Below are 57671 nucleotides of genomic sequence, written 5' to 3'. Positions count from 1 at the left end.
TCCATTTCTTTTATGCTGACAATTCGCTTGTTGATTGCGGGTTTTTTTATTTTGGCCTTTTTGAAGGTGAAGGGACAAGATATCTTTCGCCCAATGAGGTATAAAGTCTGGCTGCGACAAATGATCATTTTTGGGATCTTTGGCATGCTTGGCGTTCAATTTACATTTGTCGGGTCTATCAATTCCAGCAATGCGATCATTGCGACTCTATTTCAATTTTTAGCCCCGATTTATATCATACTATTCGTTTCCATCCGGCAGAAGGCACTGCCGCCGATTGCGCAAGTAATTGGCATGATTGTGACGATGGTGGGACTGTTTTTTTTACTTACGAATGGCACGTTGTCCGGGTTTGCGCTTAGCGCTACTGCAGTTGCCTGGGGACTGGCTGTCGGTTTCACGTTTGCTTTTTACACACTGTACCCTGCCCGGCTGATGAGTGAATGGGGTGTCCTCCTGGTGGTTGGATGGGGGATGCTGATCGGCGGGGCGGTGTTATTAGCAGCTAATATAACAAAGCTGGGCGATGATTTTGTCTATTTAAGCGATTGGCGCATTGTCACCGTTTTGTCGCTCGTTATTGTAGTCGGAACGGTTGCGTTCCTTTTATTCCTCGGCAGTATGAAGTACATCTCGCCTGTCGAGACAAGCATACTATCAAGCTTCGAACCATTGACTGCGATGATCATTTCCGTTATCTGGTTCGGAAGCGTTCTTGGCAAGTGGCAGCTGGCTGGAGCATTGATCATGCTGATCGGTGTGACCGGGCTGTCGGTGGCGGGGAGCAAGGCGAAGGAAGAAGAATAAAAGTGCTGGAAAAAATATTGCCGATAAAAGAGTGAAGTGCCACTCCTTTATTGGCAATTCTTTTTTTGTACGGCGAAATCTTTTATTGATTTTGAGAAATGTCAAATCATTCAAACTCCATCCTATACATGAAGAGTCGCATATGGCATAATAGGTAACAGTCGAAAAATAATTCGTAAAACGAAAGAGTTCTTGGGGGTTCGAAGAATGAAGACAGTTTTTTCTTATGCGAAGCCGTATAAATGGCCGATTCTCATCGCCCTTGTCCTCATGCTCTTGGAACTGGCAGTAGAGCTAATTCAGCCTTTGCTCATCGCGAAAATTATTGATGATGGGATTTTGGCTTCCAATACAACAGTTATTTGGACATGGGGAAGTGCCATGATGGGGCTTGCGTTTGTTGCGTTCTTCGCAGGGGCCGTCAATTCATTTTTTGCGGCCCATGCTTCACAAAGCTTTGCGTTCGATCTTCGCCAGGCTTTGTTCAGGCAAGTGCAGGCGTTTTCTATGGCAACGTTTCTGCGGTTTCCGACAGCGGGGCTTATCACCCGTTTGACCAGTGATGTGACCATGGTGCAAAACACCTTATTCATGAGTCTCCGGATCATGCTTAGAGCACCGCTTCTCGTTATCGGTAGCTTGGTCATGGCGTTTCTTGTTAATGTCAAATTGGCGCTGTATCTCGTCGTCGGTGCGCCGATTTTGCTCATATTCCTCTTCATTATGGCACGGAGAGGCGTAAAGCTATTTGCAAAAGTGCAACGCCGTTTGGATCGTGTAAACCGGGTCATACAGGAAAATCTTCAGGCGGTTCGGCTGATCAAAGCGTATTTGCGCGGAATGTATGAAGCAAGCCGATTTTCGAAAGTGGCGGGATCGCTTCGAACCGATACGGTTACGGCTATGCGGAATATGGAATTGATCTTGCCGGTACTTATGTTCATTATGAACCTCAGCCTGCTTGCTGTCCTCTGGTTCGGTGCGGCAGAAATTAGAAATAGCGGTGCGCAAGTAGGGGAACTTGTGGCCATCGTTAACTATGCCATGCGGATGACGGGTGCTTTCTCCATGTTCGCTTTTATCATTGTGGCATTCTCGCGTGCGAAAGCATCATCCGAACGGATGGAAGAAGTACTGCTTGCCGATGAGGATTTAGAGATGCAAGGCGCTGAAAGCTCCAGCATGCGGACATTGGAAGGCGATCTACGGTTCGAGGATGTCTCCTTTTATTATCCCGGAAAACCTGAGCCAATCTTAGATCACGTTACATTCCATGTGTCGCCTGGAGAGAAGCTGGCGATTATGGGGGCGACCGGTTCAGGGAAATCTACCTTATTGAACCTCATTCCCCGGATTTTTGAATCCACCGAGGGCAATATCTATGTCAGCGGAGTGGAAGTGAAAGAGTGGCCGCTGAAGGAATTGCGAGATGCAATAGGACTGGTTCCGCAGCAGTCGATATTATTTACAGGATCCATTTTGGATAATCTTTCGTGGGGAGATGCGGAAGCGGCGCCCGATGAGCTGGAAGAAGCGGCTCGGAAAGCGCAAATCCATGAATCAATCGATCTCTTTCCGAAGAAATACGAAACGCGTGTCGGACAGAAGGGTGTCAATCTGTCTGGCGGGCAAAAGCAGCGGCTTTCCATCGCTCGGGCGCTTGTCAGAAAACCATCTATTCTTATTCTTGATGACAGTACGAGTGCGCTGGACGTCAAGACCGAGATGGCTCTTTGGGAAGCGCTGGAAAGTGAAGATGCGACCATGCTTGTCGTGACGCAAAAAATCCAGACGGCAAAAGGGGCGGACCGAATCCTTTTGCTCGATGAAGGAAAAGTCGCTGGCTATGGAACGCACGCCGATTTAATGAAGCAGTCTGCTTTATATCGGAAAATAGCGGAGTCGCAATCGGAAGAGGAGGTGATCATCGATGCTGCGAGCAATTCGTAAACCGTTCGGGTATGAGCCGATCCTGAAGAAAGAGGATATTAAAGGACCTGGCAGGAAGAAGGTCGAGCGAGCGAGTGACTGGAAATCGGTTTTGCTCCGGATCTGGAAGCTGGTTGATGAACAGCGCGGCTTGTTGATCACTGTACTTGCCCTCGTCTTTGTCAGTTCGGTACTTGCCTTGCTGGGTCCGCTCTTAATCGGGAAAATAATTGATCTCTACATTATTCCGAAGGACTTCGATGGTCTCGGAACTGTGATCGGCTTACTGGTTGTGATTTACGCCGGTCAGTCGCTGGCTTTATATTTACAGAGCTTCTGGATGGTCGGCATCGCACAGCAAACGGTCTATCGTTTGCGGACGAACTTATTCGAACATTTGCAAAAGCTGCCTGTTACGTTTTTCGATAAACGGCAGCATGGGGAACTGATGAGCCGGGTGACGAATGATATTGAAAACGTCAGCCAGACGTTAAATTCCTCGTTCATACAGGTCTTTTCCAGTATTTTGACGCTCGTCGGCACACTGGCCGTCATGCTCTACCTTAGCCCGATTTTGACGCTTTTGACGATGGTCATCGTTCCGGTCATGTTCACGGCGATCCGGTGGATTACGAGAAGGACGGGGCTGTTGTACAAAGAACAGCAGCAGGCGGTCGGTTCACTGAACGGGATGATTGAAGAGACAATTTCCGGACAACGGATCGTCAAGGCGTTTTCACAGGAAGAACGGGTGATGGAGGAGTTTGCGGATAAGAGCGGAAGGCTTCGCCGCACCGGCTTTTGGGCGTTGACTTACTCCGGTTTCATTCCAAAGGTAATGAACATGCTGAACAATGCTAGCTTCGCGATCGTGGCAGGCGTCGGCGGATTGCTCGCTCTGAAAAGCGATGGCCTTGTGACGATTGGAACCATCGTTATTTTCTCCGAATTCGCCCGCCAGTTCACGCGTCCGTTGAATGATCTCGCGAACCAGTTCAACACTGTCCTCTCCGCGATTGCGGGGGCGGAGCGCGTGTTCAAGATTATGGATGAGCCGATTGAAAAGGATGAGGCGACAGATCATCAGGACACGATATTGAAAGGCGATGTCGAATTCCGGGATGTTTCGTTCGGCTATGCCGTCGACACGGATGGCTATACCATTCAAAACGTATCTTTCCATGTGAAACCTGGAGAAACCGCCGCATTTGTTGGAGCGACAGGAGCCGGAAAAACAACGATCATGCAATTGCTGGCCCGTTTCTATGAAACCGATGCTGGCCAAATCTTAATTGACGGCATACCAATTAATGAGCTGCCGCGCAAGACGCTGCGCAATCAAATGGCATTCGTGCTGCAGGATCCATTCTTATTTGAGGCGTCGGTTATGGAGAATATCCGCTATGGACGTCTGGATGCGACAGATGAAGAAGTGATTGCGGCGGCGAAAAAGGCGAATGCCCATACATTCATTTCCCGACTGGAAAACGGGTATGAGACCGTGTTGACAGCGGACGGCGGTGAGATTTCGCAAGGGCAGAAGCAATTGCTTTCCATTGCACGTGCACTCGTTGCTGATCCGGTCATCCTTCTGCTCGATGAGGCAACGAGCAGCATCGACACCGTGACGGAGCTGGAAATTCAAGAAGCATTGGAACGGCTCATGGAAGGGCGCACCAGTTTCGTCATTGCCCACCGTCTGAATACGGTGCGGAAAGCCGATACAGTGTATGTCATGGGGCAAGGAAAACTGATCGAATCAGGAAGCCAGGACGAGTTGATCGAGCGGCAAGGCGTTTATTATCAAATGCTGCTGGAAGCAAAAGTATAAAAAATCCCGAAGATGCAGTTGGTCGCATCTTCGGGATTTTGCCGTTTACTTCACTTCTTCAATATTTAATTCATTTCCATCATCAAAATGCACTTTTAAATAGAATTTACTAAAGCTGTCCAGGCCATACCATTTGAGAATATCGTCTGACGCACGCTTTTTGGACGTGTCTTTTGTAAGATTAATCTCCTTGAAAAACTTATCCAGTTCATTCATCGCTTGCGTATCTCTCAAGTCAACGCCAGTCAGTTTATTCACGTAAATGGCGGTAAGTTCCTTCTCCATTGTATATTGATCCTTTATGGCTTCTTTCCCATCGACTTCGATTTGCAAATCAAAGTGATCGAATCCGTAGGCGTTGCCGGTATTCATTGATCCGCCGTCTTGGTCATTAATATTTTGCACGCTATCTTTACTCGGGTCCGTGCCTTTCGTGTCGTCTTTTTTATTTCCACATGCGCCCAGCACGAAAACAAAGGCTACTAACAAGGTACCGAACAGTAGGATTTTTTTCATCCGTGCATAACCATCCCTTCGTAATATCTGCTACTAGTAGTTTTCCTTCTTTTGTGGAAATTAAACCGAGGACTTTCGGAATAAAAAAAACCGGCAAGCGCCGGTTAGTTACCACTTCGCAATATGATCCTCCGAACAGCCCAGCATTTGCCTAATTAGCAAAAAGGAGCCGTCATCCAGCTTAATGCGTCCGTTGAAATAGCCGACGGTCTGATGCACTTCGGTTTGAACCAATTGGACATTCGTTGTAGCGGTTCGTTCAAAGAAGGGGGTGAACGTCACGCTGACTTTATCGGAAAATCGGGTTTTGATCTTCCACGGTTCCATGTAATTGGATGGATTATATGAAAAAAGGACATCTTCATGGATTTTCATCATCTTCCCGTCAATGAACACGGCATTCTCCGTCATGCCGGTGCCGTCTGTCCATTTGCCTCCAAAGTTGAGTCCGATCCGGCGCCCGCCGGCCCGTTGCGAGGCCATCGCCCAATTCCACTGCGCTTCCCTTGGCCAGATGCCGCGTCCGTAATCCAGCACGGCAAAGCTATAATCGGGATTAAAATCATAGCGCTTTGAACCGATTTTTACGAAGCCGGCAGTCGGCAAGGAATGATGCTTCGCGGTGAATTGGAAAACATCCCGGCTCCGCGGAATGACTACATTCAGGGACTCATCCTGCGCGGGATGCTTAATATGCAAGTCGGCATGCAGTACTTCACTGTCAAAGTCAGGAATGGTGACAGAAAGATGGGTCTCTCCCTGCAAATGCACCAACTGGACGGACATCCGTTCATTCATGAACTTCACATTGCCCAGCACCTCTTCCGGCATTTTGATCTTTCGCCCGATCGGCAACGTAATCTGCTTCTCATAAAACCGCTGCGTCTCATAGTCCAGCATATACACAAAGCAGACCGCCGCATAATCCAAATGGCTGATGGTCGCAGAAAACAGAAGATCCTCCCCGAACACACACCAATAGTTCCATTTCTTCTTTCGCATGAAATGACCCTTCAGATTGCTCTGAATGATCGGACGGCGCGCATACCCGATAGCCCCCGGATTCAACTGGCCTTTCTTATCACAAAGAAGCACAGGCTCCGTAATTTCCCTCTCAGCATGCTGCAAGGAGATCTCCCCCAATCTGTTGTCTTTTTCAAAATCGTTTGGTATACTCTTATTGTATCAGATATACGGGGCATTAGCTCAGCTGGGAGAGTGTCACGCTGGCAGTGTGAAGGTCACCGGTTCGAACCCGGTATGCTCCATCTTACGAAAATCCTTTCAAATTAACTCTTGAGAGGGTTTTTTATTTTGCTTTAATGACGTTAAAAGCGGTTGGAAATGACGGTTGATGTAAAGATGATGTAAACTCTAAGTGAAATAAAAACAAGACATGCAAAACGGCAATAAAAAACGAGGAGCACTAGTCTTAACGGGTTTGGTTGATGGGAAGAGAACAAAAAAACACAGCATTCGGGGACATAATTCGCATATGAATTGGTGTCCCCGTTTTTGATGTTGCATCAACATTTAGATGCGTTCTATTGATGAATTGGTACCACAATTAGCACAAGTATTAACAAGAGAGCATAAATTTATGTGCCTTTGCTAATTCACTTGTTAAAACACTTGCTGATTGGATATTGAAAAGAAATTATAGAAGGAAAATGAGGAATATATGTTAAAATATATTAAATATTATGAAATGATGTCCTTCCACTAACGGGGCAGTTTAGTTTAATGAGATTTTAGGGAAGGAGGATGAAAATTGAAAATATTCACTAACACTAATTTAGCAATTTTAACCTCTATGTTTCTTCTAATATCTGTTATTTATAGTTTAATTGTCAATGAACCAATATATAAATTTACATCATTTTTGCACAATTCGACTTTAATAGTGTCCATCATTACATTAGCCATTCACTTTAATGCTTTGAAAGAGAATAAAGATAAAAAGAAATTAATTTTATTAAGTCTTGTAGTACCGATTTCAGTAATTATATATTTTATCATTGGTTTAATTTACTGGGCTAACAGCGGATGAAGAATCGGATCCTTGAGTAAATATATTAGTTCACATTTTGGCTAAATGACTTTTCCTGCGAGCTGCAGAGGAAGATAGGTCGCGAATAAAAAACACAGCGAGATAAGATCCCGCTGTGGACTTCATTAGAGATAGACAGCTTCAAGCTTGCTTGCGGCGAAAATAGGTATTTACATTCTCCAATACAAACGAGTGATTAGGAAAAATAGGGGAATCTTGCAACTTTAATTGCAGCCTATTAAACAGGCTAATATGTTTGCTTAGTTGGCTATCTTTTGCCTTAAATTGAACACCGGTATAATTCAGATTGTTTTTATTGGAAGTATGAACAATCGTGCCGAAAAATGAGTGGGTGTCTCCAAAGAGAGTAAGTTCGAATTTCAGAACAAGATCTGCGTTTTTAGGTAACTTTATGTCTGAGACAAAGAGAAGACCGCCTGGTCCAATATTTTTTACTAATACACGTGCCTTGCTCACTTGAATTTTCTTTCCATTCAGCTCAGATACGGTCATTAATGCTTCCAGAGGAAATGGAAGTTCAATTCTAAAATATTTTCTTTTTTCATCGTTAATGGGCACAGGCTGATCTGCTTGGTTCCACTGTCGTTCAAGCAATTTCTCCATATTTTCCGGTGTTACCGGTCGGCTAAATAAAAAGCCCTGTAAATAATCACATTCTTTGTTGACTAAAATATCTTTTTGTTCAGTTGTTTCTATTCCTTCCCCTATTACGACGATGGAAAGGTCCTTTGCCATTTGCAGTACCGAATTTACTATACTGTTGGAGCTGTAATTTCCTGACAGCTCTTTAATGAATGACTTGTCTAATTTAATTTTATTCGGCTGGATTATTTTTATGTTCTTCAAAGAGTTATATCCGGTTCCAAAGTCGTCTAAGGAAATAAGGAAACCTTGTTGTTTAAGCTCATCGATTTTCTTTAAAATTAGCTTTTCGTTAAAATGGTGTTTTTCAGTAATTTCAATATCAACCCATTTGGGCTCAATTTTATTTTCGGCAGCTTTGGCGCCGATCATTTTGACAAAGTTCGGATTGGTTAATTGTTTGGCTGAGGCATTAATAGCGGCTCTCACATCAAAACCTCTGCTGTGCCAACGAGATAGATCTCGAAACACCGTATTGAAAGTCCATTCTCCTATGGAATCCATTATTTCAAACTGTTCCGCCAGATATATAAATTCATTTGGGGATATTAATCCATGAACAGGATGTTCCCATCTGATCAATGCTTCAACTGCTTCAATTAATCCTGTGTTTGCATGTACGATCGGCTGATAATAAATCTTAAATTGATTTCTATGTAATGCGAATTTCAAATCATTGCGTAAAGAAAACATTTTATTCAGTCTGTTAAGATCTGATTCAGATTTGACTCTAAATTGATCGGCCCCCATCTTATCTGCTAAGTACAATGCCGATTTCGAGTTCATAATAAGTTCAGATGTATCTTTGCCCGTATACGGGAAAACACTAATGCCCATCTTTGTGGTGATTATTATTTTATAGTTTTGAAATTCAACAGGTTCTTCAAAAAAGGATGCCAGTTCCTCAGAAAATTTCACTATGGATGCTGTGTCTTGAAGATTTTTCGTCAGTATAAAAAAGCCACTGTCACTTACTTTGGCAACATACTCAATATTTCGCTTGAAGTGGTTTTTTAACGTAAAGACAAGTTCTTTAATGAACACATCACTTAGGTGGTGGTCAATAACATTATTTAAAAACTCGAATCCATCAATGTCGAGGTAAATTACTGCAAATGATTTGTTAAGGGTATTGGACAGCTTTATCTCCAAATCCACTCTTTCCTCAAAGGCCTTTCGATTAGGAAGTCCGGTAAATTCATCATGGGTGGATAAATAGGATATCTTGGATTGACTCTTCTTCACTTCGGTAATATCTCTACAAATATAAATGATGCCTTTAACTTCCTCGTTATGTAGGTGATTCGTAAACGTTACTTCATAATTCTGCCACTCGCCCGAAGAATCCCTGATGCTCAGTTCTGTTGATATTGGAATTTCCGGTTTTTCAATAATCTCTTTAAACATTTCCTTAAATAGATACTCATTTTCTGGGTGTAGAAACTTGGTAAATTTTTTGCCAATCAGGTCATCGTTCTTATAGCCCAATAAAGAATTGGCGGAAGAACTCTTATATTGGATTACTCCATTGAGGTCCAATAAGCCGACGATTTCTTGAGAATGAGTAGCAAACTGGTGAACATTACCGAAGGAAACGATGGAAGCATCTTTGTTTGTATTTCCGGTAATTAAACAACAGATAGTATCTATATGTCCGTTTTCAGCGAATACGGGAAATACGGAAAAATTAAAGCTGAAAACACCTTGATAATCTAAGCTGATATTTTCAGCCACACGGATATTACCTAAACGAACGGAATTAAAAAGCACTTCAAATTTGTTAAGATCCGCAGGGTGAATAAAATTTTTGTAGTTTTTACCTATGAGAGATTTATAATCCCATGTGTGATCTACAGCTAATTTCCCTTTAACATTAACTACAGTGCCTGTCGTATCAATTAATACTAATAGGCTATCTGATTCATTATCTTCAATATGGTCTAAGAAGTTCTTTTTAATAGGTATGTAAGGAGTGGATTTCCACTTTTTAAGCATTTTAGAAACCATTACTTTCGCCCCTTTTATCAGAGATTAATAATTCGATAGTCTTATTAAGAAGAATAGTATATTAGTCTGTTCTATTTGACAAGTACATTTTATGTTATGCACATAATAATTTCTTTTTGGTCTTTAATTAAGGATGAATATTATTAAAGAGAATAAATTAGTAAAATTATTCCTCTAATAAACCGTGATCTCAGCCTGAAAGAATAAATGTCCTAGTTGCATGCATCGTTTCGCCACAAAGACGAATACTAACAACAAATAACTTTTGTTTGGGAGTGGGGTCTTGAAACGATTTGTATTGCCGCTGATCATCATCATTATTGTTTTCGGAGTATACGGCAGAACGTTTGCAGATAAAGGAAGGAAGCATTACGAAGAGGCTGGACAAATTATATGGGAAATTAATACGGAAGAAAAAGTGATTGCATTGACGTTTGATGACGGGCCCCATCGGAAACATACAACCGAAATATTAGACCTTCTGAAAAAACATGAAGCGAAAGCGACGTTTTTCATCGTGGGTGCTAATGCCGAGAAAAATCCGGATATTGTGTTGCGGATGTATGAGGAGGGGCATGAACTGGCCAATCATACGTATTCCCACAAAAGCCGAATGAATGTATCACAGTTAATTCAGGAATTGAAAAAGACGGATGAAGTGATTTATTCCATTACGGGACAATCCTCCAAATTATTCCGACCTGTCGAAGGGCAGTACACCGATGAAATTGTCCAAGCCGTTTCAAAAGAGGGATACAAACTGGTTATGTGGTCATGGCACTTGGATACATTGGATTGGAAAAACCCGGGAGTCGATAAAATTGTAGGCTTTGTCTTGAACGGAGCTAAAGAAGGGAATGTCGTGCTATTCCATGATGGAGGCGGCAACCGACGACAGACAGTAGAAGCGTTAGAAAAAATCCTTCCCGCCCTCGAAAAGCAAGGGTATACATTTGTAACAATTTCCGACATGATGAAAATTAATGAAAAAACTAAAGAAAATAATGAAGACCGTCAAATCGAAAACTACAAATGACGGGCATATTTCGGGGGTCACAACGTCCACTTTTCAGGATTGAAAATTGAAAAAAGGGTAATAATGAAATAGGCATAATAATTGTTCCAAGAAAAGAGGGTATCGTATGAGTCGGAAAATGACGAGTGAGGACCAAGCGGTTTTGGAAAATGCCCCGATAACGTACTATTTCACGATGATTTTCGCTGCCTTTGGAACAATGTTGGCCTTCTACTACTTATTCCAGGTGATGGAGAAGGTCAACGTTTTCCTCTTTTTCCTTTCAGTTTGTGGAGGTGGCATCCCGGTCGGTTTTATCGGGGTGTTCATTGACTATAAGATGTTGCAAAATCGTTTGAAGAAAAGATGATTGCACAACAAATGAGAAGGAGCCTCCCGTCAGAAGGCTTCTTTTTATTTACCTTGAATAAATCGCATTCCAAGCCTTTTCAGTTCATAAGATGGGCTGAGGGGGCGTTTTTATGTATAACAGGGAAGCGGCTGTCGCCTATGCGAATAAATGGTGGAATGGACGAAATCCTGATTTTCATTCATTTGACGTGGACTGCACCAATTTTATCTCCCAATGTCTATTGGCAGGCGGAGCGCCGATGTATGGATATCCCAATCGTGAACGTGGCTGGTGGATGCAAGGAGGGACATGGAGTTTCAGTTGGTCGGTTGCCCATTCCATGCGCTGGTTTTTAGGCGGATCGAAGAAGGGACTGACAACCACGCAGGTCAGTTCGCCAGAAGAATTGGATTTGGGTGATCTGATTTGTTATGACTTCCAAGGCGACGGGCGGTATGATCATACGACGATTGTGACGGCGAAGGATGGCGAAATGCCGCTCGTCAATGCCCATACGTACGATGCTTATCAGCGGACATGGGATTACAAGGATTCCTATGCATATTCCCCGAATGCCAAATACTTATTTTTTAAAGTGAACGATCATTTTTCCTAATGCGAAAGGGAGCTCTCCAGCTAGGAGGCTCCCTCTTTTTTTATTCAAACCATAAAACGGCCAGTGTGCCTTCTCCCGCATGAACTGCGAGAGTGGAGCTAATATCACCGATTTCTACAATAAGTTCAGGGTTGCTTTGGAGGAGCATATCCTTCAGCTGATCGGCCTGATCCGGAACATTGCCGTGCATCAGGTGAATGTGAGAAGGCTGGCTGGCGGACACTTTATCCACAAGATATTGAAGCGCTTTCTTTTCAGATCGAACTTTGTCGAACACCTCAAGTGTTCCGATGTCCGATAGTTGAATGATCGGCTTAACTTTCAACAGGCTGCCAAGGAAAAATTGCACGCCGCTCATCCGGCCGCCTTTATATAGCTGATCCAATTGTCCGATGAGAATATAATTGTTCATCGTGCCTGCCATGGATTCGAGCTGCTGCTTGATTTCATCCACAGTTGCACCCGATTCATGCATCGCCATCCCTTTTTGAATCAAGCCGGTAATTCCATACGAGAGGGACAGAGAGTCGATGAACGTAATTGGGAAATTAGCCATTTCAGCTCCTGCCATCGAAGAGGCAAGGGTTCCGCTTAATTTTCCGGAAATATGAACGGCAATCGCTTGCTCATATTCGGTTGCCAGTTGTTTGAACTGCTCAGCGAACTCACCGGCAGACGGCTGGGACGTTTTCGGGAATTCGACGGCGCCTTTAATGTTTTCATACAGCTCGGAAGGCGACAAATCAATTCCATCAACAAATTGTTTGTCCCCGAAATGTATATTGAGCGGAATCCAATAGAAATCCGGATGTTCTTTTAATTCTTTCGGAATGTACGCAGTACTGTCTACAATCCAAGCTAACGGTTTTTTTGCCATAGGGGCCATCCTTTTTTAGTTTATTTACGACCGTAGGAATATTATATCATCGAAAGTAATTTGTTTGAATAGTAATAGTTTTAGAGAACGAAGACAGTCCGTTGTTTTCCTCGGAAAGCAGCAATAGTGTATAATGGTCGCTAGTATGGTAAAAAGGGGAGTTCAATAGATGAATGAACAAGCGTTATCAGTCAGAGATGCAATCGTCAATCGCCGGTCGGTCAAAAATTTCAACGGTCAACCGGTCGATGTCGATGATATATTGGCGGTACTTGAGGACGCACGCTGGGCGCCGAATCACGGCAACCGAAATCCTTGGAGAGTGATTGTGGCGGCAAATCAGGAGCACTTGAAATTGCAGGAACTGTTAAAGGAGTACGGAGTTCCGAAATGGAAAGAGTTATCCGAGGAAGACTTGGAAAAACAGATGAAGAAATTCACAACACCCGGTGCTGTCGTATTCGTCGTCGTGCCGGAGGATGTTCGCCAAAAAGAAAGGCTGGAAGACTTCGCGGCAGCTAGCACGTTTATTCAAAACGTGATGTTGCTCGCATGGGATAAAGGCATCGGCACATGTTGGAAAACACCACCTTTCATCGACAATCCAAAATTCAGAGAAGCGCTTGGTGTTAAACCAGAAGAGCGCATTATCAGCATGCTGCAATTTGGTTATTTCGACGACATTCCAAAAAATCGCGTACGCAAACCGTTGGAAGATATCGTAACGTTCTTCGGAAAAGAAGAGTAACAAGAAGAGCATCCAGGCGACTGGGTGCTTTTTTTGATTTGTAAAAGAGTAGGGGGATGAATGGGGAAACGAGTACGCTCGGTTGTGCAGAAAGGTTATGCTTGAGTTATTGGCGTTCATTTCGATTTAATGGCGTTCAGCCGAAGTTATTGGCGTTCGTTTCGATTTAATGGCGTTCAGTTGGAGTTATTGGCGTTCGTCTCGATTTAATGGCGTTCAGCGGGAGTTATTGGCGTTCGTTTCGACTTAATGGCGTTCAGCTGGAGTTATTGGCGTTCGTCTTGATTTAATGGCGTTCCGCTGGAGTTACTGGCGTTCGTTTCGACTTAATGGCGTTCAACGGGAGTTATTGGCGTTCATTTCGACTTAATGGCGTTCAGCTGGAGTTATTGGCGTTCATTTCGACTTAATGGCGTTCAGCTGAAGTTATGGCATTCGTCTTGATTTAATGGCGTTCAGTCGGAGTTACTGGCGTTCGTTTCGATTTAATGGCGTTCAGCGGGAGTTATTGGCGTTCGTCTTGATTTAATGGCGTTCAGCTGGAGATATTGGCGTTCATCTCGCCCCCGCGCCAAATAACTGTTCCACCCCGCCAAATCCAACAGACAATTTACACTCTCAAACTTCACTGCATCACAAGCGCTCCAACATGACTAGCTGGCACATAAAAACCGGATTCGGCACGAGAGCCAAACCCGGTATTCATTATTTCTTTAATTCATCGACAGGCAGTTCAGCGAGTTCGTAGTAATAGTCGCCGAGGACGCGAAGGCCTTTGTCGAAGTTTTCCAGATGGAAGTGTTCGTTTGGTGCATGGAAGTTTTCGCTCGAAAGGCCGAATCCCATGAGGACGACTGGCAATCCGAGGATTTCATCGAATGCGGCGACGATTGGGATCGAGCCGCCCATGCGTGTGTAGGCAGTCGGCACGTTGTACACTTTTTCGTACGAGCGGCCTGCTGCTTGGATGGCTGGGTGGTCAAATGGCGTGATGAATGGTTTGCCTTTGTCAAATTCGCTCACTTCTACCGTGACTCCTGCCGGTTTATGCTTTTCGATATGTGCTTTCAGTTTTGCGACGATATCTTCCGGGTCTTGATCCGGTACGAGACGGCATGTGATTTTTGCGCCTGCTTCGGATGGCAATACGGTTTTGATTCCTTCGCCGGAGAAACCGCCGAAGACGCCGTTCACTTCTAGGGTCGGGCGAGTCCAAGTGCGCTCCAAGTAGGAGTAGCCTTTTTCACCAAATAATTCAGGCACGCCGATTTCCTCTTTCAAAGCTGCTTCATCAAAATTCAGTGCCGCATACGCTTCCCGTTCTTCTTCAGCTAACGGGCGAACATCTTCGTAAAATCCTTCGACTGCAATGGTGCCTTCTTGATCATGGAAGGATGCAAGTATCTCGGAGATGGCATGGATCGGATTTTGTACGCCGCCTCCATAAATGCCTGAATGCAGGTCGCTTTTTGCACCGCGCACATCGATCTGTACGCCTGCCAGTCCGCGTAATCCATAGCAGATGGCCGGTTTGCCAGGTCCGTACATGCCTGTATCGGAGATGACAATGATGTCTGCCGCCAGCTTTTCTTTATTCTCTTCAATATATTTCTCCAAGTTCGGGCTGCCGACTTCCTCTTCCCCTTCAATGATGAACTTTACATTGACGGGCAGTTGGCCGCCGTTTTCATGCATCAAAGCTTCTACCGCTTTCACGTGCATGAATACTTGTCCTTTGTCATCGCTTGCGCCGCGGGCATACAGCTTATTGTCCCGGACTTCCGGTTCGAATGGACCGCTCTCCCATAAATGCAGTGGGTCTACCGGCTGGACATCGTAATGGCCATAAATTAATAATGTCGGCTTCCCTTCGGCGTGCAGCCAGTCGCCATAGACGACAGGGTGGCCGTCCGTCGGATCGATGGAGACGTTTTCCAAGCCCGCTTGTTCGAATGAATCCTTCAGCCATTCAGCCGCTTTTTGCATGTCCGCCTTGTGGTCGGACAACGCGCTGATGCTTGGGATGCGCAGAAAATCCTTCAATTGGTCCAAATGGTCGTTCCGCTTTTCAGTGAAAAACGTATCAAGCGATTCTAAATGAGTCAAAGGTATCCCTCGTTTCTAAGTATTTCGGATCTAAAAATAGTATAACAGAAAATAGAAAAATGCGAGTCAGGCAAGCAAGCGAAAACGAGGATATTATGGTATGATATGTATCATTCAACACAAGAACGGATGCATGGAAAACAAGTTCGGGAGGAACCGCTTTTGTTTATTGCACTAGGATTCTTTTTATTCTTGTCGTTTTTCCTGTCAGGGAGTGAAACGGCACTGACCGCAGTGAACCGGATGAAAGTCCAGCTGCGGGCGGAGCAAGGCGAAAAAAAATCAATCAAATTACAAAAACTGATATCGAAACCAGACCGGATGATCACGGCCATCCTTATTGGCAACAATGTGGCTAATATTATGATGCCGACCATCGTAACGATGATCGCGATCGATAAAGGGCTGAATGTCGGTCTAATGACCGGGATCTTGACAGTCGTCCTCATTGTGTTTGGGGAAGTGCTTCCTAAGACGATCTCCGCTACATTCGCGGATCGGATTGCGTATGCTGTCGCACCTACGATTTCTGTGCTTGTTAAACTTCTGACTCCTTTAACAGCATTGCTTGCTTTGTTTACGAACATCTTTATCCGCATCATTTCCAAAGGCGCCGTTACAGAGGCGACATTGACAAAGGAAGAGCTTCGTTCAATGGTGGATATCGCATCGACGGAAGGGACGTTTGAGCAAGACGAATCACTGCGTTTAAAAGGTATTCTTGATTTTCCGGATAAAGATGTTTCGGATGTCCTTGAGACACATCGTACGGATGTGATCGGGCTGCCGATTGAATCTACTTATGAAGAAGTGCGGGATACAATTTTAGAATACTTCTATACAAGATATCCTGTTTATGAGGAAAGCATTGATAAGGTGATTGGGGTCTTTTATTCCAAATCGCTCATTGAATGGTCCATGCATCCAGAGAAGAAGCTTTCTGAACTCATCGACCACAATCCGTTGTTTGTCGTGCAAACGGCGAGTGTTGAGAAAGTATTTAAACTGATGTTAGCGAAGAAGAAACATTTAGCTATCGTGCTGGATGAGTACGGCGGCACGCTCGGTATTGTGACGCATGAAGATATTATTGAGGAAATGATCGGGCAGGATATTGAAGACGAAACCGACATTGACGAGGAAGTACTTGTCTATGAATCAGACCATCACCAGCTGATCTGTCATGGCCGGCTTGAAATTGTCGAGGTTATGGAGCTGCTTCACGTCGGTTTGCCGACAGATCATGAAACCATTGGCGGCTTCGTTATGCAGGAGCTTGGACATGTACCTGAGCCTGGCGAGAGATTTACATATGAGAATCTATTTTTTGAAATTGAGGAAATGGATCGAAGCCGTATCGTGAAGATGAAAATAACGAAACGACAGGAAGAGCATGATATGAGTCCGGACGAGTGAGTGTCCGGGCTTTTTTTGTGCTTCGGGCAGTCGCGTCGTCTGAAATAAAACTGTCCAAGATGAACTGCTAAAGGAGGGAAGATGTTACTCGGGTAATCGGGCAGGTGCGGTTTGATGAGGGGGAGTTTTGAGAAAGGTTTCCCTACTCTATTGTGCAAGAATGCCGGTTTGTAAAGGCTGTCACAGTTCTGTCACGCCGCCTTACACATTTGTAAGTGTGTTGAAAGGGAAAGCGATAGTTTGTAAGACGAAAATATTTGATAATGGTTCCAAGAGATACAACACGGAGGGCGTTATCAATGAAAATCGACTTAGCTGAATTACACGATCAATATGGAAAATACATATATCACTTATGCTTGAAACTGACACGCAATAAAGAAGAAGCGGAAGACTTGATGCAGGATGTCTGGCTGAAAGTCGTTCGTTACAGCGGCAAGATGGACAGTGTCGACCGCATGAAAGCATGGCTTACGACGATTTGCATGAACACATTCCGGGATCGTTACCGGAAAGATGTGCGTCGCAGTAAACATGTAATGAACCAGCCTGATACATTGGACGTTCCGATCTTGGATTTGGTTCCAAGCGACAACATGACTCCTGTGGAAGTGGTAGAGCAATCCGATATTCAGAAGATCGTACAATCGAAAATCGGTGAGCTGGATGTCATTTACCGAAAAACAATCGAGTATTTCTATGTGCATCAGTATTCGTTAATTGAGATTGCAGAAATGATGAAGGTGTCGATCGGTACGGTGAAATCCCGTCTGTTCCGGGCGAAGAAATACTTGAAGGAATTAATGATGGACGACTCCGCGGCACGTGAGTACGTCTTGGCATAAGAAAAAAACGAGTGCAGACCTGGCTAAATGGTCTGCACTCGTTTTTTTATCGTCCTCGGAAGATGATGCTAGTTTGCAAGCGCCTGCTAATGGGAACTTGATAGTAATAGTTCGTTAGTTGGGACGGGGATGATCAGATGAAAAGTTGGAAGAAACGGAGCAAGGGGAAACGGCCCTTGTTCGTCATGATATTACTGTTTGTCATGTTATATGTGGCGGTGATTGCCTGGCATACATATAAGCCGCTGCCGAAGGGGATTCCGTATGAAGGGGATCTGCACCGTACAGATGATGTAGAGATGTTCACCGATCTGACGTATGCCCAAAACAAGAAGGGCGATGGCATGGTGCATGAGCTGTCCATCTTTGATGAGGTTTACAACATGATTGATGAGGCTGAGTCCTTTATTGTTTTGGATTTCTTTCTGATGGATCATTATTCGGATGAAAAAGTGGAGTTTCCTAAAATTGCGGAAACCTTGACGGCGAAATTGATTCAAAAAAAGCAGGAGAATCCTAATATGGATATTGTGTTCATTACGGATCCTCTCAACACGGGATACGGTTCCTACGATTCTAAATGGTTTACGAAACTTGAAGATGCGGGCGTTGAAGTTGTCTATTCTGATTTGGATCAATTGCGGGACTCCACGCCAATTTACTCTGGGCTCTATAGGACAATTTTCCGCTGGATACATGTGGAGAAAAAGGGATGGATCCCGAACGCCATGGCAAGCGAGGCACCGAAGATGACGCTTGCTTCCTATATGAAATTATTGAACGTCAAAGCGAATCATCGAAAGACCATGGTGACGGATAAAGCGGCTCTTGTGACGTCGGGGAATCCGCACGATGCAAGTGGTTTTCATGGCAATGTCGCCTTAAAAGTGAGCGGCGCGGTTATCAATGACATCCTCGAATCGGAAGAAGCTGTCGTTCGGTATACAAATGGCGGTTCATTGCCGAGGGCGGAGGTCCGCGAATCAAAGGAGGGCCAATATGCAGTACAGTACGTAACGGAAAGAAAGATACTGGATACATTGCTTCAAGATATCGGCCGCGCGAAAAAAGGAGACCGAATACGGATGGGAATGTTCTTCGTTGCTATGCCGGAAGTTGTCGAAGCCATTGAGGATGCGGTCGATCGTGGGGTGGAAGTGCAGATGATATTGGACCCGAACGAAAACTCATTCGGCAATGAAAAATCTGGATTGCCCAACCGGCCTGTGATGCAGAAGATGATGGATGAAACGGATGAGAAAATCCAAGTCCGCTGGTACAACACAGTGATCGGCCAATATCATACTAAGTTAGTCGTTGTGGAAACAAAGCAGGAAACGTATATTACGAACGGTTCTGCCAATTTGACGGACCGAACACTGAATAATTATAACCTGGAAGGGAATTTGCGGGTCATCGCGCCTAATGACAGTCCGCTTGTCCGTGAGTTAAATGCGTATTTCGACCGGCTGTGGAGCAATGAAGATGCCCTGTATACTCTCGATTTTGAAGAATATCAAAACGAATTCACGTTCTTTCAGCGGGGCATTTATCGATTGCAGGAACTGTTGAAGCTGACGACGTACTAAGAGTTCTCCCATTAAAAAAAGAAAACCGTCCTGTGACGGTTTTCTCAGACTGTAGACAAAAGGGTTGGAAATCAATTTGATTTCCAACCCTTTTCGTGCTTATTTAGTGTTTAACCCTCTTTTTTGGTCGTCCGGTATGGTAGGACCTGTCCGTCCGGACAGAGATAGCAGTCATAGTGTTCGTCATAGACATACTCGTTTTTTCGGAAAAAACCATCTTTGGTCATCGGCCGCTTGTAAGGAAGCACAGGCAGTATCTGATTCTCAAGCAGGAAGTTCGCAATCGCGGGTGTCTTGTAGGCTGCATCGGCGGCAACAGCCACTGGGCGCATCCCCTCGTCCATGATTTTCCGGACCAGTGGCTCAAGTAGATGACTGTCGTGAACATTACCTGGGGTCACCATGTTGGCAAGTACGAATCCTTTTTCATCCGTGGCTGCGTGAAAAGAATAGGATGCTTGGTCCGTTCATCCTTTACATAGTAGCCGCTCTCCGGGTCTGTTGTGGACTCTTTTATTTCCTTGTACTCTTCCTTTTCAAACTTTTCCGGAGGGAAAGGTTTCTTCCCATTCTCCTCCCTGTCCATGTTGAGCTCCATCTGGAGCTTCTTCTCATAAGCACGGGTTTCTTTACGAACGACTTTCTTTTCGAATTTCCTCTTGTTTGCGCTCGCTTTTACATGAGTGGAATCGATGAAGACGTGTTCCGGGCTGAGAAGCCCACAATCTGCCACTTCCTTCAGTACCCGATAAAAGATCTGTTCAAATAAATCCGTATCTGCAAAACGACGGATATAGTTTTTTCCGAATGTAGAGAAATGGGGCACCTCTGTATGGAAGCCAAAGCCGAGAAACCAGCGGTAGGCCATGTTCGTTTCAATTTCCTTGATCGTCTGGCGCATGGATCGGATGCCGAAAGTATATTGAATGAATGTCATCTTGATCAGCACAACGGGGTCGATACTAGGTCTTCCCACTGTCGAGTACAGGTCTTTCACCAATGGATAGATGAACGAGAAATCAATGGCCGCATCCAGTTTACGGACCAGATGATCATGAGGCACCAACTGTTCAATGGTCAGTATTTCTAACTGTTCGCGTTGATTCATCTGATTCTTCGTCATCATATCCATCACCTCTTCATTATTATGGAGACACTGTTGATTGGAGCGGAGGCTGGCGACTCCTGCGGGAACAGCACGAGCTGAAGACCCTGGACAGAGCGCAGCGAAGGAAGCGGCTGAAGCCGTGCCCGCGGAAAGCGTCCAGTCGTAGCGGAAATCAACATTTTCTATTATCAATTCCATTGTAAAAGAAAAAAGACTGTAGGCAAACTCCGTAATTTCTCGAGTTTGTCTACAGTCTGAGAAAACCGTCCTGTGACGGTTTTCTTTATTGCGAAATACTCTCCAATTGCTTGTTCAATTCCGCTAAGCGGGTTTCCATCGTAGCGAGGCGTTGTTCTGCTTTGTGCACGGAGTCGGCGTGGCCGGTTGATTCCAGTTTTTCGATATCACCTTGAAGGCTGATGTAGTCCATTTTTAGTTCGGCGATGGCTGCTTCGAGTTGTCGTTTGTCCATTCGGCACACTCCCAATCTTTTTCTTTAGTGTAGCATATCGGACATCGCTTTTCCGCGTTTCGGATATTCCAGCAAGTAGCGGATCGCTTCCAGGACGGTATCTTTCCCGTTTCCTAAATTGAGATTCGTTTGCCTGCGGATTGCGCGTTTGCGGAGTGGTTCGTGAAGGAGCGGTTCCATGATGGCATTCAGCAGATTGGATTGTTTCACTTTTCGTCCAAGGCCCAGGTGGATGAAGCCGTGGTGCTCTTTCGGGAAACCGAGTCCGAGCTCGAATTCATTTTGCGCCAAGACGATGCACGGAATGCCCATGACAGCCACTTCATATGGCATATAGCCGGAGCCGCAGAGAATGACATCCGCAGTTGAATAAAGTTCAGCTGTGTCATAGGGGGGCTGTACAATATTCGTGTTCCGCCGTCCAAGCGCCATCATCCGCAGCGTGCTGACGTCATGGGGGTATAATTCTCCGACCAGAACAGACACTTTGAGCGGGATCTGCAGCTGAAGGACATGGCGCAAAGCCCGGTAGCTCAGATTGCCTGGATCTTCTTCTCCGAAAGAAATAACAAGATGCGGCAATGGAGCAGGCCGGTCTTTCTGCAGGCCAATCTTCCGATACGAGGTAAAGGGGTCATCCGCCATGTACAAATTGCGTTCCATGACGTAATGCTCCATTACATTTTCGCTTTCTTCTTCATACAATGTTTGCAAGACAAGATCCGCCAATCGGCCGCCGTCCCCAAAATCGTCAAAATGAATGAGGGAAGAAACGGATTCTCTAATTTTGTCTACTTCCTCCTGAATGGTGGAACCGCTGTCGCGTAAAAGCAAAGCTGGTTTGATGACTGCGACGGTATCAGCAAGTGTCGTATTTCGACCGATTGTGATTTCCTGGAAGCCTTCAGGTGCAGCTGGGGATGTGGGACCCGTCAGGAATATGACGTTCGCTTCTTCTGACAGGATTTTAGCCAGGATGGCCGCTCTGCGTGCGGGATAGGTCCCTTTAGCATCTGTTCGGGCTACATGAATGGCAATGGTTTTCTTTTCGCGTGTTTCTATTGGAATCACCCTTTCTATGACCTATGAATCCATTACTCTCCCTTTCACCCTATGATTTGAAAAAAGCAGTTATGTCCAGATTCCTAAACCTGAATGGAACGGATGGGAATGATTTCGCTGAATTGTCCAGTGGAACGGAGGATTTCCAATTACAAATTGAAGATACGGTTCAAGAAGTGCAGGTAGTGTAACTAACAGTGGCAGCGAGAAGACCTTTCATTCCTGATGGATGTTCCGTTGTATGGTAAACTGGTTTTTATTCTCGAAGGAGAGGGGGATTTCTTTGTTTGATTCCTTACTATTCGATTTGCTGCTTGTCATATTGATTGGAATGCTTTCGCAATGGATTGCATGGCGATACCGGATGCCTGCGATTGTCGTCATGTCGGTCGCTGGATTGCTGGTAGGCCCGATTTTTGGCTGGATTGATCCTCAAGAGACGATGGGGGAACTGTTCAGTCCGATCATCACATTTGCGGTTGCTATTATTCTGTTTGAAGGCAGTTTGAACTTAGATATCCGGGAAATCCGTGGGTTTAGCAGGCCAGTGGGCCGTATCGTGACCATAGGGGCTTTCATCGCCTGGATTGCCGGATCGCTAGCCGCCCATTATTTGGCGGGCCTGTCATGGGAAGTCGCATTTATTATCGGGGGGCTGTTCATTGTCACAGGTCCGACGGTGATACTGCCTCTGCTCAGGCAAGCGCGGCTGAAGCCGAGGGTGGCGGCCGTTCTCAAGTGGGAAGGGATTGTAGTTGACCCGTTTGGTGCCCTCGTAGCCGTCTTCGCCTTTGAATTTATTAAATTCCTGCAGTCGGAAGTGTCTTTGAAATCGCTATTGCTCTTCTTTATCGCTTCCGCTTTTGCCGTGTTGCTCGGTTGGGCAGCTGCCCGATTGATGGGGCGGGCGTTCGAGCGGGGGAGCATTCCCGAATTTCTAAAAGCGCCGATCCTCTTCGTCGTCGTGCTATTCACCTTTGTCTTCTCTGATGAAATCATGCATGAAACAGGTCTTCTCGCTGTTACGGCAATGGGGATGACAATGGCGAATCTGCGTATGACAACATTGAACGACGTCCGGCATTTTAAAGAAAACATTTCAGTTTTATTGATTTCCGGAATTTTTGTCATGTTGACTGCTTCTCTCGATTCCCGGATTTTAGTCGATATTTTGAATCCTCATATCCTGTTGTATGTGGCGGCGATGCTGTTTGTCGTTCGGCCGCTATCCATTTGGGTTTCAACGATTGGTACCGAATTGTCGTGGAAAGAAAGAACGCTCGTCGGATGGATCGCTCCCCGAGGAATTGTCGCCCTTACGGTGTCTGGCTACTTTGCCTCCATACTAGTGGACAATGGCTATAAGGACGCAGAGATGTTGACTGCCTTGACGTTTGCTCTTGTTCTGAGCACCGTTGTGTTGCATGGTTTTTCAATCGGCTGGCTGGCAAGAAAGCTGAACTTGACGACAACGGATGAATCCGGCGTGCTACTTGTCGGAGGTTCGAAGTTTGCCTCTGCATTTGCTAAATCCATTCAAGATAACGGCCATGAAGTGCTGATCCTTGATCAGTCCTGGGAGGCTCTGGCGGAAGCGAGAAAACGCTCCATTCCTAGCTACGTAGGGGATATTCTAACCGAACAGATCGAGTACCATATTGATTTGACACCATTCCGTTACATGGTTGCAATGACGGAAAGCGATACGTACAATGCCCATGTTTGCGCCGATTTCGCCCCGGATCTGGGACGGCAGCATCTTTTTCAAACGGCCTTCCATGCCGGGAATGAATCATCAAGCCTTAGTATTTCAGGGGGCCAGACACTATTCAGTCCGCCTGTTTCGATTTATGAGCTGGACGAACGAGTGAATGAGGGGCATCTTATCCGAAAGACATTAATTACAAAGCAATACAGCTATACGCAATATTTGCGAGAACGGGATGATACATCCATACTCCTGTATATTTTGCGTTCGGACGGAAAGGTGGAATTCTTCACTGCAAAAAGGGAACTTCAGGCGGCTGCCGGGGATTCTGTTCTGGCACTCACTTCGCCGGCTAAGAATATTGCACGGATCAAGGAGAGGCTGTTGGAGGAAAATGGAGAGCGTCCGATTGCGGACAATGAAATTGAAGAACTGTTTAAAGAAGATATAGGGAAAGAAAAGCCGCAAATACCGGGAGAAGCTCCGCGTTCTTCTCAAAAAGAGTAGAGCGGGGGGTCAGTAAGCTCAATTTCGGGAAACCTCCCCTATTCTTTGGTACGATGGGTAATGGAGAACAGCTAAGGGGGATATGCCTAGTGAAAGTTTTGTTTGTGGACGGGACCATTATCGGCAGCAAAACAGGAGCGGTGCTTGAAACCGTACGATCGTATATCGACGATACGGGATGCGGCTATGAGCTTGAACTGATAAGGTTTGCGGATTATGACCACCAATTTGTCGATGGTCGTCCGTTCGATCAATATAATGATGATATGAAAAAACTGGTTCGGAAATTTGAAGAGGCGGATGCCTATATTATTGCAACGCCAATCTTCCAAGGTTCGATTCCAGGTGTCCTGAAAAATGCATTTGACATGCTTCATCCGCATGCAATGCGGTATAAACCGGTATCCATTGTGGCAAACGGCGGTACATTCCAGCATCATCTTGTCGTTGAGAATCAGCTGAAGCCTATTTTGGATTACTTCCGCTGCTTGGTGACACCGAATTATGTGTATACCCATACGAGCCATTTTGATAATGAAAACAATATTATCGATGTAGACGTGCAAGAACGTTTGCAAGAGCTTGCCCGTGTATTTATCCAATACGCAGAAATGAGCCGGCATCTATCGAAAGACGCTTTAGATCTAGACTAAGAATATCCCGCTACTCCATTTAGGATAGCGGGATTTTTTTTGGAATACAATTGATTCCTTAGTCCTCATTTTTTCATTTTTTATTTAGGAAAAATATACTGATTTTATCTATTTTATATAGTATTATATTAACTGTATATTGAAAGAATCCGTTTATAATTCCTTTGTTTGGATAAAGTAGCGTTGTATAATAATAGAAATGGAGCAACGGGGATGGGAATAAAAACTAAGGGCTTTTTGGATGGCAGGCTATGGATTTTCATTTTGGCAGTCATCATCGTGCCAAATATGCTGGAAGAGATGCTAAGTCAGATTTTTAAATGGAACTTTGACAATACAATTTGGTATGAAGTTGTGGATACTACTGTGTTTCTCATCTTTGCCACTCCGATCTTTCTCTATTTGATTAATCGGATGGACGTATATGCGCGCCGCCTGGAGTATCAATTGGTCGTTAACTCGCAGGTGAGTGACCAATTGAGAAGAATGAATGATGAGCTTAGTTATAATGCGAATCATGATGATTTGACTATGCTGCCGAACCGGAGACAGCTCTTTCGCAAATTGGACCAAGGTACAAATGGAGATCGAGTGAACGCTGTCTTATTCCTGGACTTGGACCGCTTTAAAGTCATCAATGACACGATGGGCCATTTATATGGCGATATCTTTATCCGGCAAGTGGCGAAGCGCCTTCGCGAGCATTTGCCTGAAACGTATGAAGTGTTCCGGCACGGAGGGGATGAATTTGTCGTACTGATGAATCATACGAATCAGTATGAAGCGGAAGGGGTATCAGTAGATCTTCTTTCCATATTCAGCGAACCGTTCATTATTAATGGGGAAGAAATTTTCACAACAGCGAGTATCGGTGTGAGCCTGTTCCCGAAAGACGGAATAGACGCGGAGACGTTGCTGAAAAATGCGGACAAGGCGATGTATGAGTCCAAGGAAAAGGGCGGTCATACGTACACCTTTTATTCCGCGCAGACAGCTGTCGGCGATGTACGGAAGATGAAAATTGAAAATGGTTTGCGGACAGCAGTGGAATCAGGCCGGTTGGAGCTTTATTACCAGCCAATTGTCAAGCTGTCGACTAAACGGATGGAAGCGGTGGAAGCGTTAATACGCTGGCATCATCCCGACCTCGGATATGTCCCGCCCAATGAGTTCATTTCTATTGCTGAAAAAACGGGAGCCATTATTCCGATTGGTAAATGGGTGCTCGAAGCGGCATGCAGGCAAGTGAAAGCTTGGCAGCTGGCAGGACATCCACAATTGAGTGTGGCGGTGAATGTCTCGATTCGCCAAATCAATGAGCCGGGATTTGTCGAGTTCATTGGAGATGTCTTGAAGCGGACGGGCTTGTCGCCAGATCATTTGGATATTGAAATAACAGAATCACTCATGCAAAATGATGAGTCGATTACGATATTAAATGAATTGAAAAAGATCGGGATTAATATTTCTATGGATGACTTTGGAACCGGGTATTCTTCATTGAGCATCTTGGGTTATCTGCCGATTGACCGGTTGAAAATCGATCAATCCTTCACCCAGGATATGTTACAGCATCCTCATACAAAATCCATTGTAAAAACAATCATTGATATGGGGCGGAATTTAGGATTGACCCTCGTCGCAGAAGGAATTGAAGAGGAAACACAAGCTCAGGCGCTGCAGGAATTCGGTTGCGATTACGGACAAGGCTACTTTTACAACCCGCCGTTGACAGTGAGTCAGATGGAAGCCTGGCTGCAAGGGGAGTATTTGACACAGTAAAGGGGGGAGGTTCCGTTGACAGAGACGGACAACCAATTGTTGAATAGGATCTTGTTTGAAGGCATAAAGGAAATGGTCATGGTCATTGGGGTGCGGGAAAATGAAGAGTTGTACTATGAATACATAAACCGTGCCGCGATGGAGAGGACATGGCTGACTGAAGAAGCGATCGGCAGGCCGCTGAGGGAAGTAGAATCACCAGAGAAATTCGAGTTTTTCCGTTTGAATCATCTGCACGTAATCCACACGAAGCGCGAGTTCCATTATGAAGATTCCTACGAAATGGAGAATGGGGAGATGTACTATTCCTCTGTTCGTCTCGTGCCCATGTTGAATGAGGAAGGACAGGTCACTCATATTGTCATCCACGCACATGATATGACCGCGATGAAAAAAGCGGAACGTGACCTGGCCAAATCCCAGGAAAAGTTGCATGAAACGGAAGACCAGTTCCGGATCATCGCGAATCATTCGCAGGATTTGATTGCCATCCTCGACATCTACGGCAAAGTCCAATATATTTCTCCATCCTGCAGCGATTCGCTCGGGTTCAGTAAAGAAGAAATTGTGGCAAGGCCGTTTCCTTATTTTATTCACCCACAGGATCTGTCCGGCCTGGTCGATGCGTTCACCGATTCGCTCAGGCAGCAAAAGCATTTTAAAGTGAAATACCGGATGCGCAATAAGTGGAATGAGTGGATCTGGTTTGAGATTTATGGTTCTCCCGTGTTCAATGAACAGCATCGTATCAACCGGATTGTGGCGATTGCGCGTGATATTTCGGTGGATAAGCGTTCCGAGGAACAATTGCGGTATTTCGCTTACCATGACATGCTGTCTGATCTTTGGAACCGCCGCGCCTTCTATGAACATCTAGCTGACGCATTGCAGAGGGAACAGTACCGGCGAGAGGGACTGGCACTCTTGCTGCTCGATATCGACCGGTTCAAATGGATTAATGATCAAAATGGCCATGATATTGGGGATCAGGTCATTGCTGAATTCAGCAAACGGCTGAAAGGTGCGGTCCGCCGGATGGACACGGTGGCACGGTTTGGCGGCGATGAATTTGCCGTGCTTCTGCCGGCAGTCGGTTCACGCGAGGATGCCTATGCAGTCGCTGAATCGATACGGCAAGCCATCGCAATGCCATGGGTATTCACCGACCGATGTCTTTTAGTCACCACAAGTATTGGGCTCGCCGTGGCGGAGGGCGATATGACAGACGATGAATTGATTAAACAGGCAGACGTGGCTTTGTATGAAGCGAAGGAATCCGGTAGGGATTGCTGCAAAGGGTGAGCAATGAAATGAACAGGCGATTGCTGAATCATGAGCAATCGCCTGTTTTACATGCTGCTTTCTTGTGAAATACATTGTCCATTTTGCTGATTAGATACGTAAGCAAGGCTGTTATGCCTTCTACTAACGGAAATACCCACCAAATAGCCTGTCCCCCGAGGAACTTCGGCAAAAGAATGAGGACCGGAACGAAAAGGATAATGCTGCGCATTAGCACAATACCGGTTGCTAAACGAATTCGCTCGATGGATTGGAAAAACTCAGCATAGACGAGATTGATGCCGAGGAATAGATAGCCGATCGCAAAATAGGCAAATCCATGTGTGGCAATTTGCTGAATTTCAACCGGACTGTCCCCGAACAATGAAATGATTTGGCTCGGAAAAAGTATAATCGAGATCGTAGTAACGGCACCGAAAAGTACAGAAGTCATAATGCCGATTTTTAATAGGGCTTTTACTCTGCTCATCAAACCAGCACCATAGTGGTAGCTGACGAGTGGCTGCAAGGCCATTCCGATACCATAGAACACCATCAGAAGGACAGCGTGGACATAATTGACCATCGCATAGGCTGTCACGCCATCGGCACCCATGTAATGTAAAAAGGTTACATTATTTAAGATGATGATGACAGCCATAGAGGCTTCAACGACAAAGCTAGGCAGACCGATGGAAGCGATTTTCTTCGTATCGTGCCAGTTTAGAAATCCAGGAACAAACTTTAGGTTGGCCTGTTTCCAAAAGAAATGAAGGGACAACACCATCAGTCCTGCCACAGTCGACAGTGCAGTAGCAAAAGCCACGCCCGTTACCCCATAATCAAATACAAAAACGAAAAGGTAGTTCAATAGGATATTGAGAACAGAAGTTGTAATCAAGCCCATCATCGCAAGCTTGGGATTCCCGTCATTTCGAATAAAGATGCTTAACAGGTTTTCGGTCGTGTAAAATACACCGAATAATAAAATGACACGCAAGTATTCATGAACATACGGATACGTTAGATCACTCGCTCCAAATAAATAGGCAATGTCCTTTAAGTTCACAAGCAGCACACTCACTAAAGAAAAAACGACGATGAGCATTAAGACGAACGATAATGTGAAGATTTTCAGGGCACGCCTTGTTTGTCCCTCGCCGAGTGAGATCGAAAAGAGGGTAGCACCCCCCATACCAATCCAAAGAGATATGGAGAGTAGGATCGAGAAAATGGGAACAGCTATATTTACACCCGCAAGCGCAGTTGGACCAACGCCGTGGCTGACAAAAATACCGTCAATCAGAATATTGACCGACATAAGCATCATTCCGATTAAAGAGGGAATCAGATAGGATAAAAACAATGGCCGGAGCGGCCGGTTTTCAATGTGATTCATCGTTGTCATGTTTTGTTTATCTCCTTCACCATTACCTTCTCGCCATTTTCATCAACCTCACCATTAAAAGTGAAACCAAATTTCTTATATAAATGAATAGCGGCCGTATTCGTTTCATAGACACTTAGGAATACTTGGCGGCAATGGTACCGATCCGTCAAATAGCGTAAAAGCAGCTCTAAAAAGTGTTTTCCTAACCCTTGGTGCTGATAGCGTTCATCAATCAAAAAGCGGTCCAGCCAAACACGCTGCTCATTTTCTTCGTGTGGGAACATGCCGTACATAGCGAAACCGACAGCTGTATCCTCCATGTACAGGCCGACGGGAATAAACCGGCGGTCATGTTCTGCTTCTTGCAAGCATTCCAGCGTACTCTCAATAAAGCCCTCCTGCTCGTCTGCAATACGCAAGCCTAAAATTTCTTCTTTGTTAAAATCGTCACGAATTTCCGTGAACATAATGTCAAAACCTTTCTCTTTCATTGGGGATACTTACAATGTAGGGTATATAGTAACTATATAGTCAAGAGGAGGCATTGAAATTTGAGTATTCGAAAAGAAAAACTGTTTACAACTGGGGAATTCGCTGACCTTTGCAAGGTTAATAAGCAAACGTTAATCTACTATGATCAAATCGGTTTATTAGCTCCGATTATGAAAGATGATAAGGGCTATCGATATTATTCAATTGCCCAATATGAGTTTTTTAGTGTCATTGAACTGTTAAAAGAAGTCGGGATGACATTAAAAGAGATTCAAGAATACATGGCAAATAAATCACCTGAGAATTTTTCGGACTTAATGCGTTTGCAAAAAGAGGTCGTATCGAAGAAGCGTCGGGAACTCGAAATGATTGAAAATATGATTCATGTGAAATCAAAACTAATTGAAGAGGCTTTGGATATTGATTTCGATAAAATCTCGTTAGAATACATGCCAGAATGCACATTGTATTTAAGTCCTACGATAGAGAATTCTACGGAGGAACAATTTGTTGCAGCCGTCTCGGACTTTATTGAAGAATTGTATCGTGCCCAGTTAGATTCGGGTTACCCCATTGGCGGAATGACAAAAAGGAAGCATGTTCTGAAAGGGGACTATTCAAATTACAGTTACTTGTATATGGAGCAGCCGAATCCGAGGGAGGGCCATCCCTATTTTAAAGCGGTCGGTGGCAGCTTTCTAGTCGGCTATCATGTCGGGACTGCTGACACCATATCGTCCACCTATGAACGATTATTGAGCTATATGCAGCAAAATGGATACCATCTTGGAAAGTACGTGTACGAGGAATATATTTATGATGCGGTACTGAAAAACCGGGAGGAAGAGTATGTGACAAAGATTATGGTGGAGGTTACGACAAATGAAAAAGGACAGATTGGTTGATAATCTCCCAAATCTGTTCCTTTTTTAAGTCTGCTTGTTCCAGCCCATGCATTATTATTCCGCGGGGGGTTACAGTGCAACCTTGTATACAGTGGCATAAAGAATGTCTCTGATCTGGCTAAACTCTTCCTCAGTAATAAGACGGGGATAGCTCATCAGTAACAAGGGCAGGTCTGCTTGCCCTTTCTGCAGTGGCGGCTGCACATACTCAAATGGATTGAGATGAAATCCTAACCGTTCGTAAAAGCCTATTCTACGTTGGGCAAGTTCCGTATCTGGAAGCTCTACCTCCAAGATCACGGGTTTTGAGGACTCTTCCAAATAACTGGTCATTAGTTTGCCCCCTGTACCACTTCCGCGCATGACCGGATCGACTGCGATATGCTCTACAAAGCGGAATGCTGTAAATTCCCATGAGGCGATAAATGCGATGATTCGGTTATGAGGATCCGATTTCGTCACAAGCCGGTAATGCGGATCAGTTAACAATGCTTTCTGTCCCTCATATGTTCTCCGCTCGCTATCCGGAAAAGATTCTTCCATCAGTGCGTATAGTTGATCAAATTCTCTTTCATCACACATTCTATTCACTCCTTCGCATCTCCTTAAGGATAAGCTGTACTCTACAGATTACTACGAAATTCGATCAATTTCTGCATAGCCGTTTTCCTAAATCGATCTTTTTCATTTTTACACAGGAAGCATGTTTCCATACTTGCATTCCCCCTCGGATGCAACATCCGGCATTCTCCCGTATAATCGGGGTATGTAGAAAGGGGATTTTTTTATGTCCAAATCAGTCGTATTAGCCGAAAAGCCATCCGTGGCGCGGGATATCGCGCGGGTGCTTGGCTGCAATAAAAAAGGGAACGGCTTCTTAGAGGGGCCTCAATATATTGTCACATGGGCACTCGGCCATCTCGTAACGCATGCGGATCCTGAAGGGTATGGCAATGAATATAAGGAGTGGAAGCTGGAGCTTCTTCCAATCATTCCGGAGCCTTTCAAATTAACGCCGATCCGTCAAACATCAAAACAATTTAATGCTGTGAAGGCGGTATTAAAACGAAATGATGTAAAAGAAGTCATCATCGCAACGGATGCCGGCCGGGAAGGGGAGCTGGTGGCACGTTGGATTTTGGAGATGGCCAAAAACCGCAAGCCTGTGAAGCGTCTTTGGATTTCCTCGGTTACGGACAAGGCGATTAAAGATGGCTTCCGGAACTTGAAAGACGGCAAACAATACGAAAACCTATATGAAGCAGCTGTTGCTCGTGCGGAAGCCGACTGGGTCGTGGGAATCAATGCGACGCGCGCGCTGACCGTGAAATATAACGCACAATTATCCACGGGACGTGTTCAGACACCAACCCTAGCAATGATCGCAGAACGGGAAAAACAGATTAGGGACTTTAAACCGAAATCTTATTACGGCTTACAGGCATTAACAGAGTCGACCCGTTTCACATGGCACGACCGAGCAGGGCAGACGCAATCCTTCCAAAAGGAAGCTGTGGAAAAAGTGCTTGCACGTCTGGACAGCATTCATTCTGGAAAAGTGAAGGATGTAAAAACAACGCCGAAGCAGCAACCGGCTCCTTCCTTGTTCGACTTAACCGAATTGCAAAAAGAAGCGCATCGCCGCTGGTCTTGGTCCGCAAAAGAAACCTTATCGACACTCCAAAATCTTTATGAGCGCCACAAAGCGGTAACGTACCCGCGGACGGACTCCAAACATTTAACATCCGATATGGCGGGCACATTGAAAGAGCGGATCAAGGCGGTCGATATCGGGCCATACCGGAAATCAGTCAATGCTTTACTGCGCAACGGCCAGGTGAAGCCGCAAAAAGGCGTCATCGACGACAAAAAGGTCTCTGATCACCATGCGATTATCCCGACAGAGGAAACGCCGGTTTATCAAGACTTGTCCGACAAGGAACAGCGTTTGTATGACTTGATCGTCAAACGGTTTTTGGCCGTATTCTTCGGATCGTTCCGCTATGACCAAATGACAGTGGAAGTCGAAATTGGCGGAGAAATGTTTAAAGCAAAAGGCCGGACAGTGACCGACGAAGGATGGAAGGCCGTTTATTCCACAGACGAAGAAGAAGAGGATACAGACCGGCTTCCGGCATATAAAAAAGGTGATGAAATAAAGGTCAGAGCGGTCGTTATGACAGACGGACAGACAAAACCGCCTGCACGTTTCAACGAAGGGACATTGCTTGCTGCTATGGAGAACCCAGAGCAATTCATGGCAGGGGAATCTAAGGATTTGATTAAAACGCTTGGTGAAACAGGTGGCCTTGGAACCGTTGCAACACGGGCCGACATTATCGAGAAGCTATTCAGTTCGTTCGTCATCGAGAAAAAAGGCAACGACATTTATACGACATCGAAAGGAAGACAGCTGCTCGAGCTCGTTCCGGATGATTTAAAATCACCGGCGTTAACAGCCGAATGGGAACAGAGTTTGACAAAGATCGCTGCCGGGAAGATGAAAAAAGACGTATTCATGAAGGATATGATCGACTTCTCGAAGAAGACCGTCAAGGAAATCAAAACGGATGATAAGAAATTCCGCCATGATAACGTAACGGGGAAAATGTGCCCGGACTGCGGCAAACCGTTACTGGAAGTGAACGGCAAGCGCGGCAAGATGCTCGTCTGTCAAGATCGGGAATGCGGCCATCGCCGAAATGTCTCCACATTGACGAATGCACGGTGCCCGAATTGTAAAAAGAAATTGGAGCTGCGCGGAGAGGGAGACGGACGGATTTTCGTCTGCAAATGCGGACACCGGGAGAAGCTGTCCACCTTTGAAAAACGACGCAACCAGTCAGGCGGCAAGAAAGCCGACAAGCGGGATGTCCAAAAGTATTTGAAAAAGCAGGAAGAACCAGAAAACACAGCAATGGCAGATGCGCTAAAGAAACTATTTGAAAAGTAAATTTTAGCTCTTTTGTCTGATAGTTCGCTAAGTAAATAATGGATATAATTTCTTTATTACGAAGTGAGAGGGAGATTTCCTCTCACTTTAACAGAGCGTTTAAAAGGGGCGGCCTGGCAAGAGGCCGGCAGGAGGTGAAGGAACATGAACGCCATTATGACATTTGCGTCAGCAGCGGACCAGATGCAGCGGTACGACGCGGCACGCAGACGAAACGCTGAACATGCTTATGACAGACAAGCCGAATACAACGGCAAACATCAAAAAACGCTTGCCGATTTGGAAGCGTTGCTGCTCGGAAAAAAAGAGGCGGAAGCACAGCAGTTTGTAAAACTGGGTGCCGGACAGATGAAACAAATCACACCGCCACTCGGCAAGTCACTAGAAGAAACCATCGATCTGTGGAGAGAAGTCCGGCGGGAAGCAAACTCGGTCTCTGAACCAACAACCGCCGATCACCAGCTCGCTGCCACTGCATCCGCAAAAATTCGGGAAACCGAAGCCCGGCTCGCGATGCAAAAGAAAGCCAAAGCGGAATTGACGGAACTAACCAAGCAGGAACGCGACGCGGCAATCATGACCCAACCTTCTGTCGACCACCGTCCATTCAAAATCACGGCGGACAGACAATTCGCTAAAGCCATCTCCGCCTACACCATCCAGGTCGAAGCGAAATCGAGAGGCTACGGACTGGAAGGACCGCAATACTACGTAAGTGCATAAATGGAAAGGCTGTCCTACTAGCAGGGCAGCCTTTTTTCATCATAGTTATATATAAGAACGAGCAGGGCTTTGAACCTAGTCGCCTTGGTGAGATATGGGCAGTGTGAAAGGAAACGAGGAGTCCTGGGGATATACGAGCGGTTGAGACGAAGATACGAGCACTTCAGGAGATATACGAGCGGTTCAGGCGATGATACGAGCACTCCAGGAGATTTACGAGCGGTTGCAAAAATATACGAGCACTCCAGGAGATATACGAGCGGTTATAGAAATATACGAGCTGTTGAAGCGAATATACGAGCGATCGTGGACGAGTTGATGTGTCCAACGGAAATACGGACACCCTGGGAAATGGTTTAAACAGCCTTCATGCTGTAAGCTTTGGCTTATGTATAGGCTTTTCGAGATTTAATAAGGCGTGTTCTTTGGAAAGCTGCCAATTCGCGGGAAATTAACAAGTCGTCGCTGCTTCATGGCGCGCTGAATGCTTTTGACCAATCAAGAACCTGATTGGATGGTTGAATTATTTCTGTCTGGAAAAGATACGAGCTGTTTGGAGGCATATACGAGCGGTTAGAGCCGAGATACGAGCTGTTCCAGGATTATACGAGCGGTTCCAGAAATATACGAGAGGTTCGAGACGCGATACGAGCGGTTCGGAAGCATATACGAGCGCTTCGTCCCTTTCCACTGAACGCGGGAATGAACAGATCATCACCTGCACCAAGTCGTGCTGCATGCTTTTGACCAATCAAGAAATTGATTTGAACATTTGTTTAACTTTTGCTAAAAATATCATGAGTAACAAGCTGCCCCTAAATTATTCGAGCGGTTTAAACAGATATTCGAGCGGTCATCGGAATATACGAGTGGTTGAAAATATATACGAGCGGTTCCAGAAATATACGAGAGGTTCGAGACGCGATACGAGCGGTCTTCTAGTTATACGAGAGGTTCGGAAGCACATACGAGCGCTTCGCCCCTTTCCGCTGGACGCGGGAATGAACAGATCCTCACCTGCACCAAGTCGTGCTGCATGCTTTTGACCAATCAAGGAATTGATATGATCGTTTGTTTACTTTTGGCTAAAAAACTCATGAGTTACAAGCTGCCCCTAAATTATTCGAGCGGTTTGGGACGAGATACGAGCGGTCATCGGAATATACGAGTGGTTGAAAATATATACGAGCTGTTCTAAAAATATACGAGCGGTTAGGTCTCCAGATGTTGATAGTCATTTAAATTAACAAACAATAAAGGATGGTGCCGGATGGCGAAAAAGAAAGCAGTTAAGACCAATGCAGTACGATTGTTGGAAAGTGAAGGGGTTCCGTTCGAAGTAATAGAATATGATGTGAGCGATGGCCAGCTGGATGGGGTGTCGGTTGCGGAGAAAACGGGGCAGCGGGCGGATTTAGTGTATAAAACGCTCGTTACGATTGCTGCTCCTTCTGAGTTGTTTGTTTTCATTATACCGGTTGCGGAAGAGCTGGATCTAAAGAAAGCGGCCAAGGCGGCGGGCGTGAAGAAGTTGGAGATGCTGCCGCTGAAGGATTTGACGAAAGAGACGGGATATGTGCGTGGCGGCTGTACGGCCATCGGGATGAAGAAGCCGCTGCCTGTCATTATTGATCAATCAGCGGAGCTGCTTCCGACTTTTGTCGTAAGTGCGGGAAAGCCAGGTTTGCAAATGAAAGTTGCACCGGCGGATTTCGCCCGGGTGGCCAGTGCGTCCTTTGCCGCAATTGTGAAAGGGTAATTGTATTTCTCCCGTTTGGCCGGCGTATACTTTGCGACGATTGTAGAAGGGGAATGGCTCATACTTCAAACAAGTGTGACGGGGCATATCTTTAGCGCGCTTGATCAATTGGGATCGCATATTTCCTAGAGTCCACTTGCATGTTACTATTAGAGAAGAGGAAACGCTGCGGTGCGTGAAGAAATGTAGTTCGGTGGTGTCCTGCTACGAAACGTGTGGCAGTCAAGATAGATAAACAAGTGGCCCTGCGAACGGGCTTGGAAAGAAGAATGTGAATGAGAAGGATATTTGTATGGCGCTGGGTGTTTTTTCTGGTCGGCATGATGATTATGTCGCTTGGGATTTCGATGACCATTAAAGGGAACCGGCTCGGCATTGGGCCGTGGGATGTGCTGCATGTCGGGTTGTACCGAAATTTGGGATTATCGATCGGTTCTTGGAGTATCATAACGGGTTTTATTATCATCGTCAGTACGGCGATTGTTCTCCGGCAATGGCCAAGACTTGGGACATGGTTGAATATGTTCATGATCGGTCTGTTCATCGACTTATTCAATTGGCTTCTCCCGGATTTCGCCTCGCTTGGAGGGCAGGCGGTTATTTTCACGATTGGTGTAATTGTGACGGCCTATGGGGTTGGGGTTTATGTTTCGCCGAATGTCGGGGCTGGCCCCCGAGACAGTTTGATGCTGATACTTGTGGATAAGCTGGGAGTCAGTGTGAAGGTTGTGCGAACCAGTATTGAGGTCATTGTCGCCATCATCGGATGGATCCTTGGCGGGCCGGTTGGTATTGGAACTGTCCTCATCGCGCTGTTGATCGGTCAAATTGTCCATTATGCTTTGCCGCAATGCCGGAAACTGTTATTAAAAATTGCCGGTGAAGAGGACGAGGAAGTTTTATTCAGAAGGTAATATACATAGCTGCAAAGGCGCTCTCCAAAGGGCGTCTTTTCTTTTTGTGAATCAATCTAGTACAAGCCGTGCATTTTTTCAAACCTTGGGCATAAGGTAGATTTAGGTTATTCAGATCGATTTGGAAAGGATGGTTACGATATACGGGACAATTACGGAATATATGGGGACGGCCTACACGGGGCATGGGATCTCACATAAATATGACAAGTTGATTGACACGGCAAAGCATGTGATCTTTTTAAAGAGTGCACCGACGAATGCATTATCCCCTCTTTTGCAAGATATCGCATCCCATTTTATCAAGCGAGGCTTTTTTGTAGATCGTTTTATGAACCCGATTCAACCTGATAAGACGGACGCTGTATATGTCAGGGGGGAGAACTTGCTAGTTTTGCAGGCATCCCATCCAGTGGCGGTGGAACCGGTTGAACTCGGCGGTCGGCATAAAGTGGTTAGTTTTTATGATGTCTATGATGACAGGAAGTTGAAAGAGCTGAACGACCGGGTCGTGGCTACGAAGGCGGAAGCAGAGGAAGCCTTGCAAAAAACGTTATCTTCGCTTTCGGAGGCAAAACAGATTCATGATGATTGGGAAGCGGTCAATATTGTTCGGATGATGTGGAAGGAACATGAGCAACTGATTGAATCGCTGAAAGAGGAATTGTTCGGTTCCATGAAACTGCATAAGGAATCGGGCGTGGCCCACCGGATCATCGGATCACTGTCGGCAGGAGGAGCAAAGGATTTTATCCCGTCGATTACGTCTCGTACAAAGCGGCGACTCCTGATCAAAGGCTTATCAGGATCAGGGAAATCCACACTCATGAAAGCACTTGGCAAAGAAGCCGAGCGGCGTGGCATCGATGTGCTCTACGGCTGGTGCGGGTTGGATCCCGCGAGTGTAGATCTCGTGTTGTTCCCGGAATTGTCCGTCTGTCTATTCGATGCGACCAAACCGCATGAATATGAGCCGGAATTAAAAGGGGATGAAATATTGGATCTCCTTTCACTGTGTGCGGAAGATCCCGAGGCGGAAGGGAAAGTCGCGCCGATCGAGAAAGCGTATAAAGAAAAAATACTGGATGCTTCCGGCTATATGCATGCTTATGCAAACGCCATGCGAGAAGTGAAGACGTCCCTTGACTCGGCAATTGACCAGAAAGTCTTCGCTGAACGGGCAGCTGCCGTTTGGGATCTCCTGCCTTCCTAAGAACTAACTTTCGGCGAAACGCCCACAACTATGCTAAAATGGGGGCACCACTCGTTTGAAAGGAAGATCACATTGTCAAAAGCATTGCATTCATTTTTAGAAGAAAATTTGAAAGAATTACGCGATCAAGGCCTATATAACGAAATCGACCCGGTTGAAGGTCCAAACGGCCCTGTCATAACAATCAAAGGTAAACAACTGATCAACTTATCTTCCAATAACTACCTCGGTCTGGCAACAAACGAGGATTTGAAAAAGCTTGCCATTGCGGCAACTGAAAAATACGGCGTAGGAGCAGGGGCAGTCCGGACGATCAACGGAACGCTTGATATCCATGTAGCGCTTGAAAAGAAATTGGCGGAGTTCAAAGGAACGGAAGCGGCTATTTCCTACCAATCCGGATTCAACTGCAACATGGCGGCCATTTCCGCTGTCATGAATAAAAACGACGCGATTCTTTCCGATGAATTGAACCATGCTTCCATTATCGATGGATGCCGTCTTTCCGGAGCGAAGATTATCCGTGTCAAACACCAAGACATGGATGACCTTCGTGCGAAAGCAAAAGAAGCGACTGAATCCGGCCAATACGGTAAAGTGATGTACATCACGGACGGGGTATTCTCTATGGATGGGGATATTGCCAACCTGCCGGAAGCGGTCAAAATTGCGAAGGAATTTGACTTGATCACATACGTGGATGATGCGCATGGATCGGGTGTAACTGGAAAAGGAAAAGGAACTGTGAAGCATTTCGGTTTGGAGAAAGAAATTGATTTCCAAATTGGAACACTTTCCAAAGCGATTGGTGTTGTCGGCGGTTATGTCGCAGGTACGCAGCAGTTGATCGACTGGCTGAAAGTCCGTTCCCGTCCGTTCTTGTTCTCCACAGCACTTCCTGCAGGCGATGTGGCGGCTATCATGGGTGCGCTTGATAAAATCATGGAATCCACGGAGCTTCATGACAAGCTTTGGGATAATGGCAACTACTTAAAAGCGGGATTGAAGAAGCTTGGCTTTAACATTGGAGCGTCCGAAACGCCGATTACTCCTTGTATTATCGGAGAGGAAAAATTGACGCAGCAATTTTCTAAGCGGTTGATCGAAGAAGGGGTCTATGCAAAATCGATCGTCTTCCCGACAGTACCAAAAGGCACAGGGCGTGTGCGGAACATGCCGACTGCTGCCCATACAAAGGAAATGCTTGATGACGCGCTCGCGATTTACGAGAAAGTCGGAAAAGAACTAGGTGTCATTCAATAATAAAAATATCGGATGGGCTCATCGCCTGTCCGATTTTTTTATTGGCTTCATTTCAATAAATGCTTAAGCCATATAGGAAGGTAGATAGGAGTTGTAACATCTTTGAAATACTACATGAATATTTCTTCCTAAAAAAGTTCTGCAATCTATGAATAATTTAATAGAAAGCGGGTAATAACTTAGTATAAATGCCGTGAGGTGAATTCTTTGAGATATAACGAGCACGTACAACTGCTGCAACGGAATGGCAGAAAAGGCCCTTCCATTGTCAGATTCAGATATGACAAAATAAAAAAAGCGATGCTGCATATAGCCGGTGAGAAAGACTGGATTTCATTCGATGAATTATCGAAAAAGACGTTGAGACGGCTGACGCCGTTTGACGGGAACAATCAATGGTACATGGAAGCGCTCGTGACGGATTTAGAGGCACGTGGGTTATTTGAATGCTCGCAAGTTGATGGTGATCTCTTTATCCGAAAAGTGGGCTAAATGAAAACCCGCCAAATTTGGCGGGTTTTTCGTATGGCTATTTAGTCGGCATGTGTACTTCTTTTACTACTTCATCGGCAAATACAGTTGTAATTTCTCCATTGGGAAGTTCAATGTCATACCGTGTCTGTTCGTCCAATCGTACTCCAACAACGAGCCCTCGCAGGCCATTATTCAATTCGACATACGAATCTTCCACGTATTCCATCGGTTCACACCTCCTTCCGAAGATTAAACCCTTCCTTCTTCCAATCGTTTCATTGTATGGAATATAACATAACGTTGCATACCAACTGCATGCTGCATTGCCTTGTCGGCTTCTTGCCGAAAATGCTGCTCGTCTTTTCGCTTCCAGGCGATTGCAGCCTGCAGCGAGTGATATGTCCAAGGCGTCCGGATTTCTTTAGCGAGCTCTTCAGCTGAAGGCAAGTCCTTTTTCAGAACAGCGGCCAATCCGTTGTAGTAGTTCTTGAAATCGGGAGAGGACATGGTTTGTGCGACCTCTCTTAACTTTTTTGTATCCTTTTGATAAAAGGCTAAATTAGCTTTGTAAATCTCCTGTACTTCAGCTTGCGGATAGGAGGCAATAATTCGTTTCAAGGACTGGATCACATCTTCCTTGCTTCCGTATGCCAGCGCATGCGCATAGCCAAATAACGGCTTGCTGTGATTCGAGACAATAAACCGGTCGATCATCCGGATGCTTTTAGAGCGATAGGTAATAAATATTGGATAACCAAATGATATGCCGAATGTGGCCAACAGAATGAGTACAAAGACGAGCCACAGGTTTAATTGCAATTTTAGCAGCACATAAAAGGCAATCATCATGCCGATAAAAAGAAATAATTTACCCTTCATGGGTACACCTCAGTTTTTCCCTAAGTATAGCAGATGACAGGGGAAAAGGGGGGAATCATGTATATACTGGAAAGTTAAACTGCTGGTTGTATTTACCGGAAGTACATAATATAATCGAATGATACCGGAATAATAACATTTTCATTTATTCTGAAATAATTTGTCCTTCCCAAAAATACACTTGTCGATTAGGAGGAGTATGCGATATGAAAAAGATCATCGTGACAGGAGCCCTTGGCCAAATCGGTTCCGAATTGATAGAGAAGCTTCGTTCCGAATATGGAACAGACAACGTTTTGGCAACTGATATCCGAAAACCTGAAGGGGAAACGTCTGGCCCGTTTGAATTGTTGGATGTGACGGATGGCAAGCAGATGTCGGAGCTTGCTAAAAAATTCGGGGCTGACACGATCATGCATATGGCAGCACTATTATCCGCGAAAGCCGAGGAGAATCCATTATTCGCCTGGAATTTGAATATGGGTGGATTGATGAACGCGCTGGAAGTGGCGCGGGAACTTGACATGCAGTTCTTCACACCAAGTTCAATCGGTGCATTCGGGCCATCCACGCCGAAACAAAATACACCGCAGGATTCACTTCAGCGTCCTACGACAATGTACGGAGTCAACAAAGTGGCAGGCGAGTTGCTGTGCGATTATTATTACCATAAGTTCGGAATTGACACACGCGGCGTCCGTTTCCCGGGCCTCATCTCTTACGTGGCACAGCCAGGCGGCGGAACGACCGATTATGCGGTTGATATTTATTACAAAGCGATCGAGGAAGGAAAGTACACCTCGTTTATTGCTGAGGGCACATATATGGACATGATGTATATGCCGGATGCTTTGCAGGCGATTGTCGACTTGATGGAAGCCGACCCGGCGAAATTAATCCACCGGAATGCCTTCAACGTAACGGCTATGAGCTTCGAGCCATCTCAAATTGCGGCAGCCATTCAAAAGCATATTCCGGACTTCCAAATGGCTTACGATGTAGATCCTGTGCGCCAAGGAATTGCGGATAGCTGGCCGGATCATATCGATCCTTCTGCAGCGATCGAAGAATGGGGCTTTAAAGCGAAATACGACTTGGATGCCATGACAGAAGACATGCTGGCAAAACTTAAAAAGAAATTGTCCTAATAGGAAAAACCGCGAATCAATGTTCGCGGTTTTTTCGAATTTTTATCGTCTATCCGATGGCCGGTAGCCCAGTTTGTTGGAAACTCTTTGTCCGATATCAAGGATGTGCTGAATGAGAAAGTCAAGCCGGTCCTCTGTAAGGTTGAATGATAAAGTGCCAATACTGATGGCCCCGATTACTTCTCCAAAACCGTTCATGACGGCCACCGCTATTGACGAGGTGCCTTCTGTTCTCTCCCCATGACTCACGGCATAGCCTTGCTGGCCAATTTTGATGAGTTCATCCTCGATTTTTTTCATCTCGCCTGCCGAAATCAATCCAGTTAAGATATCAGTTCGCCGGTTCACCGGCATAGCAGCCAACATGGCTTTGTTCGCCGCTCCGATATGCATCGGAATCCGGCTTCCCAGCTGGTCATAGATCCGTATCGGATTGTTTTCGCTATCAATGCGCTCGATAATAATAGCTTCTTCTCCTGAAGGCTTACTTAAGTAGACGCTTTCTTCCACTTCTCTTGCCAGGCGATCCAATTCAGGACGGATTTTATTCACATAATCCATCGTGTCGTAGACTTGAAGCCCATATTCCAGCCAGATCGTTCCAAGCCTGTAGTATTTCGTTTGCTCGTCCTGCTCGACCATGCCTTGTTTGATCATCGCTTGCAAAATGCGATGCAGTGTACTAAGTGGCAATTGACATTCCTGTGCCAGTTCGGATATCGGCAATCCGACCTCCGTTGGTTGGGACGCTAGTATTTTGGCAATCGTCATTGCCCGATCGATAGATTGCATAAAAAAGCACCGCCTAAGTAAATAGTCAGATAAAATAAATGAGTTCGAAGTGAAAATTTAATTATTTTTTTCTAAACACATTGACATTATATCATGGCGGGAATATATTTTACATATAATCTTTCCTTTCAACGGAAAGTGTTTCCACTATGCGGAAAAGGGTGAGTGAAATGAAATATTGTTCTTCTATGTTTACACCGTTACAACATGTCATTGTGAAGCATCCCAAAGAGGCATTTCGAAGTCAAACGCATTTGGCCGATGCTTGGAAAACATTTAACTATTTAGAGGAACCGAATTTTGAAGAGGCAGTGGAGGAATTTACGAATTTTATAGAAATACTCGAGCAGCATGTAGAGCGAATCGATTACTTGCCGGCTTCAGAGAAAGTGGGACTGGATTCCCTCTATGCACACGATCCGGTGAAATTCACGCCAGAAGGGGCGATCATTTTAAAATCTGGGAAATCGCTGCGGCAGCCGGAAGCGGAAGTGTATAAAGAATTTCTGCAAGAAAAGGGCATTCCCATCGTAGGTGAGTTGACGGGAGATGCAGTAGCTGACGGAGGAGATATTGTTTGGCTGGATAATCGGACACTAGCAGTCGGCCGGGGCTACCGGACAAATGACGAAGCGATTCGCCAGTTAAAAGAACTGACCGCGGATATGGTAGATGAATTCATCGTGGTGCAGCTTCCACATGATTTAGGGGAAGCGGAGTGTCTCCATTTGATGTCCTTCATCAGTATGGTCGACAAGGATTTGGCCGTTGTTCATTCCAGATTAATGCCTGTGTTTTTTAGACAGCTGTTACTCAAACGGGGCATTCAGTTAATCGAAGTACCAAAAGAAGAATATGACGTGCTCGGCTGCAATGTGCTAGCGCTGGCGCCGCGCATTTGTGTAATACCTCGTGGAAACGATTTCACGAAACGGCAATTGGAAGAAGCCGGTGCGACCGTATATGAATATAAAGGCGACGAAATCAGCGTGAAGGGGACGGGTGGACCAACATGTCTCACTTGTCCGGTTGTCAGAGGATAAGAAATCAAATCAGGGAAAAGGAGCATCTGTTTATGTTTAAAAATGTAATCGTCAAGACGCCGGGAAAGAGCTATTTGAATGGGTTAACGACTTCCGATTTAGGGACACCGGATTATGATGTGCTGCTCAAGCAGCATGAGGCTTACGTAAAAGCTTTAGAAAAATGCGGAGTGGCTGTTACTCATTTGCCGGCCAGTGAGGAATTTCCGGATTCTACGTTTGTGGAAGATACGGCGGTATTGACGCCTGATTTTGCTGTCGTATCCAATCCGGGAGCAGATTCCAGAAATCGTGAAATTGTAGAGATGGAACCGGTTCTTAGAAAGTTTTACGATAAAGTATTTCATATTGAAGCGCCAGGCACGTTGGACGGCGGTGATGTGCTTCAAGCGGAAGACTGTTTCTACATCGGCATTTCTGAACGGACAAACGAAGAGGGCGCTCGTCAATTAAAAACGATTCTTGAAGCGGAAGGATATGAAGCGACAATCATCCCGTTGAAGGAATTCTTCCACTTAAAGACAGGTATTGCGTACGTTGGGGAAAATCGCATGGTCGTAGCAGGCGAATTTATCGACCATCCAGCTTTTGATTCCTATGAAAAAATCATCATCGGGAAGGAAGATGAGTATTCTGCCAACATGATTCGTGTCAATGACTACATCATCATCCCGAAAGGTTATGAGGAGACGAAACGTAAGCTTGTGGAAGCGGGCTATGAAACGATTGAATTGGACATGTCAGAAGTCCGTAAGCATGACGGCGGTTTAAGCTGTCTGTCGCTTCGCTTCTAATTTGAATGGGAGGGGAACCGAATGTCAAACACAAGGGGAAACACCGAACCACTGGAATTGAACCGCTCGATGAAAAGCCGCCACTTGCTCATGCTATCGCTTGGCGGCGTCATCGGGACGGGGCTGTTTTTAAATGTAGGGTACACCATCAATCAGGCTGGGCCAGGCGGAGCGATCATCGGTTACCTGATCGGCGGATTGATTTTATACATGGTCATGACATGTCTTGGCGAACTGGCGGTTCATATGCCGGTAACCGGATCGTTTCAACTTTATGCAACCCGCTATATCAGTCCTTCAGTCGGTTTTTCCTTGGGCTGGATGTATTTCGTCGGTTCAGCGGCCACAGCCGGAGTAGAGTTTACCGCAGCAGGAATTCTCATGCAACATTGGTTCCCCCATATTCCCGTCTGGGTCTGGTGTGCGGCGTTCATGGTATTGCTGTTTTTCCTCAATGCCTTGACGACAAAAGGGTTTGCTGAAGCTGAATTCTGGTTTGCCGGAATCAAAGTGTTGGCTGTTATCGCGTTTATTATCATTGGAGTGGCAGCCATCTTTGGCTGGATTCCATTAGCGGATCGGCCGGTGCCTCATTTGACGAATTTGGCGCCAAGCGGACTATTTCCGGCAGGTATCGCGATCATCTTTGTGACGATGATGAATGTCATCTTCTCGTACCAAGGCTCCGAGCTGGTTGGAATCGCGGCAGGGGAAACGGATGACCCGGGAAAAAACATCCCAAGAGCCATTCGGACCATTCTGTTCCGGATTGTGATTTTTTATATCGCCTCGATCATCGTGCTGTCCGCGATATTTCCTGCGTCTGAACTTGGGCTGTTGGAGAGTCCGTTTGTTACGCTGATGAAGATTGCAGGTGTGCCGTACGCGGCGGGAATTATGAACTTCATTATCCTGACCGCCATTCTGTCTGTCGGAAATTCATGCTTATATGCATCTACCCGTTTATTATGGTCGATGGCAAATGAGGGTATGGCTCCGAAGCTTTTCGGCAAACTGACGAAAAGGAAAGTACCTTTAAACGCATTGTATTTTACAATGGCCTTCTCGCTATTGTCTTTATTGACAAGTGTTATGGAAGCGGATGCAGTATTTGTTCTCCTCATGTCGATTGCAGGCATCGCGGTGACAATTTCATGGATGGGAATTGCGACTTCACAGCTTATGTTCCGCAGACGGTATTTGAAAGCTGGAGGCAGCATAACCGATTTAGGGTTCCGCGTGCCTTTCTATCCTGCGATTCCGATCGTCTGTATAACGTTTTGTTTGTTGATTCTCGTATTCTTAGCTTTTGACCCGAGCCAGCGTATTGGCTTGTTCTATGGCGTAGGGTTTTTCATCGCTTGTATGGTATTTTACAAAGTGAAATTGCAGAAGAAGGAGCAGGAACTTACGGAAGTAAAGGCGAAGCCTGTAGAATAAAAACTATTTACGACATAAATTTTTTAAATATTTGGAACTATTATCTGCATAAAATAGGAAGAGAGGATGCATTTCAAGGGCCATCAAGGTTTGAACTGGTGTACATCCTCCTCTTCATTTTTCACATCAAATCGCACAACAAGTAGGGGAAACACGCATGGCAATAGGCAAGGCCGCTTCTTCCAGTGTACTCTTCGGAGATCCGCTGTCGCTAAAAAGCTATCTATAACAAAGTTAGGAGTTTTTGAAATGAATCAATACAAATGGAATACATCTGAAACGCTGCGGGAATTACTATGCGAGCTTGTCAGCTGGGACAGCCAAACATTGACAGATGGAGAACGGACCTTTTCGGCAAAATTGAAAATGAAGCTGGAGCAACTTCGTTACTTTCAAGAGCACCCTGAACAGTTAACATTGCATGACGCAGGACTGGGCCGCAGTACATTGACGGCGCTTTACCGGCATCCGGACGCTGTGGAGACAGTCGTGCTGATCAGTCATTTTGATACTGTCCAAACCGAAGAGTATGGTGTGTTGGAGCCGCTTGCCTACCATCCGGAGGAGTTGACCAAAAAGCTTCATGAATTCAAACATGAGCTACCCATCGCTGCACGGGTGGACCTCGAATCCGGTGATTACTTGTTTGGCCGAGGTACGATGGACATGAAAATGGGCCTTGCTCTCCACATGCAATTAATTGAAAAGGCGAGCATCGAACAGTGGCCGATTAATCTATTGCTGACAGCGGTTCCGGATGAAGAAGTGAACTCGGCAGGCATGCGTGCAGCCGTCAAGGCGCTTGTCCGCTTGCGAGATGAATATCGCCTTACGTACAAACTCTTTTTGAACAGTGAACCGTCCTTCTCGCAGGGGCCAACGGATACGAAGGAATATATCTATTCCGGTACCATCGGAAAAATCATGCCGGCTGCATTGTTTTATGGAAAGGAAACACATGTTGGCGAGCCGCTCAAAGGGATGACAGCCAATTATATTGCGTCCTTCCTGACGCAGCGGATGGAATGGAATGAAAAATTCCGTGAGACGGATCTCGGAGAAAGCACGCCGCTTCCGGTTTCATTGCAACAGAAGGATCTGAAATTCCAATACTCGACCCAGACCCCTTACCGGGCTGCGGCTCTCTATAACGTCTTTTTATTCAAACGGACAGCAGCAGACGTCATGGACGTGTTCGAGGAAGTGGCAAGAGAGGCCATGACGGCTTGCAATGAAAGCTATCAGACTATTTGTGAGCGGGAACAAGTGAAAGGCATCGGTGAAGTGAGGGTACTGCGTTATGAACAATTGCTCGCCCACGCGGAAGACAAGCTGGGTGCAGCAGAAGTGGATCGGTTGAGAGCGCAGGTACTGGCGCATGATGAATGGGATGACCGGGAGAAATCTCTACGCATCGTGGATGATCTAATGATTCAATGCCAAGAGCTTGCGCCGGCGGCCGTGCTTTTGTACGCCCCTCCATATTACCCGGCCGTCAACTCGTCCCATGACCCGTTCATCCAGGAAGCAGTTCGTCTTGTGCAGGAAACGGCCAGATCCTTCGACATTTCACTGGAGCAGATTCATTATTTCAATGGCATTTGTGACTTAAGCTATGTGAATTATGACGATACAGCGAATGGCTGGACTTCATTCGAAAGGAATACGCCTGTTTGGGGTGAGACGTATAGCATACCGTTTGAAGAGATGGGTGAATTGAAAGCACCTGTGTTAAATGTCGGGCCATTTGGAAAGGATGCACACCAGAAGACAGAACGGCTGCATGTAGAAAGTGCCTTTAAAGAAATGCCGGTTCTTCTGGAAACGCTTATACAAAAGTTGTTTTGCAAAAAGATAGATGTTGCGTAAGAACGAAAATGACAGTCCCCATATATAGAAAAATCCCCTCACTGCCACATACCGGACATGAGGGGATTCGATTTTATTAAAACAATAGATGCGCTACACCCGCAACAATCGGCAGGGCGATGAGCGTTCGCAAGACAAATATGATAATGAGGTCTAAGATGTTGATTGGAATTTTCGTTCCGAGAATCAAACCGCCGACTTCTGACATATAGATCAGCTGGACAACGGAAATGGTCGCGATCGTGAACAACGTAATTTGCGATGTAATGACACCGTCGGCCAAAATGACAGGCAAGAACATATCAGCGAATCCGACCACCATTGACTGTGCCGCATTTGCTGCTTCAGGAATGCCGAGAACGGATAAGATCGGTTCAAATGGTTTTCCAAGAATCGTGAAGACGCTCGTATATTCAGCCAGCATCAGAGCGATCGTACCGAACGCCATAACGACAGGTGCGACGCCAAGCCACATATCAAATACATTTCGCATGCCGTCCGTGAAAATTTTACCGAGATTCCGGTTTTTTGAAGCAGTGACGAGGGCGTTTTCCAAGCCATGGCTGAATACATTGTATCCTTCCGGCAGCTTTTCCTCTTCCCCTGTATATGCCCGTCCATCGATATATTCGTCCTTCTTGCCACGCAGCGGATAAATCCGCGGCATGATTAGCGCAAGGATGATCCCTGTGCCGACCACGGTTGCGTAGAATGGAAGGAAGTAGCGATCAAGTCCGACCGTATCAATAATGACGAGTGAGAAGGTAATAGAAACGACAGAGAAAGTTGTCGCGATAATCGCAGCTTCTTTTTGTGTATAATGCCCATCCTCATACTGCTTGCTCGTAAGGAGGACACCGATTGTACCGTCTCCAATCCAGGAAGCGAGGGCATCAATAGATGACCGTCCCGGCAATTGGAACAAAGGCCGCATTACTTTTACCATCATCGTGCCGAAAAACTCAAGCAGACCGAAGTTCAATAGAAGCGGCAACAGGAGGCCGGCGAATAAAAAGATGGTGAATAGGAAAGAAACAAGACCATCCGGTGCCAGCAAAAGACCGCCTGTATTTTCACTCCAAATCGCTTCAGGCCCCATTTTGAATGTGACCATGATGGCAAAGACAGCGCCCAGAACCCGAGTAATAGTCCAGAAAGGCGTTACCTTAAAAAGACTTTCTAATACGGAAGGTTTATTTCCGTCTTTTGGAATGAATAAAAAGATGGCAGAGCCAAGTGCTGCAATCACAATGATGACGGTGGCTGCCATTGGCATAGCCGGTTCTACAATGCCCGAAAGCAAATCGGCCAACTTCGCAATCGGCACTTTCCAGCCGCTTTCAAATGGCAAGGGAATCATGAATAAGATAATTCCAAGTATAGATGGAATCAAAAAGTAAAACCAAGTGGATAAGCGGAACTGATTCAACATACTCTCTCCTCTAATGTATAAATATGATATTTTTATGAATGTTTATACATGATATAGTAGATTAGTTCGAATGTAAATGGCGACGTAAAAAGTCCTACTAATCAGTCAATTGGGTGAGCCGAGTTAGCAAGTCGTTGCCGTAATACCAATATGTTATAGCCGATTCTATCTAATGGTAAACTTCAAAAATACAGTTGTTTTACAGAAATATAGAGATGGAAGCGCTTGCAAAATAAAGAAGGAAAGGAGTCGCCTGCTTCCAGACGACTTCTTTCGTTTTATTCAAAATCCTGATCCCAGCGATACGTGTAAAACCGTTCATAATGAAGCCATTTCAACGCTTCTGGATCTTGTTCAGCCAGGCGTTTTTCCATATCCTTCATCATCCAGACAGTTTGGGAGGCGTGGGCATTCATCGTTGCCAGCTTTTTCTTTGCAGCGCCTTCCACGTGGTGGATAATATCCGGCTCCCCAAGCACTTCCTTCGTATTATGGGCAAAGGCAATTGTATAAAGAGTCGGCCGTTCACTTTCCGGCATGCGCCGGATGGCCCGGACTACCGCTCTTGCCGTTGCATCATGATCGGGATGGACAGACAGGTTCGGATAGAAGGAAATGACGAGAGAAGGCTGGGTCTCGTCAATCAAATCTGCAACGAGCTTCACCATTTTTTCATCATCTTCAAATTCGACCGTTTTATCACGAAGCCCCATCATGCGCAAATCATCTAGGCCCATCGCTTCTGCCGCTTTCAACAGTTCCTTTTTCCGGATCTGAGGCAGCGTTTCCCGGTTGGCGAATGGGGGATTGCCGAAATTCCGGCCCATTTCCCCTAACGTCAAGCAGGCATAGGTGACTGGGATGCCCATTTCACGATAGGTGGAAATCGTACCGGACACGCCGAACGCTTCATCGTCCGGATGGGGAAATATTACAAGCACATGGCGTTCTTGTTTTATCATAAGAAATCCTCCTTGCATAATTATAGTAACGCGTCCGCTGTGGTCTTAATATGTAAAAGGCGTTTCGCTGATTTCTAGCGATACGGCAAGCTTGCCGTCCGGGTCCAGGCCTGCCATTAGCAGCCTTCCATGTTCATCGAGTGTATAATGCGTGATCCCTTGAGCATAAACCCATCCGTACGGCAATTTCAATCCGATCCGGTGCGGTGATTCGCCAGCCACTTTTCCAAGTTCGTATTTCACGACGACATTGCGGATAAAAGCCCCCGCATTGAAAAACCCTTCCTTGAAATGAGAGGCATAGGATCCATTGGTCGTCTCTAAATGTATATACACGTCTTTATTCGCAAAGGAATCAATCAGTTCTTGCAAATGAGCCGGTTGTACGAGTTCCATTCATACTCCTCCTACTTACATAGTCATGTATTTATTCAGTATAGCGAAACGTTTGGATGATTGCAGTATACGTGCTTGATGGGGCACGTCCTCGTTCATCTGCCTAAATCGGTTCCGTATGAATAAAAAGAGGAAGCCTCTGCGGAGAGACGGCTTCCCATCAGAATTAGATTTCTGTAGTCGTAATTTCAGGCGATCCCAAACGGTTTTTCGCGCCATGCATTACAGGACCGACATACTCATTTAACTTCCAGCCGTTCTCGATTGCCGCTGTAACAAACTTCTTCGCTTCGATCACTGCTTCTCGGACACTAATGCCATTCGCAAGGTTCGCTGTGATGGCAGCTGCAAAAGTGCAGCCTGCGCCATGATTGTAATGCGTGTCCGTCTTTTCAGCTTCCAGCAGCGTAAATGTTTGGCCGTCATAGAACAAGTCTGCCGCTTTGTCATGCTGCAATTGCTTGCCGCCTTTAATAACCACATTTCTTGCGCCAAGTGAATGTATTTTTTCGGCGACCGACTTCATTTGATCAATAGACGTCGGTGTTTTCATGCCAGCCAATTGGCCTGCTTCGAACAAGTTAGGTGTTACGATTTCCGCCTTCGGCAATAAATAGTTCACCATCGCATCGACAGTGCCTGGGTTCAATACTTCGTCTTCCCCTTTACATACCATGACCGGGTCGATGACAACATGGTTGAGCCCGGATTCGTTTATTGCCTCTCCAGCTGTCTGGATGACTTCTTCTGTGCTTAACATGCCTGTTTTAATTGCATCGACACCTGTCGAAAGGGCTGTTTTCAGTTGTGCTTTCAATACATCGATGGGCAGGGAATAGACATGATGCGCCCAATTGTTATCGGGATCCATTGTGACAACGACCGTCAAGGCGATCATGCCATAGGTTCCGTGTTCTTGAAATGTTTTCAAGTCGGCCTGAATGCCTGCGCCGCCTGATGTATCTGATCCTGCAATCGTTAATGTCTTTTTCAACGTCATAACAGAAAACCCCTTTTATGATGGTTTACGTACGTCTTTAATGGTAATCAAAATGAAGAAAAAATACAATTGTCGGAAATTGTCCCTTTCCAGGAGACTCCTGCACAGGGCATCTTTTCAGTTGTTGAATCGGAAACTTTTCGATAGGCTGAACGTACAGATTACTAGCGAAAATACGTGAAAAAGAGAGAAGTGGCGTATGGAGGAGGGCGAAGCCGGGTATGGGAAATAAGAAGAAGATTAAAGAGATGGAAAAGATACTGGAAGAGCTGAAAGCGGCGGAGGGAGAGCAGGCTGTCACAATGGAAGCAGTAACTGGCAGAAGACGGCGGACAAGCTTTTGGAGAATGGGGAAGGCTTTCTTTTCCATGTGGAGAAAATCGATACTTCTCGTTGCGGTCCTTGTTGTGCTTCTTGTCATCGCTTTGCCGTTCATTACCTTCTACTATTTAAAATCAGGCAGCACCTTCACGGAGGACAAAGGTGTCTTCTTAGAGAGAATCCAAGATTTGAATGAGATTGCGACAGCAGAATCGTATACGAAGGTCATCATCGAAAGGCAGGATAACCAGTTATTCGGCCAGAGCATCGGCGTTAATCTGCCCGGCACGAAACGCCAATTGCTCGTCGTCATTCCTGGGTCGGTGAAAGCGGGAGTGGACTTGAGCGATCTAACGGAAAAGGATATTACGATAAATGAAAAGAACAAAACGGCCACATTAGAATTGCCGCCCGCGACTTTCCTAGGCGGGGCTGAAATTTACTTCGATCAGGTTGAAATCTATTCCTATGAAGGAGTCTTCCGGGAAAAAGCCGACATTCAAGAAGGCTATGAACTCGCAGAGGAAGCAAAGAAATTGATATTGGAAGAGAGTGCAGGACAAGGGGTCTTGCAAATGGCCGAACAAAATGCAGAGAAGACGTTGAAAGAAATGTTTTCATTCGCAGGCTACGACGTAACCATCAACTTCAAGGAGTGACATGCGATGAAACAAGTGTTTAAGAATGATTGGGACGAAGTGCTGGCGGAACAGTTCCAGCAATCATATTACTTACAATTAAGAGAGTTTTTAAAAGAACAATATGCTTCAGCGCCTATTTATCCACAGATGGAGGATTTATGGACAGCTTTTCAATTGACGCCGTTTCATCAGGTGAAAGTCGTGATTTTAGGGCAAGACCCTTATCACGGCCCCGGGCAGGCGCACGGCCTCAGTTTCTCCGTAAAAGAAGACGTGAAACTGCCGCCCAGCCTTCGCAATATTTTCAAAGAATTAAAGACGGATATCGGTTGTGATATCCCGGTGCATGGCATGCTGACGGGATGGGCAGAGCAAGGCGTTCTGCTCCTCAACACGGTGCTAACGGTACGTGAAGGCGAGGCCCATTCGCATCGGGGCAAGGGATGGGAGCTCTTTACGGATGAAGTGATCCGGTTGTTGTCGGCTCGCGATGAACCGGTCGTCTTTGTGTTATGGGGAAAACCTGCTCAAGCGAAAAAGAGTTTGATTGATACAAATCGGCATGCGATCATCGAATCGCCGCATCCAAGTCCGCTTAGTGCGAGCCGCGGCTTTTTTGGCAGCCGTCCGTTTTCAAAGGTAAATGACCAACTGCAGCAATGGGGAGAGCAGCCAATTGAATGGTGCCGCACTGTGTAATTTGCTCGCCATCCGTGATACAGTGGAAAGAGAAAGAGGGAGATGAACGTGGCGGTTAACTGTTTTCATTGCCGGCATTTCTTTGTGACGTGGGATCCGCAACATCCGCGCGGCTGCAAAGCTTATGGGTTTAAGACCCGCGAACTCCCTTCCGTTGTCGTCCGCCGTTCTTCGGGGATGGAATGCATGCATTTTGCACAAAAGAAGGGAGAAGCCGGAAAATGATTTCGCATGAACAAGTGTTAGCTGAAATGGAACGCCAACTGCAACTGGCCAGAACGGCCCGGGACGAACGCGCTGTCCGTGAAGCGCTTGCTGCCATCCGCTCACTATGTGAAGTGGTGCTCGGCGCTGCCCCTTCAGTAAGGCCAGAGCGTACGGAGCTGCCAAAGGAGCCAGTCCAGCAGCAAATTATCACGCAGCCCGTTTCTTCAACGATGCCACTAGAGTGCAGGCCGTTAGAGGAAGAGGACGCGAATGGCGGGTCGCTTTTCGACTTTTGATTGCTCGTTGAGACATCTTGGTTGTACTCGGATTTCATGTCAGTCGCTCTGAATGTAAATTGTCGAAAACTTGTCATGCAATCCATAGGGTAAAACAGGTGGAAACGAGGTACGATAAGTAGAGCAGGGTGGAGCTTGGGAGATGGAATGGACGGATTTGGTCGTATTTGTTCCATTCAAGACCCTATCGGACACCCCTTGAAAGGTACTCGAATTGAAGGAGAGAAGGATACATATGCCATTTTTCATTATCGCGGGCGCAGTGAACGCTGCTCTTGCAGTCGCACTCGGGGCATTTGGTGCCCACGCATTAAAAGAAAAACTTTCGGAACATTATCTAGCCATTTGGGAAACCGCTGTGCAATATCAAATGTTCCATGCACTTGGCCTTATCGCAGTCGGAATTCTAATGAGTTCCTCCTTGCTCGGGCCTTCCACGCAGCTTAGCTGGGCAGGATACCTGCTGCTTGCAGGCATCATCATCTTCTCCGGCAGTTTGTATGCATTAAGCCTATCCGGCGTAGGCATACTTGGCGCCATTACACCAATTGGCGGCGTAGCCTTTATCATCGGCTGGGTGATGTTGATCATAGCAGCAGTGAAATTTGGGAAATGAAGTTAGGACAGCGGGACTCTATTAATGGAGTCCGCTGTTTTTTTATTTGCGTGGGGTTTTTTTATTGTGAAGGGTACTTCCGCGTACAGCAGAAACGGGCGAACCGCTCGTATATGGACTTAATCGACAAAAGTAACCAACGATCAAATCAATTTCTTGATTGGTCAAAGGCATGCAGCGCGATTTGCAGCGGGCAATGATCTGTTCATTCCCGCGTCCATCGAAAACGGGGGAACCGCTCGTATATGCTTCCGAACCGCTCGTATAATCCGAAGACAGCTCGTATCGCGTCTCGAACCACTCGTATATTTCTGGAACCGCTCGTATATATTTTCAACCACTCGTATATTCCGATGACCGCTCGTATCTCCGCTCGAACCGCTCGTATAATCCAAGAACTACTTGTATCTCATCCCGGGCCACGCGACAACTGCTCTTGCACAGCTGTTTTTGTATTATTTTTCGGAAAATAGCCACAATCTCCCTGCTGGCCATTTGATACACTATAGGAAAGGAGGCTTTTCCATGAATGCTACAAAATCCCGTTCCAAAACACCTTTATTTGCAGTTCTTCTCGTAGCCGTTGTTTTCAGCAATTATCTGGCATACCGGTTGCCGGCGATTCCGCTGCCGCAGGATACCCGGGGGATGGTGATTGGCTCGCTTGTTGATTTATCGATCGTTGCACCGCTGCTCATTTTGGCGATGACGCGGAAAAAAGGGTTTACCCTGAAACGGTTTGTTACGTTCATGGTGCTTGGCCTTGTTGCGGCCCGGTTCATCATTCCGTCCACCTACTTTGCGCCATTTGCCTTTATTCCTTACATTGCAATTGCCGGGGAGGCACTTTTTCTGTTAGCGGAGCTCGGCTTGATTTTTCTGCTGATCAAACATATTCCATCTATTTTGAGAGAGATGAAACTTCAACAAACGAGTGGCTTATTTGCATTTCCTGTCCTAGTGAAACAGAAAGTATCCGGGCATCCGCTCGTTTCCATGATGGCTGCGGAATCGCTTATGTTTTATTATGCTTTTGCATCGTGGAAGCGAAAACCGGAACTCGCTGAAAATCAGTTTACGTTGCATCAGAAAACCAGTTTAGTGGCGTTTTACATTATGCTGATTCATGCAATTGCCATTGAAACAATCGGCTTTCATTGGTGGCTGCACGAAAAATCGGTGCTCCTTGCGATAGGCTTGCTTGTCCTCAATGTCTATTCCATCGTTTATTTCCTTGCTGACATCCAAGCGGTACGGCTCAATCCGTTAACGGTTGGAGAGGATCGGCTGTATGTATCGCTTGGCCTTGGAAAACGGATGGAAATTCCGTATCAGGCTATCGAGAAGATCGAATGGGGAGCAGAAGCTGAAGCGGTTTCGTTAAAAGATAAAGATGTCATCGACTTTATCGCCAGGGATTTTGAAGAGGGGAAAGCGCATTGCGTCATTCATTTTAATGTCCCGTTGACGGCCACAATGCTTCTCGGAATGGAAAAACCATTCAGGAAAGCGGCTATACGCCTGGATGATCCGGTGACATTTCAGAGATTGCTTGAGGAAAAGATGGACTAACAAAAACACTTCCGTCATGGTTTTTATGGACGGAAGTGTTTTTGCTTATCCTAATGGATTCTGATTAAAATAGTTCAGTTCTTCATTGAACTCGGCATAATCAAAATAGATCATCGGGAACAGATAGCGTTTGTTCGTCCCGACTTCACTCAGAATGACGTGATCTCGTCCGGCTGCTTCCACTCTTCCGACAACGGCCAATGTGTTTTTGCCCGGCTCAATGGCATGCTCGAACGAGAAGTGGAAAACTCCCGGTTTGCCGCGGTTTAAACGCAAAATGTTTTCAATATAAGATTGCTCTCCCGTAGCGGGCGGCCTGTTGCTCGGCAATGTCACTTGTGGCGGAATCATCTGTTGTTGCGGGTAAGCCGGATTCCAATAATATTGGACCATGTTTCAACTTCATCCTTTCATCTTTAAATTTGAGGACAATTTTCTTCTGTTGGGGAAAAGAAGCAATGCGATTTGTACCGGCCGGTATTCGGCTGATTGTACCATTGGGCAGGGCAATCTCCGGATGGTCTGAAAAACCATAGGGAACGGGTAGCCGGATGGAAACGTTCTCCGTTGATCACGCGCCTGGCCCGCCGGAGATCTTGTTCACGAGCACGCTGGTAAAAATAACCCTTCTGCGTCGCTTCAAACCCGCCCGGCTGCTGGAACACCATTTGCTGTATCGTCCGGATATTTTGGAAATCAAGACAGTCCCCGCGCACCCGATTTACCCCGACATTGCCGACCATCAGCATACCCAAATCCCCTTCACCCTCCGCTTCGGCTCGCATTAATCGGGCTAACAGATCCACTTCCTTGTCAGTGGCTTTAACAACGGCCACAGCAAAACCCCCTCACGACTACCATATGAAGAGAGAACGCCAATCATTCATAAAAAAGATTCGGATTGTGATAGAGTAGTTGGAAAGGGGGGAGCAATATGAAAATTGAAACTATCATTCCAGATTTTATTCACAAATACGAAGCGTCCGATCCGTTTGGACGTGAAGAGCTGGAAACTTATATACAGAGCCACTCGAGTCTTTTTGAACTATATTTTCCGAATCATTGCCCAAGGACGGAAGAACGTCTGCAGCTTGCCTTGCAGCAATATCCCGCTAAATTGGATGATCTCAAGACATTCTCTGCAGACATGCCAGATGTTTTATTGAAAGCGGAACAGGATTTTGAAAAGACGTTTGGACTCGGTTTGGAATTAACATTTAAATTAATTGTCGGGACATTCGGTTCCAATGCATTCGTGACTCGAACTAAAAAGAGAACTATTTATTTCGCGGCAGAAAAGCTGTCTCCGATTAAAGAGCATCTGGAAGTAATTGCCGCCCACGAAATCGGCCATGTCACTCATTTTGCCCTCGGGACGAAAAATGGAATTGACTGGTCCAGTATTGATTGGACAAGCGGCTTAACGACTCTTTACACAGAAGGCGTGGCAACGTATCTCTCTATGAAGATGGTGCCGGGCCTTCGCGAATCCGTCTATTACACCTTTGACAATGAAGGCGATCCATGGGCCACCTGCT

Annotated in this window: 57 protein-coding genes, 1 tRNA gene and 1 pseudogene (2 of these 59 cut by a window edge); 38 read left to right on the top strand and 21 right to left on the bottom strand. The window is 45.8% G+C overall.

Annotation, left to right across the window (positions count from 1 at the left end; all coding sequences use genetic code 11):
- The 3 genes from ACSW3C_RS10205 to ACSW3C_RS10195 form a co-directional block, all read left to right on the top strand.
- On the top strand, positions 1–807 hold the 3' portion of the coding sequence (locus tag ACSW3C_RS10205; protein WP_486562433.1) for a DMT family transporter. Its footprint begins 99 nt before the window's first position; only the last 807 of its 906 coding nucleotides appear in the window; its start codon lies beyond the left edge, outside the window; it ends in the stop codon at positions 805–807.
- Positions 808–1014: 207 nt separating this feature from the next.
- Positions 1015–2757, top strand: a complete 1743-nt coding sequence (locus ACSW3C_RS10200) for an ABC transporter ATP-binding protein (protein WP_486562431.1) — start codon at positions 1015–1017, stop codon at positions 2755–2757.
- The gene (locus ACSW3C_RS10195) at positions 2738–4567 is read left to right on the top strand and encodes an ABC transporter ATP-binding protein (protein ID WP_486562430.1); all 1830 of its coding nucleotides are present in this window, start codon (positions 2738–2740) and stop codon (positions 4565–4567) included. Before ACSW3C_RS10200 ends, ACSW3C_RS10195 begins: the two co-directional genes overlap by 20 nt.
- Before the next feature lie 45 nt (positions 4568–4612).
- Here ACSW3C_RS10195 and ACSW3C_RS10190 read toward each other — a convergent pair whose 3' ends face one another.
- Together ACSW3C_RS10190 and ACSW3C_RS10185 are read right to left on the bottom strand one after the other, a co-directional pair.
- Positions 4613–5083, bottom strand: coding sequence for a YusW family protein (locus ACSW3C_RS10190; RefSeq protein ID WP_486562428.1), 471 nt, complete (start codon positions 5081–5083; stop codon positions 4613–4615).
- A 108-nt stretch (positions 5084–5191) separates the two neighbouring features.
- The gene (locus ACSW3C_RS10185) at positions 5192–6211 is read right to left on the bottom strand and encodes a DUF2804 domain-containing protein (RefSeq protein ID WP_486562427.1); all 1020 of its coding nucleotides are present in this window, start codon (positions 6209–6211) and stop codon (positions 5192–5194) included.
- Between the two features lie 67 nt (positions 6212–6278).
- Between ACSW3C_RS10185 and ACSW3C_RS10180 the strand changes: the two genes are divergently transcribed.
- Positions 6279–6351 (top strand) — tRNA-Ala (locus ACSW3C_RS10180).
- A gap of 503 nt (positions 6352–6854) precedes the next feature.
- The gene (locus ACSW3C_RS10175) at positions 6855–7133 is read left to right on the top strand and encodes a hypothetical protein (protein WP_486562425.1); all 279 of its coding nucleotides are present in this window, start codon (positions 6855–6857) and stop codon (positions 7131–7133) included.
- A 141-nt stretch (positions 7134–7274) separates the two neighbouring features.
- Here the strand turns inward: ACSW3C_RS10175 and ACSW3C_RS10170 are convergent, their stop codons facing one another.
- On the bottom strand, positions 7275–9803 hold the full coding sequence (locus ACSW3C_RS10170) for an EAL domain-containing protein (RefSeq protein ID WP_486562424.1): 2529 nt from the start codon (positions 9801–9803) through the stop codon (positions 7275–7277).
- 283 nt (positions 9804–10086) lie between these two features.
- Here ACSW3C_RS10170 and ACSW3C_RS10165 point away from each other — a divergent pair, with 283 nt between their 5' ends.
- The 3 genes from ACSW3C_RS10165 (at position 10087) to ACSW3C_RS10155 (ending at position 11786) form a co-directional block, all read left to right on the top strand.
- Positions 10087–10839, top strand: a complete 753-nt coding sequence (locus ACSW3C_RS10165; RefSeq protein ID WP_486562422.1) for a polysaccharide deacetylase family protein — start codon at positions 10087–10089, stop codon at positions 10837–10839.
- A 106-nt stretch (positions 10840–10945) separates the two neighbouring features.
- Positions 10946–11188 (top strand): hypothetical protein, encoded by a 243-nt coding sequence (locus ACSW3C_RS10160; RefSeq protein WP_238079542.1) that lies wholly within the window; start codon positions 10946–10948, stop codon positions 11186–11188.
- 112 nt (positions 11189–11300) lie between these two features.
- The gene (locus ACSW3C_RS10155) at positions 11301–11786 is read left to right on the top strand and encodes an amidase domain-containing protein (RefSeq protein ID WP_486562420.1); all 486 of its coding nucleotides are present in this window, start codon (positions 11301–11303) and stop codon (positions 11784–11786) included.
- A 40-nt stretch (positions 11787–11826) separates the two neighbouring features.
- Here the strand turns inward: ACSW3C_RS10155 and ACSW3C_RS10150 are convergent, their stop codons facing one another.
- Complete coding sequence (locus ACSW3C_RS10150; protein ID WP_486562419.1) at positions 11827–12663, bottom strand: DegV family protein; 837 nt, start codon at positions 12661–12663, stop codon at positions 11827–11829.
- 169 nt (positions 12664–12832) lie between these two features.
- Between ACSW3C_RS10150 and ACSW3C_RS10145 the strand changes: the two genes are divergently transcribed.
- Entirely contained in the window at positions 12833–13411 is a 579-nt protein-coding gene (locus ACSW3C_RS10145) for a nitroreductase family protein (RefSeq protein ID WP_486562418.1), read from the top strand.
- Between the two features lie 705 nt (positions 13412–14116).
- Here ACSW3C_RS10145 and ACSW3C_RS10140 read toward each other — a convergent pair.
- Positions 14117–15517 carry a dipeptidase gene (locus tag ACSW3C_RS10140; protein ID WP_486562417.1) on the bottom strand — a complete coding sequence of 467 codons (1401 nt, stop codon included), beginning with the start codon at positions 15515–15517 and terminating at the stop codon, positions 14117–14119.
- A 162-nt stretch (positions 15518–15679) separates the two neighbouring features.
- On the opposite strand from ACSW3C_RS10140, the gene ACSW3C_RS10135 reads away from it, so the two are divergent.
- The 3 genes from ACSW3C_RS10135 to ACSW3C_RS10125 all read left to right on the top strand — a co-directional run bounded on the left by ACSW3C_RS10135 (position 15680) and on the right by ACSW3C_RS10125 (position 19367).
- A complete protein-coding gene (locus ACSW3C_RS10135; RefSeq protein WP_238079536.1) occupies positions 15680–16933 on the top strand; it encodes a hemolysin family protein in 1254 nt (417 codons plus the stop codon).
- A gap of 299 nt (positions 16934–17232) precedes the next feature.
- Complete coding sequence (locus tag ACSW3C_RS10130) at positions 17233–17778, top strand: RNA polymerase sigma factor (protein WP_486562416.1); 546 nt, start codon at positions 17233–17235, stop codon at positions 17776–17778.
- A 137-nt stretch (positions 17779–17915) separates the two neighbouring features.
- Positions 17916–19367, top strand: coding sequence for a phospholipase D family protein (locus tag ACSW3C_RS10125; protein ID WP_486562415.1), 1452 nt, complete (start codon positions 17916–17918; stop codon positions 19365–19367).
- Positions 19368–19480: 113 nt separating this feature from the next.
- Here ACSW3C_RS10125 and ACSW3C_RS10120 read toward each other — a convergent pair.
- From ACSW3C_RS10120 to ACSW3C_RS10110, 3 genes and pseudogenes are all read right to left on the bottom strand, one after another.
- Positions 19481–20493: pseudogene (locus ACSW3C_RS10120) on the bottom strand (IS1182 family transposase); the annotation flags it as partial.
- 265 nt (positions 20494–20758) lie between these two features.
- Entirely contained in the window at positions 20759–20947 is a 189-nt protein-coding gene (locus ACSW3C_RS10115) for an SE1832 family protein (RefSeq protein WP_486562414.1), read from the bottom strand.
- A 24-nt stretch (positions 20948–20971) separates the two neighbouring features.
- Positions 20972–22018, bottom strand: coding sequence for a PseG/SpsG family protein (locus ACSW3C_RS10110; RefSeq protein WP_486562413.1), 1047 nt, complete (start codon positions 22016–22018; stop codon positions 20972–20974).
- A 274-nt stretch (positions 22019–22292) separates the two neighbouring features.
- On the opposite strand from ACSW3C_RS10110, the gene ACSW3C_RS10105 reads away from it, so the two are divergent.
- From ACSW3C_RS10105 to ACSW3C_RS10090, 4 genes are all read left to right on the top strand, one after another.
- Positions 22293–24224, top strand: coding sequence for a cation:proton antiporter (locus ACSW3C_RS10105; protein ID WP_486562412.1), 1932 nt, complete (start codon positions 22293–22295; stop codon positions 24222–24224).
- Between the two features lie 89 nt (positions 24225–24313).
- Positions 24314–24877 (top strand): NADPH-dependent FMN reductase, encoded by a 564-nt coding sequence (locus ACSW3C_RS10100; RefSeq protein WP_486562410.1) that lies wholly within the window; start codon positions 24314–24316, stop codon positions 24875–24877.
- Between the two features lie 213 nt (positions 24878–25090).
- On the top strand, positions 25091–26659 hold the full coding sequence (locus ACSW3C_RS10095) for a putative bifunctional diguanylate cyclase/phosphodiesterase (protein ID WP_486562409.1): 1569 nt from the start codon (positions 25091–25093) through the stop codon (positions 26657–26659).
- A 15-nt stretch (positions 26660–26674) separates the two neighbouring features.
- A complete protein-coding gene (locus tag ACSW3C_RS10090) occupies positions 26675–27961 on the top strand; it encodes a diguanylate cyclase domain-containing protein (RefSeq protein ID WP_486562407.1) in 1287 nt (428 codons plus the stop codon).
- A gap of 28 nt (positions 27962–27989) precedes the next feature.
- On the opposite strand, the gene ACSW3C_RS10085 is transcribed toward ACSW3C_RS10090, so the two are convergent.
- Both ACSW3C_RS10085 and ACSW3C_RS10080 read right to left on the bottom strand, forming a co-directional pair.
- Complete coding sequence (locus ACSW3C_RS10085) at positions 27990–29348, bottom strand: MATE family efflux transporter (protein ID WP_486562406.1); 1359 nt, start codon at positions 29346–29348, stop codon at positions 27990–27992.
- Positions 29345–29797 (bottom strand): GNAT family N-acetyltransferase, encoded by a 453-nt coding sequence (locus tag ACSW3C_RS10080; RefSeq protein WP_486562404.1) that lies wholly within the window; start codon positions 29795–29797, stop codon positions 29345–29347. Before ACSW3C_RS10080 ends, ACSW3C_RS10085 begins: the two co-directional genes overlap by 4 nt.
- Before the next feature lie 84 nt (positions 29798–29881).
- Here ACSW3C_RS10080 and ACSW3C_RS10075 point away from each other — a divergent pair, with 84 nt between their 5' ends.
- Positions 29882–30727 carry a MerR family transcriptional regulator gene (locus ACSW3C_RS10075; protein ID WP_486562403.1) on the top strand — a complete coding sequence of 282 codons (846 nt, stop codon included), beginning with the start codon at positions 29882–29884 and terminating at the stop codon, positions 30725–30727.
- Between the two features lie 69 nt (positions 30728–30796).
- Here ACSW3C_RS10075 and ACSW3C_RS10070 read toward each other — a convergent pair whose 3' ends face one another.
- Complete coding sequence (locus tag ACSW3C_RS10070; RefSeq protein WP_486562402.1) at positions 30797–31309, bottom strand: GNAT family N-acetyltransferase; 513 nt, start codon at positions 31307–31309, stop codon at positions 30797–30799.
- A gap of 205 nt (positions 31310–31514) precedes the next feature.
- On the opposite strand from ACSW3C_RS10070, the gene ACSW3C_RS10065 reads away from it, so the two are divergent.
- The 9 genes from ACSW3C_RS10065 (at position 31515) to ACSW3C_RS10025 (ending at position 40044) form a co-directional block, all read left to right on the top strand.
- Complete coding sequence (locus ACSW3C_RS10065) at positions 31515–33680, top strand: DNA topoisomerase III (RefSeq protein WP_486562401.1); 2166 nt, start codon at positions 31515–31517, stop codon at positions 33678–33680.
- Positions 33681–33824: 144 nt separating this feature from the next.
- Positions 33825–34403 carry a hypothetical protein gene (locus ACSW3C_RS10060; protein ID WP_486562400.1) on the top strand — a complete coding sequence of 193 codons (579 nt, stop codon included), beginning with the start codon at positions 33825–33827 and terminating at the stop codon, positions 34401–34403.
- Positions 34404–34544: 141 nt separating this feature from the next.
- Complete coding sequence (locus ACSW3C_RS10055) at positions 34545–34763, top strand: hypothetical protein (protein ID WP_486562398.1); 219 nt, start codon at positions 34545–34547, stop codon at positions 34761–34763.
- Positions 34764–34921: 158 nt separating this feature from the next.
- The gene (locus ACSW3C_RS10050; RefSeq protein WP_486562397.1) at positions 34922–35449 is read left to right on the top strand and encodes a hypothetical protein; all 528 of its coding nucleotides are present in this window, start codon (positions 34922–34924) and stop codon (positions 35447–35449) included.
- A gap of 224 nt (positions 35450–35673) precedes the next feature.
- A complete protein-coding gene (gene ybaK / locus ACSW3C_RS10045) occupies positions 35674–36162 on the top strand; it encodes a Cys-tRNA(Pro) deacylase (RefSeq protein WP_486562396.1) in 489 nt (162 codons plus the stop codon).
- Positions 36163–36437: 275 nt separating this feature from the next.
- Positions 36438–37076, top strand: coding sequence for a YczE/YyaS/YitT family protein (locus ACSW3C_RS10040; protein WP_486562395.1), 639 nt, complete (start codon positions 36438–36440; stop codon positions 37074–37076).
- A gap of 130 nt (positions 37077–37206) precedes the next feature.
- The gene (locus ACSW3C_RS10035; RefSeq protein ID WP_486562394.1) at positions 37207–38289 is read left to right on the top strand and encodes a hypothetical protein; all 1083 of its coding nucleotides are present in this window, start codon (positions 37207–37209) and stop codon (positions 38287–38289) included.
- A 30-nt stretch (positions 38290–38319) separates the two neighbouring features.
- Positions 38320–39552 carry a glycine C-acetyltransferase gene (locus tag ACSW3C_RS10030; RefSeq protein ID WP_486562393.1) on the top strand — a complete coding sequence of 411 codons (1233 nt, stop codon included), beginning with the start codon at positions 38320–38322 and terminating at the stop codon, positions 39550–39552.
- A gap of 207 nt (positions 39553–39759) precedes the next feature.
- Complete coding sequence (locus ACSW3C_RS10025) at positions 39760–40044, top strand: DUF6958 family protein (RefSeq protein ID WP_238079517.1); 285 nt, start codon at positions 39760–39762, stop codon at positions 40042–40044.
- Between the two features lie 37 nt (positions 40045–40081).
- Here ACSW3C_RS10025 and ACSW3C_RS10020 read toward each other — a convergent pair whose 3' ends face one another.
- Together ACSW3C_RS10020 and ACSW3C_RS10015 are read right to left on the bottom strand one after the other, a co-directional pair.
- Positions 40082–40252, bottom strand: a complete 171-nt coding sequence (locus ACSW3C_RS10020; RefSeq protein WP_486562392.1) for a hypothetical protein — start codon at positions 40250–40252, stop codon at positions 40082–40084.
- A gap of 23 nt (positions 40253–40275) precedes the next feature.
- The gene (locus ACSW3C_RS10015; RefSeq protein ID WP_486562391.1) at positions 40276–40905 is read right to left on the bottom strand and encodes a hypothetical protein; all 630 of its coding nucleotides are present in this window, start codon (positions 40903–40905) and stop codon (positions 40276–40278) included.
- 206 nt (positions 40906–41111) lie between these two features.
- Here ACSW3C_RS10015 and ACSW3C_RS10010 point away from each other — a divergent pair, with 206 nt between their 5' ends.
- The gene (locus ACSW3C_RS10010) at positions 41112–42053 is read left to right on the top strand and encodes an L-threonine 3-dehydrogenase (protein ID WP_486562390.1); all 942 of its coding nucleotides are present in this window, start codon (positions 41112–41114) and stop codon (positions 42051–42053) included.
- 42 nt (positions 42054–42095) lie between these two features.
- Here ACSW3C_RS10010 and ACSW3C_RS10005 read toward each other — a convergent pair whose 3' ends face one another.
- On the bottom strand, positions 42096–42845 hold the full coding sequence (locus tag ACSW3C_RS10005; RefSeq protein WP_486562389.1) for an IclR family transcriptional regulator: 750 nt from the start codon (positions 42843–42845) through the stop codon (positions 42096–42098).
- A 170-nt stretch (positions 42846–43015) separates the two neighbouring features.
- Between ACSW3C_RS10005 and ACSW3C_RS10000 the strand changes: the two genes are divergently transcribed.
- The 4 genes from ACSW3C_RS10000 (at position 43016) to ACSW3C_RS09985 (ending at position 47991) form a co-directional block, all read left to right on the top strand.
- Entirely contained in the window at positions 43016–43888 is an 873-nt protein-coding gene (locus ACSW3C_RS10000) for a dimethylarginine dimethylaminohydrolase family protein (protein WP_486562387.1), read from the top strand.
- A gap of 32 nt (positions 43889–43920) precedes the next feature.
- Positions 43921–44682, top strand: coding sequence for a dimethylarginine dimethylaminohydrolase family protein (locus ACSW3C_RS09995; protein ID WP_486562385.1), 762 nt, complete (start codon positions 43921–43923; stop codon positions 44680–44682).
- Positions 44683–44703: 21 nt separating this feature from the next.
- Positions 44704–46122: an amino acid permease gene (locus ACSW3C_RS09990; RefSeq protein WP_238079510.1), complete on the top strand. Its 1419-nt coding sequence runs from the start codon at positions 44704–44706 to the stop codon at positions 46120–46122.
- Positions 46123–46371: 249 nt separating this feature from the next.
- Positions 46372–47991: a M20/M25/M40 family metallo-hydrolase gene (locus tag ACSW3C_RS09985; RefSeq protein ID WP_486562383.1), complete on the top strand. Its 1620-nt coding sequence runs from the start codon at positions 46372–46374 to the stop codon at positions 47989–47991.
- A gap of 76 nt (positions 47992–48067) precedes the next feature.
- Here the strand turns inward: ACSW3C_RS09985 and ACSW3C_RS09980 are convergent, their stop codons facing one another.
- From ACSW3C_RS09980 to thiD, 4 genes are all read right to left on the bottom strand, one after another.
- Entirely contained in the window at positions 48068–49420 is a 1353-nt protein-coding gene (locus ACSW3C_RS09980) for a YjiH family protein (protein WP_486562382.1), read from the bottom strand.
- Positions 49421–49701: 281 nt separating this feature from the next.
- Positions 49702–50382, bottom strand: coding sequence for a bacillithiol biosynthesis deacetylase BshB2 (gene bshB2 / locus ACSW3C_RS09975; protein ID WP_486562550.1), 681 nt, complete (start codon positions 50380–50382; stop codon positions 49702–49704).
- A gap of 48 nt (positions 50383–50430) precedes the next feature.
- Positions 50431–50781: a YojF family protein gene (locus tag ACSW3C_RS09970; protein WP_248514100.1), complete on the bottom strand. Its 351-nt coding sequence runs from the start codon at positions 50779–50781 to the stop codon at positions 50431–50433.
- A gap of 166 nt (positions 50782–50947) precedes the next feature.
- Positions 50948–51781 (bottom strand): bifunctional hydroxymethylpyrimidine kinase/phosphomethylpyrimidine kinase, encoded by an 834-nt coding sequence (gene thiD, locus ACSW3C_RS09965; RefSeq protein WP_486562381.1) that lies wholly within the window; start codon positions 51779–51781, stop codon positions 50948–50950.
- A gap of 221 nt (positions 51782–52002) precedes the next feature.
- On the opposite strand from thiD, the gene ACSW3C_RS09960 reads away from it, so the two are divergent.
- The 5 genes from ACSW3C_RS09960 (at position 52003) to ACSW3C_RS09940 (ending at position 54561) form a co-directional block, all read left to right on the top strand.
- Entirely contained in the window at positions 52003–52761 is a 759-nt protein-coding gene (locus tag ACSW3C_RS09960) for a DUF4230 domain-containing protein (RefSeq protein ID WP_486562380.1), read from the top strand.
- Positions 52762–52767: 6 nt separating this feature from the next.
- Complete coding sequence (locus ACSW3C_RS09955; protein ID WP_486562379.1) at positions 52768–53442, top strand: uracil-DNA glycosylase; 675 nt, start codon at positions 52768–52770, stop codon at positions 53440–53442.
- A 48-nt stretch (positions 53443–53490) separates the two neighbouring features.
- Positions 53491–53667, top strand: a complete 177-nt coding sequence (locus ACSW3C_RS09950) for a uracil-DNA glycosylase (protein WP_486562378.1) — start codon at positions 53491–53493, stop codon at positions 53665–53667.
- Entirely contained in the window at positions 53664–53945 is a 282-nt protein-coding gene (locus ACSW3C_RS09945; RefSeq protein WP_486562377.1) for a YwdI family protein, read from the top strand. The genes ACSW3C_RS09950 and ACSW3C_RS09945 overlap by 4 nt, the downstream gene beginning before the upstream one ends.
- Positions 53946–54180: 235 nt before the next feature.
- Positions 54181–54561, top strand: coding sequence for a DUF423 domain-containing protein (locus tag ACSW3C_RS09940; protein ID WP_486562376.1), 381 nt, complete (start codon positions 54181–54183; stop codon positions 54559–54561).
- 164 nt (positions 54562–54725) lie between these two features.
- On the opposite strand, the gene ACSW3C_RS09935 is transcribed toward ACSW3C_RS09940, so the two are convergent.
- Positions 54726–54956 carry a hypothetical protein gene (locus ACSW3C_RS09935; RefSeq protein ID WP_486562375.1) on the bottom strand — a complete coding sequence of 77 codons (231 nt, stop codon included), beginning with the start codon at positions 54954–54956 and terminating at the stop codon, positions 54726–54728.
- 130 nt (positions 54957–55086) lie between these two features.
- Between ACSW3C_RS09935 and ACSW3C_RS09930 the strand changes: the two genes are divergently transcribed.
- Positions 55087–56133, top strand: coding sequence for a beta-carotene 15,15'-monooxygenase (locus ACSW3C_RS09930; RefSeq protein WP_486562374.1), 1047 nt, complete (start codon positions 55087–55089; stop codon positions 56131–56133).
- Positions 56134–56178: 45 nt separating this feature from the next.
- On the opposite strand, the gene ACSW3C_RS09925 is transcribed toward ACSW3C_RS09930, so the two are convergent.
- Together ACSW3C_RS09925 and ACSW3C_RS09920 are read right to left on the bottom strand one after the other, a co-directional pair.
- Positions 56179–56526 (bottom strand): spore coat protein GerQ, encoded by a 348-nt coding sequence (locus tag ACSW3C_RS09925; protein WP_248514109.1) that lies wholly within the window; start codon positions 56524–56526, stop codon positions 56179–56181.
- Between the two features lie 23 nt (positions 56527–56549).
- A complete protein-coding gene (locus tag ACSW3C_RS09920; RefSeq protein ID WP_486562373.1) occupies positions 56550–56969 on the bottom strand; it encodes a cell wall hydrolase in 420 nt (139 codons plus the stop codon).
- Positions 56970–57067: 98 nt separating this feature from the next.
- On the opposite strand from ACSW3C_RS09920, the gene ACSW3C_RS09915 reads away from it, so the two are divergent.
- On the top strand, positions 57068–57671 hold the 5' portion of the coding sequence (locus ACSW3C_RS09915) for an aminopeptidase (protein WP_486562372.1). 251 nt of this gene lie beyond the right edge of the window; 604 of the gene's 855 nt are visible here — the first part of the coding sequence; the start codon lies at positions 57068–57070; its stop codon lies beyond the right edge, outside the window.

The organism is Sporosarcina sp. AD_1, assembly GCF_057373025.1.
Note: the sequence above shows the minus strand (reverse complement) of the source record. Positions and strands in the feature narration are given on the sequence as shown.

What these genes read in the sequence shown, in the direction of transcription:
- ACSW3C_RS09990 (WP_238079510.1), top strand. Translation starts at nt 44,704, where the DNA reads ATGTCAAACACAAGGGGAAACACCGAACCACTGGAATTGAACCGCTCG.
- ACSW3C_RS10040 (WP_486562395.1), top strand. Translation starts at nt 36,438, where the DNA reads ATGAGAAGGATATTTGTATGGCGCTGGGTGTTTTTTCTGGTCGGCATG.
- ACSW3C_RS09985 (WP_486562383.1), top strand. Translation starts at nt 46,372, where the DNA reads ATGAATCAATACAAATGGAATACATCTGAAACGCTGCGGGAATTACTA.
- ACSW3C_RS10035 (WP_486562394.1), top strand. Translation starts at nt 37,207, where the DNA reads ATGGTTACGATATACGGGACAATTACGGAATATATGGGGACGGCCTAC.
- ybaK (WP_486562396.1), top strand. Translation starts at nt 35,674, where the DNA reads ATGGCGAAAAAGAAAGCAGTTAAGACCAATGCAGTACGATTGTTGGAA.
- thiD (WP_486562381.1), bottom strand. Translation starts at nt 51,781, where the DNA reads ATGACGTTGAAAAAGACATTAACGATTGCAGGATCAGATACATCAGGC.
- ACSW3C_RS09970 (WP_248514100.1), bottom strand. Translation starts at nt 50,781, where the DNA reads ATGGAACTCGTACAACCGGCTCATTTGCAAGAACTGATTGATTCCTTT.
- ACSW3C_RS10085 (WP_486562406.1), bottom strand. Translation starts at nt 29,348, where the DNA reads ATGACAACGATGAATCACATTGAAAACCGGCCGCTCCGGCCATTGTTT.
- ACSW3C_RS10080 (WP_486562404.1), bottom strand. Translation starts at nt 29,797, where the DNA reads ATGTTCACGGAAATTCGTGACGATTTTAACAAAGAAGAAATTTTAGGC.
- ACSW3C_RS10145 (WP_486562418.1), top strand. Translation starts at nt 12,833, where the DNA reads ATGAATGAACAAGCGTTATCAGTCAGAGATGCAATCGTCAATCGCCGG.
- ACSW3C_RS10160 (WP_238079542.1), top strand. Translation starts at nt 10,946, where the DNA reads ATGAGTCGGAAAATGACGAGTGAGGACCAAGCGGTTTTGGAAAATGCC.
- ACSW3C_RS10095 (WP_486562409.1), top strand. Translation starts at nt 25,091, where the DNA reads ATGGGAATAAAAACTAAGGGCTTTTTGGATGGCAGGCTATGGATTTTC.
- ACSW3C_RS09945 (WP_486562377.1), top strand. Translation starts at nt 53,664, where the DNA reads ATGATTTCGCATGAACAAGTGTTAGCTGAAATGGAACGCCAACTGCAA.
- ACSW3C_RS10005 (WP_486562389.1), bottom strand. Translation starts at nt 42,845, where the DNA reads ATGCAATCTATCGATCGGGCAATGACGATTGCCAAAATACTAGCGTCC.
- ACSW3C_RS10150 (WP_486562419.1), bottom strand. Translation starts at nt 12,663, where the DNA reads ATGGCAAAAAAACCGTTAGCTTGGATTGTAGACAGTACTGCGTACATT.
- ACSW3C_RS10000 (WP_486562387.1), top strand. Translation starts at nt 43,016, where the DNA reads ATGAAATATTGTTCTTCTATGTTTACACCGTTACAACATGTCATTGTG.
- ACSW3C_RS10015 (WP_486562391.1), bottom strand. Translation starts at nt 40,905, where the DNA reads ATGAAGGGTAAATTATTTCTTTTTATCGGCATGATGATTGCCTTTTAT.
- ACSW3C_RS10130 (WP_486562416.1), top strand. Translation starts at nt 17,233, where the DNA reads ATGAAAATCGACTTAGCTGAATTACACGATCAATATGGAAAATACATA.
- ACSW3C_RS09960 (WP_486562380.1), top strand. Translation starts at nt 52,003, where the DNA reads ATGGGAAATAAGAAGAAGATTAAAGAGATGGAAAAGATACTGGAAGAG.
- ACSW3C_RS10125 (WP_486562415.1), top strand. Translation starts at nt 17,916, where the DNA reads ATGAAAAGTTGGAAGAAACGGAGCAAGGGGAAACGGCCCTTGTTCGTC.
- ACSW3C_RS09925 (WP_248514109.1), bottom strand. Translation starts at nt 56,526, where the DNA reads ATGGTCCAATATTATTGGAATCCGGCTTACCCGCAACAACAGATGATT.
- ACSW3C_RS10030 (WP_486562393.1), top strand. Translation starts at nt 38,320, where the DNA reads ATGCTAAAATGGGGGCACCACTCGTTTGAAAGGAAGATCACATTGTCA.
- ACSW3C_RS10115 (WP_486562414.1), bottom strand. Translation starts at nt 20,947, where the DNA reads ATGGACAAACGACAACTCGAAGCAGCCATCGCCGAACTAAAAATGGAC.
- ACSW3C_RS10060 (WP_486562400.1), top strand. Translation starts at nt 33,825, where the DNA reads ATGAACGCCATTATGACATTTGCGTCAGCAGCGGACCAGATGCAGCGG.
- ACSW3C_RS10195 (WP_486562430.1), top strand. Translation starts at nt 2,738, where the DNA reads ATGCTGCGAGCAATTCGTAAACCGTTCGGGTATGAGCCGATCCTGAAG.
- ACSW3C_RS09930 (WP_486562374.1), top strand. Translation starts at nt 55,087, where the DNA reads ATGAATGCTACAAAATCCCGTTCCAAAACACCTTTATTTGCAGTTCTT.
- ACSW3C_RS10200 (WP_486562431.1), top strand. Translation starts at nt 1,015, where the DNA reads ATGAAGACAGTTTTTTCTTATGCGAAGCCGTATAAATGGCCGATTCTC.
- ACSW3C_RS09955 (WP_486562379.1), top strand. Translation starts at nt 52,768, where the DNA reads ATGAAACAAGTGTTTAAGAATGATTGGGACGAAGTGCTGGCGGAACAG.
- ACSW3C_RS10010 (WP_486562390.1), top strand. Translation starts at nt 41,112, where the DNA reads ATGAAAAAGATCATCGTGACAGGAGCCCTTGGCCAAATCGGTTCCGAA.
- ACSW3C_RS10070 (WP_486562402.1), bottom strand. Translation starts at nt 31,309, where the DNA reads ATGTGTGATGAAAGAGAATTTGATCAACTATACGCACTGATGGAAGAA.
- ACSW3C_RS09995 (WP_486562385.1), top strand. Translation starts at nt 43,921, where the DNA reads ATGTTTAAAAATGTAATCGTCAAGACGCCGGGAAAGAGCTATTTGAAT.
- ACSW3C_RS10190 (WP_486562428.1), bottom strand. Translation starts at nt 5,083, where the DNA reads ATGAAAAAAATCCTACTGTTCGGTACCTTGTTAGTAGCCTTTGTTTTC.
- ACSW3C_RS10155 (WP_486562420.1), top strand. Translation starts at nt 11,301, where the DNA reads ATGTATAACAGGGAAGCGGCTGTCGCCTATGCGAATAAATGGTGGAAT.
- ACSW3C_RS09940 (WP_486562376.1), top strand. Translation starts at nt 54,181, where the DNA reads ATGCCATTTTTCATTATCGCGGGCGCAGTGAACGCTGCTCTTGCAGTC.
- ACSW3C_RS10170 (WP_486562424.1), bottom strand. Translation starts at nt 9,803, where the DNA reads ATGGTTTCTAAAATGCTTAAAAAGTGGAAATCCACTCCTTACATACCT.
- ACSW3C_RS10020 (WP_486562392.1), bottom strand. Translation starts at nt 40,252, where the DNA reads ATGGAATACGTGGAAGATTCGTATGTCGAATTGAATAATGGCCTGCGA.
- ACSW3C_RS10065 (WP_486562401.1), top strand. Translation starts at nt 31,515, where the DNA reads ATGTCCAAATCAGTCGTATTAGCCGAAAAGCCATCCGTGGCGCGGGAT.